The 54,075-nt window shown below is 52.5% G+C and carries 54 protein-coding genes and 2 tRNA genes; 28 read left to right on the top strand and 28 right to left on the bottom strand.

Going from position 1 to position 54,075, the window contains the following annotated elements; translation table 11 throughout:
- Positions 1 to 311: 311 nt before the first annotated feature.
- Entirely contained in the window at positions 312 to 1,217 is a 906-nt protein-coding gene (locus ACQ4M4_RS24120; RefSeq protein ID WP_430687029.1) for an alpha/beta fold hydrolase, read from the bottom strand.
- Between the two features lie 95 nt (positions 1,218 to 1,312).
- Entirely contained in the window at positions 1,313 to 1,531 is a 219-nt protein-coding gene (locus ACQ4M4_RS24125) for a hypothetical protein (RefSeq protein ID WP_430687030.1), read from the bottom strand.
- Positions 1,532 to 1,740: 209 nt separating this feature from the next.
- On the opposite strand from ACQ4M4_RS24125, the gene ACQ4M4_RS24130 reads away from it, so the two are divergent.
- On the top strand, positions 1,741 to 2,361 hold the full coding sequence (locus tag ACQ4M4_RS24130; protein ID WP_430687031.1) for an NAD(P)-dependent oxidoreductase: 621 nt from the start codon (positions 1,741 to 1,743) through the stop codon (positions 2,359 to 2,361).
- A gap of 95 nt (positions 2,362 to 2,456) precedes the next feature.
- The gene (locus tag ACQ4M4_RS24135; protein ID WP_430687032.1) at positions 2,457 to 3,911 is read left to right on the top strand and encodes a carotenoid oxygenase family protein; all 1,455 of its coding nucleotides are present in this window, start codon (positions 2,457 to 2,459) and stop codon (positions 3,909 to 3,911) included.
- A gap of 313 nt (positions 3,912 to 4,224) precedes the next feature.
- Here the strand turns inward: ACQ4M4_RS24135 and ACQ4M4_RS24140 are convergent, their stop codons facing one another.
- The 3 genes from ACQ4M4_RS24140 to rplS form a co-directional block, all read right to left on the bottom strand.
- Complete coding sequence (locus ACQ4M4_RS24140; protein ID WP_430687033.1) at positions 4,225 to 5,640, bottom strand: FAD-dependent oxidoreductase; 1,416 nt, start codon at positions 5,638 to 5,640, stop codon at positions 4,225 to 4,227.
- A gap of 218 nt (positions 5,641 to 5,858) precedes the next feature.
- A tRNA-Trp gene (locus ACQ4M4_RS24145) sits at positions 5,859 to 5,931 on the bottom strand.
- Between the two features lie 114 nt (positions 5,932 to 6,045).
- A complete protein-coding gene (gene rplS, locus ACQ4M4_RS24150) occupies positions 6,046 to 6,408 on the bottom strand; it encodes a 50S ribosomal protein L19 (RefSeq protein WP_430687034.1) in 363 nt (120 codons plus the stop codon).
- Positions 6,409 to 6,722: 314 nt separating this feature from the next.
- On the opposite strand from rplS, the gene ACQ4M4_RS24155 reads away from it, so the two are divergent.
- From ACQ4M4_RS24155 to ACQ4M4_RS24185, 7 genes are all read left to right on the top strand, one after another.
- Positions 6,723 to 7,730, top strand: coding sequence for an alpha/beta fold hydrolase (locus ACQ4M4_RS24155; RefSeq protein ID WP_430687035.1), 1,008 nt, complete (start codon positions 6,723 to 6,725; stop codon positions 7,728 to 7,730).
- Positions 7,731 to 7,933: 203 nt separating this feature from the next.
- The gene (locus ACQ4M4_RS24160) at positions 7,934 to 9,373 is read left to right on the top strand and encodes a TldD/PmbA family protein (RefSeq protein ID WP_430687036.1); all 1,440 of its coding nucleotides are present in this window, start codon (positions 7,934 to 7,936) and stop codon (positions 9,371 to 9,373) included.
- A 236-nt stretch (positions 9,374 to 9,609) separates the two neighbouring features.
- Positions 9,610 to 10,968: a TldD/PmbA family protein gene (locus tag ACQ4M4_RS24165; protein ID WP_430687037.1), complete on the top strand. Its 1,359-nt coding sequence runs from the start codon at positions 9,610 to 9,612 to the stop codon at positions 10,966 to 10,968.
- A 264-nt stretch (positions 10,969 to 11,232) separates the two neighbouring features.
- Positions 11,233 to 12,168 carry a nucleotidyltransferase domain-containing protein gene (locus tag ACQ4M4_RS24170; RefSeq protein WP_430687038.1) on the top strand — a complete coding sequence of 312 codons (936 nt, stop codon included), beginning with the start codon at positions 11,233 to 11,235 and terminating at the stop codon, positions 12,166 to 12,168.
- A 10-nt stretch (positions 12,169 to 12,178) separates the two neighbouring features.
- Complete coding sequence (locus ACQ4M4_RS24175) at positions 12,179 to 12,961, top strand: nucleotidyltransferase domain-containing protein (protein ID WP_430687039.1); 783 nt, start codon at positions 12,179 to 12,181, stop codon at positions 12,959 to 12,961.
- Between the two features lie 134 nt (positions 12,962 to 13,095).
- Positions 13,096 to 13,995, top strand: a complete 900-nt coding sequence (locus ACQ4M4_RS24180) for an alpha/beta fold hydrolase (protein WP_430687040.1) — start codon at positions 13,096 to 13,098, stop codon at positions 13,993 to 13,995.
- A gap of 205 nt (positions 13,996 to 14,200) precedes the next feature.
- On the top strand, positions 14,201 to 14,899 hold the full coding sequence (locus ACQ4M4_RS24185; RefSeq protein ID WP_430687041.1) for an esterase/lipase family protein: 699 nt from the start codon (positions 14,201 to 14,203) through the stop codon (positions 14,897 to 14,899).
- Positions 14,900 to 14,939: 40 nt separating this feature from the next.
- Here the strand turns inward: ACQ4M4_RS24185 and dnaB are convergent, their stop codons facing one another.
- From dnaB to rbsK, 4 genes are all read right to left on the bottom strand, one after another.
- Positions 14,940 to 16,298, bottom strand: coding sequence for a replicative DNA helicase (gene dnaB / locus ACQ4M4_RS24190; protein ID WP_430687042.1), 1,359 nt, complete (start codon positions 16,296 to 16,298; stop codon positions 14,940 to 14,942).
- A gap of 477 nt (positions 16,299 to 16,775) precedes the next feature.
- The gene (rplI, locus tag ACQ4M4_RS24195) at positions 16,776 to 17,246 is read right to left on the bottom strand and encodes a 50S ribosomal protein L9 (RefSeq protein WP_430687043.1); all 471 of its coding nucleotides are present in this window, start codon (positions 17,244 to 17,246) and stop codon (positions 16,776 to 16,778) included.
- Between the two features lie 128 nt (positions 17,247 to 17,374).
- Positions 17,375 to 17,623, bottom strand: a complete 249-nt coding sequence (locus ACQ4M4_RS24200) for a hypothetical protein (RefSeq protein WP_430687044.1) — start codon at positions 17,621 to 17,623, stop codon at positions 17,375 to 17,377.
- Between the two features lie 317 nt (positions 17,624 to 17,940).
- Positions 17,941 to 18,852, bottom strand: a complete 912-nt coding sequence (gene rbsK, locus ACQ4M4_RS24205) for a ribokinase (protein WP_430687045.1) — start codon at positions 18,850 to 18,852, stop codon at positions 17,941 to 17,943.
- A 327-nt stretch (positions 18,853 to 19,179) separates the two neighbouring features.
- Between rbsK and ACQ4M4_RS24210 the strand changes: the two genes are divergently transcribed.
- Positions 19,180 to 19,986 (top strand): tetratricopeptide repeat protein, encoded by an 807-nt coding sequence (locus ACQ4M4_RS24210; RefSeq protein ID WP_430687046.1) that lies wholly within the window; start codon positions 19,180 to 19,182, stop codon positions 19,984 to 19,986.
- On the opposite strand, the gene ACQ4M4_RS24215 is transcribed toward ACQ4M4_RS24210, so the two are convergent.
- On the bottom strand, positions 19,960 to 20,802 hold the full coding sequence (locus ACQ4M4_RS24215) for an ABC transporter ATP-binding protein (RefSeq protein WP_430687047.1): 843 nt from the start codon (positions 20,800 to 20,802) through the stop codon (positions 19,960 to 19,962). The two genes, ACQ4M4_RS24210 and ACQ4M4_RS24215, sit on opposite strands and share 27 nt — an antisense overlap.
- Before the next feature lie 190 nt (positions 20,803 to 20,992).
- Between ACQ4M4_RS24215 and ACQ4M4_RS24220 the strand changes: the two genes are divergently transcribed.
- On the top strand, positions 20,993 to 21,844 hold the full coding sequence (locus ACQ4M4_RS24220; protein WP_430687048.1) for an ABC transporter permease: 852 nt from the start codon (positions 20,993 to 20,995) through the stop codon (positions 21,842 to 21,844).
- A 98-nt stretch (positions 21,845 to 21,942) separates the two neighbouring features.
- On the opposite strand, the gene speB is transcribed toward ACQ4M4_RS24220, so the two are convergent.
- Complete coding sequence (gene speB, locus ACQ4M4_RS24225; protein WP_430687049.1) at positions 21,943 to 22,914, bottom strand: agmatinase; 972 nt, start codon at positions 22,912 to 22,914, stop codon at positions 21,943 to 21,945.
- Positions 22,915 to 23,058: 144 nt separating this feature from the next.
- Positions 23,059 to 23,862: an SAM hydrolase/SAM-dependent halogenase family protein gene (locus tag ACQ4M4_RS24230; RefSeq protein ID WP_430687050.1), complete on the bottom strand. Its 804-nt coding sequence runs from the start codon at positions 23,860 to 23,862 to the stop codon at positions 23,059 to 23,061.
- A gap of 307 nt (positions 23,863 to 24,169) precedes the next feature.
- Between ACQ4M4_RS24230 and ACQ4M4_RS24235 the strand changes: the two genes are divergently transcribed.
- The 3 genes from ACQ4M4_RS24235 (at position 24,170) to ACQ4M4_RS24245 (ending at position 27,137) form a co-directional block, all read left to right on the top strand.
- On the top strand, positions 24,170 to 25,030 hold the full coding sequence (locus tag ACQ4M4_RS24235; protein ID WP_430687051.1) for a CPBP family intramembrane glutamic endopeptidase: 861 nt from the start codon (positions 24,170 to 24,172) through the stop codon (positions 25,028 to 25,030).
- Between the two features lie 290 nt (positions 25,031 to 25,320).
- Positions 25,321 to 25,929, top strand: coding sequence for a DUF3611 family protein (locus ACQ4M4_RS24240; protein ID WP_430687052.1), 609 nt, complete (start codon positions 25,321 to 25,323; stop codon positions 25,927 to 25,929).
- Positions 25,930 to 26,189: 260 nt separating this feature from the next.
- The gene (locus ACQ4M4_RS24245) at positions 26,190 to 27,137 is read left to right on the top strand and encodes a YihY/virulence factor BrkB family protein (protein ID WP_430687053.1); all 948 of its coding nucleotides are present in this window, start codon (positions 26,190 to 26,192) and stop codon (positions 27,135 to 27,137) included.
- A gap of 143 nt (positions 27,138 to 27,280) precedes the next feature.
- Here the strand turns inward: ACQ4M4_RS24245 and argC are convergent, their stop codons facing one another.
- Entirely contained in the window at positions 27,281 to 28,351 is a 1,071-nt protein-coding gene (argC, locus tag ACQ4M4_RS24250) for an N-acetyl-gamma-glutamyl-phosphate reductase (protein ID WP_430687054.1), read from the bottom strand.
- A gap of 330 nt (positions 28,352 to 28,681) precedes the next feature.
- Here argC and ribBA point away from each other — a divergent pair, with 330 nt between their 5' ends.
- Positions 28,682 to 30,421, top strand: a complete 1,740-nt coding sequence (gene ribBA, locus ACQ4M4_RS24255) for a bifunctional 3,4-dihydroxy-2-butanone-4-phosphate synthase/GTP cyclohydrolase II (protein WP_430687055.1) — start codon at positions 28,682 to 28,684, stop codon at positions 30,419 to 30,421.
- Positions 30,422 to 30,540: 119 nt separating this feature from the next.
- On the opposite strand, the gene ACQ4M4_RS24260 is transcribed toward ribBA, so the two are convergent.
- The 7 genes from ACQ4M4_RS24260 to purC all read right to left on the bottom strand — a co-directional run bounded on the left by ACQ4M4_RS24260 (position 30,541) and on the right by purC (position 38,307).
- Complete coding sequence (locus ACQ4M4_RS24260; protein ID WP_430687056.1) at positions 30,541 to 31,317, bottom strand: pentapeptide repeat-containing protein; 777 nt, start codon at positions 31,315 to 31,317, stop codon at positions 30,541 to 30,543.
- Positions 31,318 to 31,363: 46 nt separating this feature from the next.
- Positions 31,364 to 32,551, bottom strand: a complete 1,188-nt coding sequence (gene lpxB / locus ACQ4M4_RS24265; RefSeq protein ID WP_430687057.1) for a lipid-A-disaccharide synthase — start codon at positions 32,549 to 32,551, stop codon at positions 31,364 to 31,366.
- A 10-nt stretch (positions 32,552 to 32,561) separates the two neighbouring features.
- Positions 32,562 to 33,440, bottom strand: coding sequence for an acyl-ACP--UDP-N-acetylglucosamine O-acyltransferase (gene lpxA / locus ACQ4M4_RS24270; protein ID WP_430687058.1), 879 nt, complete (start codon positions 33,438 to 33,440; stop codon positions 32,562 to 32,564).
- A gap of 38 nt (positions 33,441 to 33,478) precedes the next feature.
- Complete coding sequence (gene fabZ / locus ACQ4M4_RS24275) at positions 33,479 to 34,009, bottom strand: 3-hydroxyacyl-ACP dehydratase FabZ (RefSeq protein ID WP_430687059.1); 531 nt, start codon at positions 34,007 to 34,009, stop codon at positions 33,479 to 33,481.
- Positions 34,010 to 34,092: 83 nt separating this feature from the next.
- The gene (gene lpxC / locus ACQ4M4_RS24280) at positions 34,093 to 35,031 is read right to left on the bottom strand and encodes a UDP-3-O-acyl-N-acetylglucosamine deacetylase (RefSeq protein ID WP_430687060.1); all 939 of its coding nucleotides are present in this window, start codon (positions 35,029 to 35,031) and stop codon (positions 34,093 to 34,095) included.
- A gap of 5 nt (positions 35,032 to 35,036) precedes the next feature.
- Complete coding sequence (locus ACQ4M4_RS24285; RefSeq protein ID WP_430687082.1) at positions 35,037 to 37,412, bottom strand: BamA/TamA family outer membrane protein; 2,376 nt, start codon at positions 37,410 to 37,412, stop codon at positions 35,037 to 35,039.
- 166 nt (positions 37,413 to 37,578) lie between these two features.
- Positions 37,579 to 38,307: a phosphoribosylaminoimidazolesuccinocarboxamide synthase gene (gene purC, locus ACQ4M4_RS24290; RefSeq protein ID WP_430687061.1), complete on the bottom strand. Its 729-nt coding sequence runs from the start codon at positions 38,305 to 38,307 to the stop codon at positions 37,579 to 37,581.
- A gap of 612 nt (positions 38,308 to 38,919) precedes the next feature.
- On the opposite strand from purC, the gene ACQ4M4_RS24295 reads away from it, so the two are divergent.
- On the top strand, positions 38,920 to 39,168 hold the full coding sequence (locus ACQ4M4_RS24295; RefSeq protein ID WP_430687062.1) for a DUF7219 family protein: 249 nt from the start codon (positions 38,920 to 38,922) through the stop codon (positions 39,166 to 39,168).
- Positions 39,169 to 39,338: 170 nt separating this feature from the next.
- On the opposite strand, the gene ACQ4M4_RS24300 is transcribed toward ACQ4M4_RS24295, so the two are convergent.
- Entirely contained in the window at positions 39,339 to 39,830 is a 492-nt protein-coding gene (locus ACQ4M4_RS24300; RefSeq protein ID WP_430687063.1) for a YraN family protein, read from the bottom strand.
- Between the two features lie 237 nt (positions 39,831 to 40,067).
- Here ACQ4M4_RS24300 and ACQ4M4_RS24305 point away from each other — a divergent pair, with 237 nt between their 5' ends.
- From ACQ4M4_RS24305 to ACQ4M4_RS24360, 12 genes are all read left to right on the top strand, one after another.
- Positions 40,068 to 40,616 carry a pentapeptide repeat-containing protein gene (locus ACQ4M4_RS24305; protein WP_430687064.1) on the top strand — a complete coding sequence of 183 codons (549 nt, stop codon included), beginning with the start codon at positions 40,068 to 40,070 and terminating at the stop codon, positions 40,614 to 40,616.
- 196 nt (positions 40,617 to 40,812) lie between these two features.
- Positions 40,813 to 41,298 carry an allophycocyanin gene (locus tag ACQ4M4_RS24310; protein WP_430687065.1) on the top strand — a complete coding sequence of 162 codons (486 nt, stop codon included), beginning with the start codon at positions 40,813 to 40,815 and terminating at the stop codon, positions 41,296 to 41,298.
- A gap of 203 nt (positions 41,299 to 41,501) precedes the next feature.
- Positions 41,502 to 42,104, top strand: coding sequence for a hypothetical protein (locus ACQ4M4_RS24315; protein WP_430687066.1), 603 nt, complete (start codon positions 41,502 to 41,504; stop codon positions 42,102 to 42,104).
- Between the two features lie 88 nt (positions 42,105 to 42,192).
- Complete coding sequence (locus ACQ4M4_RS24320; RefSeq protein ID WP_430687067.1) at positions 42,193 to 42,891, top strand: N-acetylmannosamine-6-phosphate 2-epimerase; 699 nt, start codon at positions 42,193 to 42,195, stop codon at positions 42,889 to 42,891.
- Positions 42,892 to 43,218: 327 nt separating this feature from the next.
- Positions 43,219 to 45,330 carry a putative bifunctional diguanylate cyclase/phosphodiesterase gene (locus tag ACQ4M4_RS24325; protein ID WP_430687068.1) on the top strand — a complete coding sequence of 704 codons (2,112 nt, stop codon included), beginning with the start codon at positions 43,219 to 43,221 and terminating at the stop codon, positions 45,328 to 45,330.
- A gap of 159 nt (positions 45,331 to 45,489) precedes the next feature.
- The gene (locus ACQ4M4_RS24330; protein ID WP_430687069.1) at positions 45,490 to 45,996 is read left to right on the top strand and encodes a hypothetical protein; all 507 of its coding nucleotides are present in this window, start codon (positions 45,490 to 45,492) and stop codon (positions 45,994 to 45,996) included.
- A gap of 106 nt (positions 45,997 to 46,102) precedes the next feature.
- Positions 46,103 to 46,711, top strand: a complete 609-nt coding sequence (locus ACQ4M4_RS24335) for a TetR/AcrR family transcriptional regulator (RefSeq protein ID WP_430687070.1) — start codon at positions 46,103 to 46,105, stop codon at positions 46,709 to 46,711.
- A gap of 112 nt (positions 46,712 to 46,823) precedes the next feature.
- The gene (gene cofH, locus ACQ4M4_RS24340; protein ID WP_430687071.1) at positions 46,824 to 48,017 is read left to right on the top strand and encodes a 7,8-didemethyl-8-hydroxy-5-deazariboflavin synthase subunit CofH; all 1,194 of its coding nucleotides are present in this window, start codon (positions 46,824 to 46,826) and stop codon (positions 48,015 to 48,017) included.
- Between the two features lie 131 nt (positions 48,018 to 48,148).
- Positions 48,149 to 48,222 (top strand) — tRNA-Pro (locus ACQ4M4_RS24345).
- Positions 48,223 to 48,564: 342 nt separating this feature from the next.
- On the top strand, positions 48,565 to 48,927 hold the full coding sequence (locus ACQ4M4_RS24350; RefSeq protein ID WP_430687072.1) for a thermonuclease family protein: 363 nt from the start codon (positions 48,565 to 48,567) through the stop codon (positions 48,925 to 48,927).
- Between the two features lie 43 nt (positions 48,928 to 48,970).
- On the top strand, positions 48,971 to 49,438 hold the full coding sequence (locus ACQ4M4_RS24355; protein ID WP_430687073.1) for a hypothetical protein: 468 nt from the start codon (positions 48,971 to 48,973) through the stop codon (positions 49,436 to 49,438).
- Positions 49,435 to 50,103 carry a hypothetical protein gene (locus ACQ4M4_RS24360; RefSeq protein ID WP_430687074.1) on the top strand — a complete coding sequence of 223 codons (669 nt, stop codon included), beginning with the start codon at positions 49,435 to 49,437 and terminating at the stop codon, positions 50,101 to 50,103. The genes ACQ4M4_RS24355 and ACQ4M4_RS24360 overlap by 4 nt, the downstream gene beginning before the upstream one ends.
- A gap of 18 nt (positions 50,104 to 50,121) precedes the next feature.
- Here the strand turns inward: ACQ4M4_RS24360 and ACQ4M4_RS24365 are convergent, their stop codons facing one another.
- The 7 genes from ACQ4M4_RS24365 to ACQ4M4_RS24395 form a co-directional block, all read right to left on the bottom strand.
- The gene (locus tag ACQ4M4_RS24365; RefSeq protein ID WP_430687075.1) at positions 50,122 to 50,328 is read right to left on the bottom strand and encodes a hypothetical protein; all 207 of its coding nucleotides are present in this window, start codon (positions 50,326 to 50,328) and stop codon (positions 50,122 to 50,124) included.
- Positions 50,329 to 50,332: 4 nt separating this feature from the next.
- Entirely contained in the window at positions 50,333 to 50,488 is a 156-nt protein-coding gene (locus ACQ4M4_RS24370) for a hypothetical protein (RefSeq protein WP_430687076.1), read from the bottom strand.
- A 157-nt stretch (positions 50,489 to 50,645) separates the two neighbouring features.
- On the bottom strand, positions 50,646 to 51,014 hold the full coding sequence (locus ACQ4M4_RS24375; protein WP_430687077.1) for a hypothetical protein: 369 nt from the start codon (positions 51,012 to 51,014) through the stop codon (positions 50,646 to 50,648).
- A gap of 416 nt (positions 51,015 to 51,430) precedes the next feature.
- Positions 51,431 to 51,823 carry a hypothetical protein gene (locus tag ACQ4M4_RS24380; protein ID WP_430687078.1) on the bottom strand — a complete coding sequence of 131 codons (393 nt, stop codon included), beginning with the start codon at positions 51,821 to 51,823 and terminating at the stop codon, positions 51,431 to 51,433.
- A 35-nt stretch (positions 51,824 to 51,858) separates the two neighbouring features.
- Positions 51,859 to 52,161, bottom strand: coding sequence for a hypothetical protein (locus ACQ4M4_RS24385; RefSeq protein WP_430687079.1), 303 nt, complete (start codon positions 52,159 to 52,161; stop codon positions 51,859 to 51,861).
- A complete protein-coding gene (locus tag ACQ4M4_RS24390; RefSeq protein WP_430687080.1) occupies positions 52,162 to 52,407 on the bottom strand; it encodes a hypothetical protein in 246 nt (81 codons plus the stop codon).
- A gap of 892 nt (positions 52,408 to 53,299) precedes the next feature.
- On the bottom strand, positions 53,300 to 53,857 hold the full coding sequence (locus tag ACQ4M4_RS24395; RefSeq protein WP_430687081.1) for a hypothetical protein: 558 nt from the start codon (positions 53,855 to 53,857) through the stop codon (positions 53,300 to 53,302).
- Between the last annotated feature and the right edge of the window lie 218 nt (positions 53,858 to 54,075).

Raw genomic sequence — 54,075 nt, forward strand, 5'->3', positions numbered from 1 at the left:
CTAGATGGGGACGCAACGCATCTCGAAGTAGAGTAACCTGATTCATGAGGGTTTCATGGACGAATGTGGTAATTCTCATGAAACCCTCTTCTACTCAAGCTTTGCAAGTTTTTGTCCTGTACTTAGGCCCTGTTCATATCGAGACTCATACATGATGCATGAGTCTTGATGAAGCCAATGACAACGCAAACAGCCTGATGAACGGTGCGATCGCACCGTTCATCAGGCACACACAAATCACACACAAATCACACACAAGTCATACCCAAACATACAAAAAATTAAATCCATCGCGAACGGTGTGAAAACGTTCATGATGATGCTTCTAATAATGGCAAAAATTTGCGAATCAACCCAACGGTAAAGGCAGGTAATTCAAGCTGTGGCGTAAAGCCAACATCATTAGAATGATAGAAAAAGCGAATCGCCTGAGGGTTCATTTCAGCCAAACGTCGCCCCACATCCGGCCCTGTAAACTCTGAACCCTTACCCCAAATGAGCGCCGTGGGCACCGTGAGCTGAGAGATGTACAGTGATAAATCAAAGCACAAGTCTCCTCGCACAAAGGAAAAAGCGGCGTATTCTGCATTGGGTTGCTGAGCCGATTGCAGGTAAGCTTCCACAATTTCGGGATAGATGCGATCGGGATGGGAAAACTGGCGCTGCTCCAAATAGTTGCGAATGCCAAAACTAGATGCAACCCCTGCGGTGTAAAGCAACTGGCTTAGCAAAGGCACATTCAGCGTTTTTGCAATTTGGGCCGGGCCACTTGTGCGGTAGTCTTGCCCAAACTCGGCCAATCCCGCCGCTGTGGTCAAAATCAAAGACTTAAACAGCTCAGGTCGGTAAATGGCAGCGCGAATGGTAAACGCAGCCGTAAGCGCTGACGCAATAACCGTCACTGGGCGATCGCATGTTTGCTCAATAAACTCAGTGATGAGCGCGATATAGTCTTCAGCCTGGTAATTCCGCGCTGGATGATTGGATCGACCCCAACCAATGAGATCGGGAGCCAAAATCTCGTAGTCTGCGGCAAAAGCTGGATACACTTTAGACCATTCGTAGGCCGAAGAACCGCCTCCCAAACCGTGCAAAAAGACCAGCTTTTCTCTGGAGCCGCTCTCCGTTGGCCAGGGTTCTCCCTGAGCAGTGTAGTAGACCATGCGGCCCAGTTTGGTCATGATGGAGCGATCGCCAAAGCCAGGAGGGATCAACATGAGTTTCTCATCCGCTAAATCAACATCGATAAATTAGGTTTGGTTGAATCCATCAACTTTAGCAAAGCCTCAAATCTCCAAAACCTCTCCAAAACCTACAAGGTTGGGTTGGGAGGTAGTTTTGGATCGGGTAAGGGCGGAATGGGCTTTGGTTCGGGCTGCGGGGGCATGGGCTCTGGCGTCGGGTCGGGAGGAGTTGGATTTGGCGGTTCGGGCATGGGCTGAGGATCGGGCGCAGGATCTGGAACGGGTTGAGGAGTTGGGCTGGGAGTTGGAGGCTCGTAAATCAGGGTTGTTGCAGTCGCGGTAGCCATGGCTGTTCTCTCTACGCTTCTGCTGCGATCGTAGGAGGGACAAAGCGATCGCCACACCCTCTTTAGACAGAGTGCCCTGTTCTCATCATGTACAACATGATCTCTCATCAGTTGTGCAATCCTATTCAACTGATTCAGCTGATCCCTTTCATTTGACAGAGGGTTTCAAAAAGCCAACTTTTTATGATGAGCAATAAAAGGGAATTACCATGAATTTGCTCATTTTTGGCGCGGCTGGAAAAACAGGCCGCGAGCTTGTTCAGCAGGCGATCGCTCAGGGACACACCGTTACAGCCTTTGTTCGCCATCCCGACAAACTGGACATCCAACATGCGAACCTGCGTGTGGTTCAAGGCGATGTTACCCATGCAGAGGCTGTACAGCAAGCCGTACAAGGACAAGATGCCGTGTTTTCTGCCCTCGGCTCTTCGAGTTTGAAGAAAAATCCCGCCCTTGTTGAAGGGATTCGCAATATTGTACAGGCAATGGAACAGCATGGAGTGAAACGTTTCGTTTATCAGTCTTCGCTGGGAGTTGGTGATAGTCGCGATCGCGTTAACTTTTTCGTTCGCTTTATTGTTCTTCCTTTTGTCCTCAAAAATGCGATCGAAGATCATGCAGAAAAAGAGCGCATCATTCAACAAAGTTCACTAGATTGGGTCATTGTTCGTCCTGCTGGATTAACAACTGGGCCATATACCAAAGATTACAAACATGGCGAATCCATTCAGTTTGGCATGAAAATTTCTCGGGCTGATGTTGCGGATTTCATGCTGAATCAAATGAGCGATCGCACTTACGTACACAAAACACCAGGTGTGTCCTATTAAGTAACCGTTAATTAACCGCAGCTAAGCGGTTCTAGCTCACTAGGTCCAGTTACATGACCCAAATCAGCTAATTCTTCGCACTTCAAAGATCAACCATGCAAACCATTTCTCCATCAAAGTCCTACTCATTAGAGGACTGGCGCGGCGGCAACCGTTCCCTTAAGCAAGAGTTTGATTACGCGATCGAGGATATGGACGGTGAAATTCCTCACGAGCTGAATGGCACCCTGTATCGCAATGGGCCTGGACTTCTGGATATTTTTGGCCAGCCAGTTGCCCATCCATTTGATGGAGATGGCATGATTTGTGCGATCGCCTTTTCGCAAGGACAAGCCCACTTCCGTAACCGCTTTGTACGCACCGAAGAATACTGTGCCGAGCAAAAAGCAGAACGCATGCTATACCGGGGTGTGTTTGGCACCCAAAAACCTGGCGGATGGCTCGCCAATGCCTTCGATTTGCATAAGAAGAACGTTGCCAATACCAACGTCATCTACTGGGGCGATAAACTGATGGCGCTGTGGGAGGCATCCCATCCCCACCGCATCCATCCCACAACGCTAGAAACGATGGGAATTGCAACGCTAGATGGCGTACTGCATCGGGGTTCGCCCTTTGCTGCCCATCCCCTAATCGATCCAGGCAATGAGCACCGGGAACCCCGACTTGTTACCTTTGCAATTCAGCCAGGGCCACAAACCACCATTACGGTATACGAGCTAAACTCGGATGGCACCGTTGTGCAACAACACGATCACAACATTCCAGGGTTTGCGTTTATCCACGATTTTGCAATTACCCCAAACTATTGCCTGTTCTTTCAAAACCCAGTGACATTCAACCCCATCCCCTATGTGGTCGGTTTGCGCGGAGCCGCAGAGTGTATCACGTTTCATGGCGATCGCCCCACAAAAATTTGGGTCATTCCTCGAAATGAGTCTGGCTCGATTCAAGAACTTCAAGCCGATCCTTGCTTTGTCTTTCATCATGCCAACGCATTTGAGCAAGACAAAACCATCATCGTCGATTCTGTCTGCTACGAAGACTTTCCCAAAGTTGATCACAATCTCAACTACCAAGAAACCGACTTCGATACCCTGCATCCGGGGCAACTTTGGCGCTTTCACATCAACTTAGAAGCTCAAACGGCAACCCGAAAACAGTTGGTCAGTCGTTCCTGTGAGTTTCCTTTTATTCACCCCGCATTGATTGGCCAGCGACATCAGTGGGTCTATTTGGCAGCCGCCCACCAGACTAAGGGCAACGCGCCTCAGCAAGCTCTACTGAAAGTTCATGTCGATACTGGAGAACAACAGGTTTGGAGTGCAGCCCCCAAAGGCTTTACCGGAGAACCAGTGTTTGTGCCCAGGCCCAACAGTACCCAAGAAGACAACGGTTGGGTACTAGACCTAGTGTACGATGCAGCTCACAACCGCACAGATATCGTCATTCTAGATGGCAAAGACTTCAGCCAAGGGCCGATCGCCCGCCTCCATCTCAAACATCACATTCCTTATGGATTACACGGCTGCTTTCATGCATCTACATAGATTGAATTCCTACTCTGAAATCTGAGCGATTTTCTGCAACCCATATTTTCGGATCTGCTTACTGTTCAAGAATATTTGCAGAATATTGGCAATTCCATTGGGTGGGTTCATCCCCTAGACCGTACTTGCCGTCATGAACGCCAGTTTCGACTCAGGCTTTTTCCGAGCCAGAACTGGCGTGGTTTTATGCATTCACAGAGGTATCCGTAGTCTGTTCGCAAAATAGTTTCAAACTCTAACCGTTCGCGATCGCTCTTTCATCTCTCTGAGAGATATCCAAGGCGATCGTTCACATTCACGATTCATCCACAATTCATATCGAGAATAATTCTTCTGCGCTGGATGGATGAATCCCGATGGCGGTATCCAAATCTGGCTTAGTTAAACCCAATTTGAGTGCAACAGCAAGACTTTGAATCATGTCTACTGCACCATCCCCCACAACATGAATACCAAGAACACGCTCTGAATCTTGCTGATTCACAATCACCTTCATAAACGTCTTCTCATTCCACCCGGTCAGGCAATAAAGCAAAGGCTGAAATTGGGTACGGTAGCAAACCACAGCATCTCCAAACGTCTCTCTGGCCTGAGTTTCAGACATGCCAACGGTTGCAGCTTCTGGATGGGATGACAGAGACATCGGCACCCAGTCTAGCTGAACCGTTCGTGGCTTACCACCAAATTCGGTATCTGAAAATATTCGCCCCTGAGCGATCGCACTAGGCGTTAATGGAATCCGTTCTGTACAGTCTCCAATTGCAAAAATATGGGGCTGTGTCGTACAGCTACGTTCATCCACCCAAATTGCTCCCAATTCCGTTCGTTGAACCCCAACGCTTTTGAGATTTAACCCAGACAAATTCGGCTGTCGAGTCGCATCCACTAACACACTATCAAGCTTGAGCGACTTCACACTTCTAGACTCTTCACTTCCAGATTTTGCACTCTTAGACTCTGCACTCTTAGACTCTGCACTCTTAGACTCTGCACTTTTAGATAATGTCAGACACAACTCAGAGCCATCCTTCTCAATCTGGCTTACAGTTGCCTTAGGAAGAATCTGCACTCCCATTTTGAGCAAGCGCTCCTGAATTTGCAGACTCAGTTCAGCATCCAGTTCTGAAAGAAGTCGCTCTTCGGCAATCACTTGCGTAACCTCGGAGCCCAAAGCCTTCAAACTGCCAGCAATTTTCACACCGATCGGATCACCACCAATCACGGCAACAGTTTTGGGTTGCTCTGGCAAATAATACAGTTCATGCCAGGTCATGGTGTGCTCAATTCCAGGAATATCGGGCTTGGATGGCTTGGCTCCCACCGCAATTAACATTCGCTCTGCCGTTACAGAATGCTGATCGATCTGCACCGTGTGAGCATCTAAAAAATGAGCATGCCCATGGATGAGCTGTACACCTGCATCTTGCAAATGCTGTCGATGTAGCTCGTTGAGATGCTGAATATGTTGCACTTCTGCAGACACAAACCGCGACCAATCAAACTCGCGCCGACATTCTTGCCAACCGTAACTTGTTGCAACTCGCTCCAATCGGTTAAAGCTAGCCGCATAATCCAACAGTTTTTCTGGAATGCAACCGTAGTTTACACAGGCACCACCTGGTTTGGACCGTTCTGCGATCGCCACCCGCGCACCATAAGTAGCCGCTCGCTCAGCAGCGGCCAACCCTCCCGAACCTGCCCCAATCACCAATAGATCATAGTCAAACATCAGTTGAACTTGTTGCTGAACTTAGGAGACTGTAGGGCGATCGCCCAACATTCAAACTCCACACCCACAGCCTAGAGGCATGAACCCAGATTTCCCTCCAACCCTTGAGGCATATTCACCCGCTTTGCATCTCAAACTTTGGGCTGAAAAAATTCATGGCAAATAACGCAAAAACGCTGAGCTTCGTAAAAAATAGAAGGCTCAGCGTCTTCGTTGGACGCGCCCTGGAGGACTCGAACCCCCGACATCAGGTTTTGGAGACCTGCGTTCTACCAACTGAACTAAGGACGCTTGTTTTTCTTTTCTTTAGCTTATCAGGTAAATGGTTATCAGCCTTCAGCAAATTTGAATTCATTTTGGACTGGAAATTCAATGTAGGCCAAAGGCTGGCTACCATACCCATCTTTACAGAGAGCGATCGAACCGCTGCTTGATTCGAGTGGCCTTACCAATGCGATCGCGCAAGTAGTAGAGCTTCGCCCGACGAACCTTACCACGACGCAGCACCTTAATGCTTTCAATGCGAGGGGAATGAACAAGGAACACCCGCTCAACACCCACACCCTGAAAAATACGACGAACGGTGATAGTTTCGTTCACGCCACCATTGCGCATTGCAATCACGGTGCCTTCATAAGGCTGAACCCGTTCTTTGTTACCTTCTCGAATGCGAACCCCAACTTTGACCGTATCACCTACGTAGATGACGGGTACATCTTCTTTCAAGTGCTCCGCTTCAATCGAGCGGATGATTTCCTGCGCGCTCATGGCTTTATCAAAACTCACAATCATTTATCATAGTCCCCCGATTGGCGATTAGTCTAGATCGATTTTTCCAAACCTCTCAAACCTAACAATTTTAGGACTTACGCACTTCCTACGAAAAACCAGGGGATTGAATGATTTTTGGAGCGCTAAGCGCTCCAAAAATCATTCAACTGCGTAAGTCCTGAATTTGAGTCAGAAAGCGCGCGATCGCGAGTAGAGGACAGCATCGAGTCCGGCGTGGATGAGCAGCATTGGGGCCAGTCCCCTGAGCATGCTTGATCTGAGCTATGCAGCAAATGAGATACTAATCAGATATGGAAGCTATTTCTAATTCTCACAATTTGCTCACCGAGCCAACGTCGATCGCCTTGGTAGAGGCAATCAAGCGAACTTCGGTCACGATAGCCTGGGATCGCCCGATGCGCCGCCCGTGGCTAGGCACGCCAGCCCTCCGCCGGAGCGATGCAAATACGACCCCAGAAATTCCTGGTAATCCGGCGATCGCCAGTCTCACCACAACCTATGTGCGCCAAGGCACAGGCGATGCTCCCATCCTGCTGCTGCATGGGTTTGACAGTTCCGTGATGGAGTTTCGGCGGCTGTTGCCCTTGTTAGCCCCTCATCGGGAAACATGGGCTGTGGATCTGCTGGGATTTGGCTTTACAGAGCGATCGCCACACGTTCCCATTACGCCCGCGACCATTGACACTCACTTGTTTGCCTTTTGGCAGCAGTCCATTGGCAAACCTGTGATTCTGGTCGGAGCTTCGATGGGGGGAGCCGCTGCGATCGCCTTTGCCCTGGCCCATCCCGAAGCCGTCCAGCAGTTAGTCTTGCTCGATAGTGCCGGCTATAGCGTAGGGCCATCCATGGGTCGCCTGGTGATTCAGCCCGTAGGTCAGTTGGCAACGCAATTTCTACGCAGCCCCAAAGTTCGCCAAAATATTGCCGTCAAAGCTTATTACAATCCAGAGCTGGCCTCTGCCGATGCAGCCACCTGCGCTGCCCTGCACCTGCGAGAGCCGGGTTGGCAGCAAGCCCTCATTTCGTTTACCCAGTGTGGCGGATATCGATCGTGCAAGCAGCAGTTGGCCCAGCTCAGCCTGCCAACTCTGATTTTGTGGGGCAAGCAGGATCGCATCCTCGGGACAGCAGATGCCGCAAAATTTCAGCGAGCGATCGCCAACAGCCAGCTCATTTGGGTCGATGAATGCGGCCATGTTCCCCATTTGGAGCAACCTCAGCAAACAGCCGATCATATTCTGGCCTTCATTCAAACCCTAGCACCCCAGTCTTCCACCTCTCAGCCCAGCAATCTTTGAGCCCACCCTTTGGGCTCCACACAAACCATTGCCTTGCGACCCTACAAATTTCTCGCGTTTACCATCTCGACAGCTCATGAGTTTGTCACTCTGAATACCAGCAGAGTTCTACAAAATTGATTACCTTGAAAGAACATTTGAACCCAGCCTCACACTGCTAATTCTTAGCGCTCGACTGCACCGTTACCCCACTCCACCCCACCATGATCTCCGACCTACAACACACGCTCTCTACCCTGGATATGCCTGCCGATTGGGTTGGGCTCCGCGCTGTTCAAGAAATTGCCTCGTATCGACAAGTCCGCGATGGCTTACCCGAGGCAAACCACACGTCTCGCGATGGCGGCGTGATGGTTGAAGTGATGGTGAATGGTCAGTTGGGATATGGCGCGGTCAACTCCTTCCATCCAGACCGCATTCGCGACGCTGCCCACACGGCATTTCGTCAAGCCAAGGCCGCCAGCGAGTGGGCCATTTTTGGCATGACTCCGGCTGTGCGTCCCCGCGTGGTGGGCCAGTATGCATCGCCCTTTGCCAAACCCTTCGATGCCCTTTCTCCCGGCGAAGTTAACGAAGTCCTAATTCGCCTGTGCCAATTGCTCAAAGCCTCGGATCAAATTGTGCAAACGACGGCGATCGCCTCTACCAAGGATGTAGAGACCTGGTACGTGAGTTCCAACGGCTCCGAGGTTTACCAAAAATTTGCACTGATCGAAACTCACTACGGAGCCACCGCCCAAAACGGCAGCGTGGTACAGCAGCGCAGCAACAATGGCATGTTGGCCCACTGCTACCAGGGTGGATGGGAGTTATTTTTGAACAGCACCTTGTGGGATAGGGCCAGTCAAATTGGAGCGCAAACGGTAGAGCTGCTCACCGCCGAAGAATGTCCCACTACTCAAACCACCCTGGTGCTGGCTCCCGATCAAATGATGCTGCAAATTCACGAAAGCGTCGGCCATCCGCTCGAAATCGATCGCATTTTGGGTGATGAGCGCAACTATGCAGGCGGCAGCTTTGTCAAACCCCAAGACTTTGGCAACCTGTCCTACGGTTCCTCGCTGATGAACATTACGTTTAACCCCAGCGTTACGGGAGAGTTTGCCAGCTACGAATTTGATGACACGGGCAACCCCGCAACTCGGGAGTATCTGATTAAGGAAGGGGTATTGCAACGGGGTTTGGGTAGCCTGGAAAGCCAAGTGCGATCGGGCATTCCCGGTGTCGCCTGTGCCCGGGCTTCGTCGTGGAATCGTCCACCCATCGATCGCATGGCCAATCTGAATTTGGAGCCTGGTAGCGACTCCCTCGATGACATCATTCGCGACATTGAGTATGGCGTTTACATGGAAGCAAATCGCTCATGGTCGATTGATGATCAGCGATACAAGTTTCAGTTTGGTTGTGAATATGCCAAGCTGATTGAAAACGGAATGCTCACCAAGACTTTGCGCAATCCCAACTATCGCGGTACAACGCCAGAATTTTGGCACAGTTTGGCTCGGATTGGGGCCAACGAAACTTGGGAAATGTATGGGACTCCCTATTGCGGTAAAGGTGAACCGAATCAAGCAATCCGGGTTGGCCATGGTTCCCCTGTGTGTGTGTTTGAAGGCATTGAAGTTTTTGGTGGGGGTTCGTAGTTCCTTCTGTAATTTGTTGGAAATGCGATCGCCCATTTTATATCAACGATCATCACCCATCGGTTGTGATGTTTTGTAACTTAAGCGATCGCACAAACATCGCACAGACAATGTCCTGTTGCAGAAATATATGCAGAGATATTGTTTCTCTTAGTTTCTCTTAAGCGTCCCTTGCTTCGTTTCACATTGCATTCCATCCCATCAACCTTAGAATCAATTCCAGGATATCCCCAACCATGTCGCAGCAATTGGAGCTTAGCCCCACCGAGCATTTTGAATCCATCTTTTTTACCATCCAACAAGCGATCGCCGCCGAGCTACAAACCGAAGAACAGTTCACGCTATCACTCATTGGGGAAAGCAGCCAATTCATGCGGTTTAACGGGGCCAAAGTGCGCCAAACGGGCAGCGTTACCGATTGCAGTGTCACCCTCAGTCTCATGGCGCATGAGCGTACCAGCAGTCAAACCATGTCCTTGATGGGCGATCGCGATCGCGATGTTGCCGCAGGGTTAGCAATGCTGCGAGCCCTCCGGCAAGAATTACCTCAACTTCCGGTCGATCCCTACCTGGTATTGCCCTATGGCAATGCCACCAGCCACGACGTTTACCAGGGGCAGCTGTTAGCTCCCGAAGCGATCGCCCATACCATTCTCACTCCCGTTGCCGGTCTCGATTTCACCGGCATTTATGCGGGGGGATCTTTGCTGCGGGGCTATGCCGATTCGGTGGGGCAGCGGCACTGGTTTGCGACCGATACCTTCGCGTTGGATTATTCCATCTTTACCGCCGATGGGCAGGCGGTCAAAGGTACGGTTGCCGGCAGCGAGTGGAACCCCGACACCTACACCACCAAGCTCGCCGACTCAAAACTTCAACTTGAACGTCTCGCCCAACCGCCCAAATCCATTCCCAAAGGTCAATACCGCACCTATTTGGCCCCCGCTGCGATCGCCGAACTCATCGCCATGTTTTCTTGGGGGGGCGTGAGCGAATCTGCACTTCAGCAAGGGGCGAGCGCTCTGGCCATCCTGCAACGGGGGGACAAGCAGCTCTCTCCCAAGTTCTCCCTCAAAGAAAACTTTCGGCGGGGTGCCGTTCCCCGGTTCAACACCCTGGGTGAGATTGCCCCCATTGAGTTGCCGTTGATCGAGCGGGGCAAGCTAGTGAACACGCTAATCAGCTCCCGAACGGCCAAGGAATATGGCAAAGTTGCCAATGGAGCCAACGATGGCGAAGGGCTGCGATCGCCCGAAATTGCTCCAGGCACCCTGGAACCTACCCAAGTTCTTGCGGCTTTGGATACAGGGCTTTATTTGTCCAACCTGCATTACCTGAATTGGAGCGATCGCCCCACCGGACGTATCACAGGCATGACCCGCTACGCCTGCTTTTGGGTGGAAAACGGCGAAATTGTGGCCCCCATCGAAAACCTGCGCTTCGACGAAAGCCTTTATCAATGCTTTGGCCCCAATCTCATCGACCTCACCACCACGCAAGACTTCATCCCCGAAGTCGGCACCTACGATCACCGCAGCCTCGGTGGCAGTTGGGTTCCCGGTGCCCTCATCGACAACTTCACCTACACCCTGTAGTGCTTGCGCGAGCAGCCAGGTAGACCCTCCAACTGGCATACGACTGGTACTCCACAATCATTGTTCACCGTGGGGCTGACGGGGCACAACAAAACCTGACGGATGAACGGTTACGCAACTTCGCCGTGCAATCATTCATGCGCCAGAAAAGCGATTCGGGCAGAGCGATTCGGGCAGGCGGCCTATAGTTCAGCCATTCTGATCCCACCGGATGGGGAAATCCATGCTACAAATACTACAAGCAGTTTCTTGCGATATCGCTGCATGGCTTTGGTACCAGATTCTGTTCATTTAATCATTCCGGTCGGCACCCAGGTCGTTAGCCGCATTGAAGTCAAAAACGCGGCAGGAGAGGTCTTGTGTTTACGCGGTGCAGTAGGGGTGATCGTCAAGTCACCAACTGACAATTCCCATCGCTATCGGATTGAATTACCCAACGGCACAGCCGTTAATTTGCAGAGAACCGAGTTCAGCATCCGTAAGCATTTTCAAAAAGCAGGATTGGAAACACCCGAGCAGGCGTTAGAGGATCTGAACCTTTTTGAGCATGTTATTTACCGCTGCATTGTGGGTTCAAGAGCATATGGTTTGGATGGGGCAGAGTCAGATACAGATCGTCGCGGCATCTACTTACCTCCCGCAGATATGCACTGGTCTCTATACGGCATTCCTGAACAGATTGAACACAAGGAAGAACAGGAATGTTATTGGGAACTGCAAAAGTTTTTGATTCTAGCGTTGAAGGCCAATCCAAACGTTTTGGAATGTCTCTACACGCCTTTAGTAGAAACGGCAACACCGATCGCACAAGAACTCTTGAACCTCAAAGACATCTTTTTGTCGCAGTTGGTATATCAAACCTATAACAGTTATGTGTTGTCGCAGTTCAAGAAAATGGAACAGGATTTGCGATCGACAGGTACCATTCGCTGGAAGCACGCAATGCATTTGATTCGCCTTTTGTTATCCGGGATTACCATCTTGAAGCATGGGTTTGTGCCTGTGCGAGTCGAAGAATACCGCGATCGCCTACTCGCCATCAAACACCAACACCTCTCGTGGGAAGAGGTAGATCGGTGGCGCTTAAGTTTGCACACCGAGTTCGATCGCGCCTTTGCCTCCACCCAGTTACCCGAACGCCCCAATTACGAAAAGGCGAACGCGTTTCTGATCGAAGCGCGGCGCAGCATGGTCACCTAGTAATACAACCATGTACGAAACTGATTCTCGACTGCATCCAGTTATTGCTCAACAGCCCTATCCGCTGCTGTTTGTCACCATTAGCGGCGCGCACCTGTATGGTTTTCCATCCCCCGATTCTGACTTTGATTTACGAGGAATTCATCAATTACCGCTACCAGAACTGGTGGGTTTAGAAACCGGGCCAGATACCATTGAGCAGTCCTGCTTTCAAGAAGAATTGCAAATTGATTTGGTCATCCACGAAGCCAAAAAGTTTTTTGGTTTACTGCTGAAGCACAATGGGTATGTCTTGGAGCAGCTCTATTCTCCGCTGGTGGTACGATCCACACCCGAACATGCGGAATTAAAGGCGATCGCACAAGGCTGCATCACTCGCTATCACAGCCATCACTACTTGGGCTTTGCCAATACCCAATGGCGACTATTTGAGAAGGAAAATCCACCCCGAGTTAAGCCACTGCTGTATTTGTATCGCGTCCTGCTCACTGGCATGCACCTCATGCAAACGGGCGTAATTGAAGCAAACCTGCTCACGCTCAATCAAAAATTTCAGCTCCCTTATTTAGACGAGTTCATTGCAATGAAGGTAACGGGTGCAGAAAAAGCCACACTGGCCACCCATGATGTGGAATTCCATCGGAAAGAATACCTGCGGCTCCGTCAGGCGTTGGAAGCAGCCCACCACACCAGCCATTTACCCAATGAACCTTCTGCCCAGTCCGATTTGCATGAATTGCTCTTGCGGTTGCGGTTGGGCGATCGCAGCGCTCATAACCTCCCAACATCCTGATTAAGCGTCCTGATTGGATGATTGCCTTCCTCAAGTGCCGACCAACCCGTCACTGCACAACAGCAACCTTAGAGCCCGTGACGCTACTGATCTCACGTTAAAATGAAGATTAGTAACGTTTGACGGATAACGCTGTGACTGCCCAACCTGTTCTTTCCCCCAGCTTTTCCAGCCATACCTGGACTTGGCGTGGCCACGCAATTCGCTACGCCGTTCAGGGTCAAGGACAACCCCTCGTCCTGATCCATGGATTTGGTGCCGCCATCGGCCACTGGCGCAACAATATTCCAGTCCTGGCCGAAGCGGGCTACAAAGTCTTTGCCATTGACTTGCTGGGCTTTGGCGGCTCAGCCAAACCCGCCCTCGACTACACCGTGGATCTATGGGTTGAGCAGCTGCGAGATTTTTGGGCAGAGCACATTCAAACCCCTGCTGTGTTTGTGGGCAATTCGATTGGCGCGCTGCTGAGCATGATGGTGATGGCGCAGCACCCCGAAATTGCCAACGGTGGCGTGTTGCTCAATGCGGCAGGTGGCCTCAACCACCGTCCCGAAGAACTGAACCTACCCCTTCGGTTTGTGATGGGTTCTTTCACCAAACTCGTTACCTCCGAGCTGACGGGGCCATTTCTGTTCGAGCAAGTGCGCAAAAAGCATCGGATTCGGCGATCGCTCATGCAGGTCTACCGCGACCATACTGCCATCACCGACGAGCTGATTAATCTGATTTACGAACCCAGCTGCGACCCTGGCGCCCAAAAAGTATTTGCCTCGATTCTGGCGGCTCCTCCTGGTCCCACCCCCAGCGAGCTGTTGCCGCAGATTTCCCAACCGCTGCTGGTGCTTTGGGGCGAAGCCGACCCGTGGACTCCCATCGCCGGAGCCAAAATCTACCAAAACCTAGCTGCCAAACACCCCGATCGCGTCACCTTCCACGGCATTCCCAACACCGGGCACTGCCCCCACGACGAACGGCCCGAAACGGTGAACCAGTACATTTTGGAATGGCTCAAAACAGTCAGCCTGACAGTCTAAAGCCATTTCATTGTGGATTTTAGATTTACGATTTGCGATCGCGGGCCAGCACAAAGCGTCACGCTGACGCTCAAGCCTCCTAGGTTACCCAACCCATCCACAGTGGTTAGCCCCACCCCACTTCCTCTTTTTCCCTAGCCCCCAAATCCTAAATCCTAGCCCCTTCCCCACTCCCAACTCCTAACTCCCGACTCCCTCTCCCCTTATGCCACTCCCCACCGTCATCCTCCCCGGCTACCTCGCCGGAGCTGGCCCCTACCGCGAAATGGAGCAAGCGCTCGAAAGTCTGGGCTTTGTTGTCGCCACGGTTCCGCTCAAGCGTTCTGATTGGTTTCCCACGTTGGGGGGGCGATCGGTTACGCCGATTCTGGAGCAGTTGGATGCAACGGTGAAGCGGGTACAGGATAAAACTGGGAGCGATCGCCTCAATCTAGTCGGCCATTCGGCAGGGGGCTGGATTTCGCGAATTTATTTGGGTGAGGTGCCTTACCTGATCCATGCGGGCGATCGCACCAAAACTGGCTTGTGGAAAGCCCATCCCCAAATCTCAACCCTAATCACCTTGGGCACGCCCCACACCAGCCAAGAGCGCTGGACCAAACGCAACCTCAACTTTGTCAAAGACAACTATCCCGGTGCGTTTTATCCCACCGTTCGGTATATCTGCGTTGCAGGCAAATCCATTTACGGACAGCGATTGCGCAGTTGGTTCGCCCACAGTAGTTACGAACTCACCTGTGGCCAGGGCACCTGCTGGGGCGATGGCATCACCCCCATCGAAGCCGCCCATCTCGACGGGGCAACCAACCTCACCCTAGAAAACGTGCTGCACTCACCTAGACCCGGCAAACTCTGGTACGGCAGTGCCAGCATTGTGCCACATTGGGCCACATACCTGCAGTAGCACACGCTAGGCGTCGATCCCCATACATCGCCCGAATGCCCTATCCAGCTCGGTTAGGCGAAGCCAAGTTGCGAAAACGCGTGAACTGCGGCTCAAACAATAGCTTGACTGTGCCAATGGGACCATTTCGGTGCTTGGTCAAAATCACTTCGGCAATGCCGCGATCGGGCGTATCGGGATTGTAGTACTCATCCCGGTAGAGCATGACAATTAAGTCTGCATCCTGTTCGATGGCACCCGATTCCCGCAAGTCTGACATCATCGGACGCTTGTTTGTTCGAGCTTCTACACCACGGCTTAGCTGAGACAGGGCAATCACAGGCACATTTAGCTCCCGTGCCATTCCTTTCAGCGCACGGGTCACCCGCGACAGTTCTTGCACCCGGTTTTCAGAACCGCTACCCTCCATCAGCTGCAAGTAGTCAATCAGCACCAGCCCCAAAGCACCGCCCTGCTCAGCCTGCAAGCGCCGCAGTTTGGAGCGCATATCAGTTACCGAAATGTTCGGCGTATCATCAATAAAAATCGGCATTTGCGACAACGCACTAATGGCGTAGCCCAACGGCTCCCACTCATTTTGGCTAATGCGGCCCGATCGCAGCCGTCCGCTTTCCACCTGAGCCTCGCTCGACAACAAACGGTACACCAGCTGCTCTTTCGACATTTCTAAGCTGAAGATGGCAACGGGCAGTTTGTGAAACGCCGAAATATTTCGAGCGATGTTGAGACAAAAGCTTGTTTTTCCCATGGCGGGTCGTGCCGCCGTAATGATCAGGTCCGATCGCTGGAACCCCTGAGTCATGGCATCCAGGTCATAGAACCCGCAGGAAATCCCCGGCAGCACCATGCCCAACGAACGGCTTTCGATATCAGAAAACGTGGAGGTCAAGATATCGGATGTGGGCACCAGCGCCTGGTTGGGGCGAGATTGGGTAATGCTAAAAACCTTTTGCTCCGCCTGATCCAGAATATTTTCTAATGGGGTTCCCGTCTCGTAAGCGAGATAGCTAACCTCGGTGCCGACCTGAATCATGCGGCGGCGCACATACTTGTCATTCACCAACTGGGCATACTGATCGATATTTACCGCACTCACGGTGCGATCGACGAGTTGGGCAATGCGAGCCTGCCCACCCACTTTTTCGAGGGTGCTCTGGTCGTGCAGATAGCTGGCCACGCTCATGAGATCGGTCGGCTGCCCCTGGCCCATCAAGGTCAAGGCGGCACGGTAAATTTCTTGATGGGCGGTAATGTAAAACGCTTCGGGACGCAGAAGCTCTGCCACCCGGCCAATGGCTTCAGGATCGAGCAAAATGCCACCCAAGATGGCCTCTTCCGCGTCAATATTTTGCGGAGGCAGGCGATCGCTGTATGCTTGAAAGTTAAGTTCTTGAACCATAAATGGCAGAGTCGCAGCAGCGAGAACACTCGAACCGTAACCGAGTACCAGACGAAGTCCACCACACGCCCCTAAGCTTACACAGCCGAAGCCAACATAGCTAAATTAGGGAAACCCTACCCATAGTAGGCGATACGACTTTTGTGTCTAGCGAACTCTAGATGTGGAGTAGCCTCATTATAAGGGGCAATCGCTCTGAAACGGGGCCTCTGGCACGAAAGTCCACAAACCGAGGCACAACAAGCACCAGTTGTGATTGCATGGCCTGTTTTTGTCCCATTCCGCACCCTATCACCGTTGGCTGAATCACTCAGCCGAGGACACGCCCACGATGATCATGAGCGTGCGATCGCCAGCTTCCAGCGCTACAACCTCAATATCAGCAACAATTCCAATACAAAAGTACTCCACAACATCTATTGTTGCAGAGTACTTCCGTACTGATTGATTAAATTCACGAAATCTTTATATCGGCGGCTATTCAGCGGCTGCAGTCGCAACCACTTCGATCGCGACAGTTGCAGACACCTCAGGATGAAGCTTCACCTCAACCGAGTAACTGCCAAGCTTGCGCACTTCAGGCACATCTACACCACGGCTATCGACTTCGATACCCGATGCAGCCTGAATGGCTTCGGCCACTTCGCGGTTGGTCACAGAACCAAAGATGGCATCTTTTTCGCCAGCTTGCTTCTCGATCTGAATCGCAGGCAGCTTCTCGAGTGCAACCTTTTGCACGTCGGCATCTTTCTTCATCTCGGCTAGGCGCTTGCGCTCTTCTTCGCGACGACGCTCAACCTGTCTCAAAATTCCGGGAGTTGCATTCACTGCCAACCCTTGAGGTAGCAGATAGTTACGAGCGTAGCCGGGCGCAACTTCTACCAAATCGCCCGATCGCCCGAGTTTGTAAATATCCTGGTTCAAAACCAACTGCACACGTTTCGCCATGAGCCTTCCCAATAAACCAACTTCCGATGATACCAAACAGCCCGGAGCGATCGCAACAACTCATCCAGGAAAACCCGACGAATTCAGGCCCATCCGTTTCCCAACTGTTTCTAAGTTCACCGACTCCACTAGGAGAAAAATTGACGCCACACAGCGCCCACAGCCGCACCCGAACCCGCAACCAATCCCATAATGCCGCCTTCAATCGCAGCCTGAGTTGGAGATTTGGTCACGCATTCGTAGGTTGGATGGTCAGATTCCACGCATTTGGTATTTTCTGCCAGTGCAGCACTGCTGTTGAGCACAACGCCCGATACAGCACACACCGCAAACAATAGCAAAAACCGGAACTCTTGCTTTTTAGGATGATTGGCCATAGTTGTGTGGGAACGCCCGTTTAAGTTACGTCTTTGGATAGATTACCCATCTACAACGGTTTGATAGCACTTTCCGCAGCGATCGCTAGAACTTATATTTCAGCACTGATCAGAGAAAATCCATGAGCCTGCTAGAAAGCATTTGCGAGTAGGAACCGCTCTACCCGGTCTCTGCAACCTAACCGCAATGAATGGGCAATCCACGATCGAACAGGTGATGCTAGAGACATTCATCTCAAATCCTCAAACGAGACGACCAAGCTATTTAGTTAGTTCCGCCTCAAGATAGAGATTTTCTCTGTACTATAGCCCCGAATTCACGCTAAAAACGCGTCTAACGCCTCGCGAGTTGGCAAGGAAGGCTGTGCCCCAGCTTTGGTCACCGACAGGGCTGCAACCGCCGCCGCTTGCCGGGTGGCTTGCGCCAAGTCGAGTCCGCTGGCGATCGCCGCCGCCAGTCCGCCATTAAACGCATCCCCCGCCGCAACCGTATCAATCGCCTGCACCGGAAAGCTAGGGATTTCAAACTGCTCGGTCGGCGTTACACACAGAGCCCCCTGCCTGCCCAGTTTCAAAATTACTGTGTGCACTCCGCGCGATCGCAGTGTGGTGGCGGCTTGTAGGGCAGAGGCGCGATCGCTCACCGGAAACCCCACCAGTTGCCCAGCCTCCACCTGATTAGGCGTGAGGATGTCTATCAGGGGATACAGCTCAGCCGGTAAATCCGTGCGAGCGGGAGCCGGATCGAGAATGACCGTCACGCCAGCCGCTTTGGCCGCTTTGGCCGCTTCTACCACTACGGGCAACGGCACCTCCAACTGAAGCAGCAACACACTGGCGTCCGGCAGTCGCTCCTTTAACCGATCGACATGGGCCGTGCCCATCCGCCCATTGGCTCCTGGCACCACAATGATGTGGTTTTCGCTGGCGTCATCCACTGCAATCACTGCAACTCCAGAATGGGTTGACTCATCCACCAAAATGCGATCGCACCCAACTCCATCGGCCCGCAGCGCCGCAAGCAGCGTTTGCCCAAAGCCATCATTGCCAACCTGACCAATCATTTCCGTTGCCACGCCCAACCGCGCCACGGCAACCGCCTGGTTTGCCCCCTTGCCACCCGGAATGGTTTCAAACGAATGGCCCGTCAAGGTTTCACCCGGTTTAGGTAAATGGGGCGTACGGGCAACAAGATCCATGTTGAGGCTGCCAAACACAAGAACGGTCATAGTTTAGCGGTAAACGTGAAACAGAACGTCTCTATTGTGCCTGGAGCATGGCGTTCTGGCGCAATGTGGGGCAAGGAGGCTGTTCATGCCAATGAGACTGGACTTACGCATTGATGTTGTGGGTAGGGGGCTTCGCCCCCTACCCACAACATCAACACACCAGATTTAGTGGGCTTGCGTAAGTCCTGTGAAAGATTCATGTCAGGAATCGGGCGATCGCAGCGGGTTTACCCAGCCTCGTGACGTTCTCAAAATTCATCCAGCCAAATCACAAAAAGTCCAACTCAGTCCGTTTGCGGAATGGGTGAAATCTGTCATGATCAGACTATGTTAAGAAATTTATTGTCCCTCATTCTCATGGTGCTGGTGTGGCTGGGTGGCGCACTGCCAGTCGCGGCCCAAAGCCAACCCGAGGTTGTTTCTGTCAATGTGGAGCAGCTCAGCGACCTACGCGAACAAGCGTTTACCGCAACAAACCAGGGCAATTTTGCGCTGGCAGAAACCTACTGGACGCAAATTTTGGATCAGATGCCAGACAGTGCGGCAGTGTGGAGTAATCGCGGCAATGCTCGGGTGAGCCAAAACAAGCTGGAAGAGGCGATCGCCGATTATAACAAGGCGATTGAGCTGGCTCCCGACGCGCCCGATCCCTATCTCAACCGAGGCACCGCCTGGGAGGGGTTGCAGCAGTGGGACAAGGCGATCGCCGATTACAACACCGTGCTGTCACTAGATCCCAATGATCCCGCTGCGTACAACAATCGTGGCAATGCCGAAGCTGGCAAGGGGAATTGGGACGTGGCGATCGCCGACTACAAACACGCCGCAGAACTCGCCAAAGATTTTGCCTTTGCCCGCGCCAACTATGCGCTGGCGCTCTACCAAGTTGGCCAAACGGATGACGCCATTCGCGAAATGCGCAACATTGTGCGCAAGTATCCCCGCTTTGCCGATATGCGCGCCGCTTTGACCGCCGCGCTATGGGTCAACGGTCAAAAGGGCGAAGCCGAGAGCAACTGGTTTGCGGCCCTTGGCCTCGACGCTCGTTATAAAAAAATTGACTGGGTGAACAATGTGCGCCGCTGGCCTCCAGCCATGAGCGCCGCGCTAGAGCGCTTTCTCAACCTGCAATAGCCCTTGGGATTCATCGCGCAAAGCATGGAGAATCTGGCGCTTCATCTCGACAAATTCGGGAGAGAGCTTAATGTCTAGATCTCGCTGTTCGGGCAGAGCGATCGCCTGCTCTAGTTTGATGTGTCCTGGATTGCGGCCCATCACATAGACTCGTTGCGACAGGAAAATGGCCTCTTCCACATCGTGAGTAATCATGAGCACGGTGACGTGGGTTTGCCGCCACAGCTCCAACAAAAACTGCTGCATCTGCTCTTTGGTTTGGGCATCGAGGGCGCCAAAGGGTTCATCCATCAGCAACACTTCGGGTTCGTTGGCCAAGGCACGGGCGATCGCCACTCGCTGTTTCATCCCGCCAGAAAGCTGTTTGGGATAGGAATGGGCAAACGCCGTTAGTCCCACCACATTCAGGTAATAGGCCACACACTCTTGCTGCACCGCTTTGGGGAGTTTGCGCAGCTTCAGCCCAAAGGCAACATTTTGCGCCACCGTTAGCCAGGGGTACAGCGTATAGCCCTGAAACACCATGCCGCGATCGGCACCCGGCCCGGGCACCACCTCGCCATCCACCCGCACCTGGCCAGAGGTGGGCGGTACCAGTCCCGCAACAATGTTGAGCAGCGTTGACTTTCCGCAGCCCGATGCCCCCACCAAACACACAAACTCACGTGGATGCAGGACTAAGTTCACCTCCTGCAAAACCGTCAACGATCTGCGCCGAGTCGTGTACTGCTTCGTGAGCTGCTGCACCTCTAGCTTGGGGCGATCGCCCCTCTGCCAGGAATTGGACATAGATTCGGTAAACGGTTGATCCAGCATAGAGCCACAAAACTTTTGGCAGGCATTAGGTCAGTCTCTCCATTAAGCAGGGGTCGCCGCCCAACAAAAAGTAGTGGCCGCTACAGAGTCGAACAGAGCGATCGCTCAACAATACGCCTGAGCATCTTTCCCTGAGGTTCCCTGGGGTTTTCCATGTTCACCGTCTTCTCAACCTTGTCACGAAACCTCTATGTCCGTAGTACACGACCGCTCAAACCCGCCGTCCATACCTACCAAGCAGTTTCTCCAGCCTTCAGTCTTTTGGAGTATTCGGCAGGGGTTTCCGGTTGGCTTGTCCGTGGTGCTGATGGTGGGGGCGATCGCCCTTCCCATCCTGCTGTGGGCGCTTATAAGCTATGGCGGCTGGGTGCGGCCTATCTTTTTGCCAACCCCAACTGCTGTCGTGCAAGCAGGGTCAGCGTTGTTGCAAGAGGGTCTAGTCACCGATGTGATGGCTAGTTGTAGCAGGGTGGCAGGTGGATTTCTACTAGCAGCCATTGTGGGCGTTCCGATTGGCTTGCTCATGGGCACCTTTCACAGCATGGATCGCATGTTTGCGCCATTGGTTGGCACCGTACGCTACATGCCAGTCGTGGCCTTTGTGCCCCTGCTGGTAATTTGGGTTGGCCTCGGCGAAACCTCCAAAATCCTCATCATCTTCCTCGGAGTAGTGCTGTACAACGCCATCATGGTGGCCGATGCTGTCAAATTCATTCCCAATGACCTGATCAACGTCGCCTACACACTGGGGGCCACCCGTCGCGATGTGCTGCTTCAGGTGATTATGCCCGCGACTTTTCCAAGTGTGCTAGATACGCTGCGAGTCAACATCTCCGGCGCATGGAACTATCTGGTGATTGCCGAACTCGTCGCCGCTCAAAATGGTTTGGGGTTCCGCATCGTGCAATCTCAGCGCTTTCTACAAACCGACAAAGTGCTATTTTGCATCGCGCTCATTGGTGTGATTGGTCTTCTACTGGACTACCTGCTGAAGTGGATCTCGCGCCAGCTCACACCCTGGGCCGACCAAACTCGCCATTAATCCCGCCATGTCGTGCACCTGAGGGATGGATCAGTCGAAGTGCTCATGTTTACCTCCGTGTCTCGTCTGCGACCATGAGCACTTTTGGGAAGCAGTCCCTAGATCCCGATGGATCGCTGCCGCTCTAGCGCCACCAGCGACAGAAACTCGTATCCCAACTGGGCACCCAGGTGTGCTGTAATCTGCCCATGATCCATGGCTGGCAATACCTCCACCACATCGCCGCCCACCCAGTTAAGTCCGGTGCAGGCTCGCAGATAGGCCAACCCCTGAAACGTGGTGGGACCACCCACCTCTGGCGTTCCCGTTCCTGGTGCATAGGCCGGATCAAAAAAGTCCACATCAAAGGACAAAAACGCCTTGGCATCGCCAACGGTACGCCGCACCAAATCGCCAATTTCCTGAGGGGTGCGCGGCAGCAGCTCGGTGGTGGTCAACACAGTAAAGCCCATATTTCGCGCCATTTGTAAATCGCTGGGATCGTACAGAGGACCACGCATACCCAATTGGAGCGATCGCTCCGGCAAAATCAGTCCTTCTTCCACCGCACGGCGAAACGGCGTTCCATGCGTATATTTGTGGCCAAAGTAGCTATCCCACAAATCGCCATGCGCATCGAAATGTACCAGCGCCAGGGGGCCATGTACCGCTGCCAGCGCCCGCAACTCCCCCAACGCCACACTGTGATCGCCCCCAATGCCCAGCGTGATCACGCCAGCCTCCGCCAACGGTTTGAGGGTTTTGGTAATGGCATCCAGGCTATCTTCAATAAACCCTGGCACAACCGGAGCATCGCCAAAATCCACACAGGACAGGGTTTCAAACACTTGCACATTCAATTCGGGATTGTAGGGGCGCAACAAGGCTGAGGCACCGCGCACCGCCTCGGGGCCAAACCGGGCACCCACCTTGAACGTCGCACCCGTATCGAACGGGAGGCCGACGATTGCCACATCCACATCCGTTGGGTCTTGCACATAGGGCAGGCGGGCAAAGGTGCGAATGCCAGCAAAGCGAGGAGATTCGAGAGAGTTAGCGGGTTGGTAGCGAGGTTTGCGAAGTTGTTGCATAGAAAAAATAGGAAGTGGGGAATTGGGAGTGGGGAGTGGGGGAAGGGGCTAGGGTTTAGGGTTTTGGGGCTAGTTTTGGGTTAACCGGGCAGGAGGAAGCAGGAGTGGGGTTGACGATGCCATTGGGTCGTCACGATGGGTGGGTTACGATTCCACATCTGTTTGCAGGATGCTCACGGTTTGGCCGATGCGGGGTTTGCCAAAGCGCTCCCAGGCATTGCCGCCACGCAAAAATAGTTCCATCCAGCGAATGGGCTGGCCGTTGGGGTCGAGCCAGCCGGAGCTGCCGGGAGCCAGAGCCAACGTTCCTTCAGAGACGCGGAAGCTACCATCAGAGTAGACGGCATCGCTCACTACATCGCCAACGCGAACCACCACTTTGGTTTGGGGAGCCAGGGTCATGGTGTGGGCGGCCAACGTCGTCTTGATATTGCCATAGCCGTCGATCCAGGCGATGCGATCGCCCGGTACATCGGGAATATCGTGAGCGCTGATGGGATCGCCGACCAAGCGAAAGTCAGCCTGGGCGATCGCCATGGCCGCCGTAGGAAACACATCTCGCGAGCGAAACTGGGAGCCACCCCGATCCACATTGACCATATGGATCGTTTGCGCCAGAGACTTCACAAACGAGAGTGTGTAGCCGGCATTCACGCCTACTACTTTCACACCATTGGGCAGCAGAACATAGGTCAGCCCTTCGCCTTCATTGTTGCGTCGGGCTTGGGGATCATCTTGTCGAGGGGCGCAATTGTGATAGATCAAGCGATTGGGATTGCCCGGATTGAGCCCCAGCTGAGCGATCCAAAAGCCCGTCGCTAGGGTGTTAAAAGGTGGCACCGACAACCAATGCACCTGAGCTGTTGGCATTGCCAGCAACAGCCGCTGCGTCACCTCCAAAAACGCAGGATCGCCCGTTCCATAGTCTGCAATCAGAGAAATTAGCATAAACCACCCATCCCAGATATGAGTTGCGCCAGCGGCGCACTCTTGACCGTGAGGGGATGTTCATCCCCTTACTTGCTGTAATAAGCCAAGCCAGAGCCAGTCACATTGCTGCATCACAAAATGACATAATGAACCCCAAGCGCTAGACCCATCGTGATCGCCAGGTTGCTTCGACCGTGATTTTTTGAAAGTACTTGCTCAGCAAGATCAAAAAATTACAATTTCCAATCAGCGCATTGAGCCCAATGGATGCAGGTTGCGTTGTGGTCTAGTGGTGCTCTGTTGTCCCTTCACTTAGAGTCTACCGTTGCAGTTCAATCCTACTCAGCTTGCTGGTTTACCGTTTTTTGCCCGAATTGGCGCTTTTTTAGGGCTGCTTGGGCTGGTATGGCTCCCCTTTGCTGGACTCATTGCTTGGCAAATCGAGGATGCCAATACGGTCACAATTTTGGCGATGTCGTTGCTGTTTGTTGAGTTTTTATTTTTTCTGCGCTGGTGGGGACACCGGGTTCACCGCATTCCCCAAGTTTTTGCTCACTATGGACTGGTGCGATCGCCCAAGAATGGAGCCGAGTTCGCCTGGGGGCTGGGGCTGGGGCTGGGGGTTTTGGGGGTGATGTTTGGGGTGCAGGGCTGGCTGGGCTGGCTGACTTGGCAACCGTCAGAGACTTGGCTGCGGTTTTTGGTCGAGGGTTTGCTGGTGGGGTTGGGCACCGCCCTAGCCGAAGAATTGGTCTTTCGCGGCTGGATTTTGGATGAACTTCAGCGCGATTTCAAACCTGCGATCGCCCGCTGGGGAAGTGCGATCGCCTATTCAGTCCTGCATTTCATCAAGCCACTGAATGAAGTGTTAGTGCTCCTGCCTCAGTTCTTTGGCCTGTGGCTTTTGGGGATGGTGCTAGTTTGGGCAAAAACAGCCACCCAGCGGCTCGGCTTACCCATTGGCATTCACGCAGGCTTTGTGTGGGGCTATTACCTGATTGCAGTCGGCAAACTGGTGCGCTACACCGGGCAGGTTCCCGACTGGGTCACGGGCCTTCACAACAACCCTCTGGCGGGTCTGATGGGGCTGGTGTTTTTGTTTGGTCTAGCGATTTACCTCCGTCGCTATGCCCTCACCCAAGCCAAGGCTGAACCTGCCACACTTCAATCCAATACGCTTCATTAAAGTTCTCAAACTGTCTTGAAACATGAGTGATGAATAAGCTGAAAAGCCCTGAACCAAAACTGACGTTCTTGAGGCTCTGACAACAATGTGCAGAGCCGCCATAGACCGAATTCATGGCTCTGAGCCAGCTTTCTCCCAGCAGTCTACTTAGCAATTCAGACAGATTTGGGCTGGGCAGACTAAAATGATGGACATCTGACGATGCGCAGATAGCGATCGCGCTGATGCTCGATGCCGAACGTTGAGCCATCTTCAGAAGAATCTGAAACTTCCATCAGCCATTTTTTGCTATGTCAAGCCAGCTCGATTCTTATACGCTTCCCCCTGCTGTCAAGCGCGTTGCCAATGCCTTCCGTCTCACAGGATGGGTTAGCTTCTGGGCACAGGCCGCCATGGGAATCATTTCAACACTGGTCTTGTTCTTTAGCAGCCTATTTATCAATACCAATCGCACCATTCCCAACATTCCCAATGTGGGAAGCACCGTTGTCCGTAGTAACAATCCTGGATTAGGTTTTGGCTTGTTTCTCACAAGCGGTGGGCTTATTGCTCTATATTTAGGCATTTTTTGGGCCTTCCGCTATGTGCAACTATCGCGTCGGCTCAAGTCGTCCAAAACGCAGTCTCGTCCCAAGCGGGGCGATGCCTTTCAAATTCTGCGTAACGGGCTCGTCATCAGCATCATTGGCATGTTTTTAACGCTGCTAGGTGCTTTTTCTATTGTGGGTGCTCTGGTTGGTAAATCGTTTCAGTTTGGGGTGACCCTGGGGGGGCTGCCGTCCAACTTTATTGAGGGTGCCGACATTTTTACCGTTCAGGGCGCATTGCTGGTTTTGTTTGGCCATTTCTTGGCGACCGTGTCGTCGCTGTGGCTGCTGCGCACCATGAACCGACAGTAATTTGTAGCACTCGTTGGAATGAGGGCCGTTTTTTTCAGCTGTTGATGACATTTTTATTGAACAGACTGGTGAGTGGCGATCGCCCTCTCCCATATCCACAAACGTGCTCAAACGTTTGGCTAGTCCTGGTTCCAGGCTAGATCGTTCATGCTTCACGCAGGCGATCGCAGCAATTGCTATGGCTAGAGTATTTCTCACGAGACTGGCCAAGCCATGCAGGATCTGGCAAAGTGTTGCAGGAGGGTTAACAACAAAAAGCCATGCAGAATTCGCGGTTCTGGCAATTTTGGTTCCACATCAATCCCAAAACCATTCGCCAAACCATTGCTCGAGTTGGCGACCATCGTCTTCCCGGTCTAGCCGCAGAAATGGCGTATAACTCAATGCTGGCTTTGTTCCCCGGAATTTTGGCCGTCATTACCGCTATTGGCATTTTCCAATCCCTCACCGAAACCTTTAACAACCTGGTACAGCAAATTAGCGAAATTGTCCCCGATCAGGCGATGAGCTTGATCGAAGATTTTGCAGCTGAAATCAGCACCAGCCGAGATACGGGTCTGTTTTCAATTAGCTTTGCGATCGCCATTTGGGCTTCATCCGGTGCTCTCAGCGCCGCCATGACCGCCCTCGATCAAATCCATCAAATTCCTCCCAAAATGCGCCGTCCCTTTTGGAAGGCCAAGCCAATTTCGCTATTGATGACCATTGGCACCATTTTGCTGGTGCTCACGGCCATCTTTCTGGTGTTTATTAGCGACCTGATTATTCGCCACGTTGCCAGCCAAAACGATACCTTTGCTCCGTGGGTACTGACCTCGTGGCGGCTGCTGAGCCTACCACTCGCGTTGGGCATTATGTCCATTACCTTTGGCTTTATCTACCGCTTTGGCCCGAGTCGCTGGCAAGAAGGCAAACCCATCATGCCCGGTGCTATTCTCGCGGCGGTGTTTTGGGCATTAATTTCCAATCTGTTTCGGTTCTATGTCAGCAATTTTGGCGACTATAACCGCACCTATGGGGCCGTAGGAGCGGTAATTGTGCTGCTGCTATGGCTTTACCTATCGTCACTGGTACTGCTGATTGGCGACGAGCTGAACGTGGTGGTAGGCGAGGCGATGTTGGGCAGAATTACTCCCCGGCCACAGGAACGTCGAGCAGTTCAATCGGCTTTATTCAACCGGGGCCAGCGCTCTCGCCGCAGTGATTGAGCCCTGCTGGGGCTGAGCCTTGCAATCACATCAGTACGGCAATTCGCTGAGCGCCCGGATGGCAAATCACACAACGAGCGATCACTGCACAGTCGCTCATGCAATCAGCCACCCTACAGCGCAGGCAAATTCGCACAGTAAGGTTATGGATAGAAGGCAAGCTGAGGTAGGCCCAGCGTTTCATCCCAACCCATCATCAAATTCAGGCACTGAATTGCCTGTCCGGCCTGACCCTTCAAAAGATTGTCGATCGCAGACATGACAATCACTCGTCCGGTGCGTGGATCAACCTCGATACCGATGTAGCACAGGTTGGTACCACAGGCCCACTTGGTTTGAGGATAGGTCCCACTCGGCAACACGCGCACCCACGGGGAGGTTGACGTACGGTAGAACGCATTGTAAATCGTGAGCAAGTCATCGCGCACTAGGCCGGGATCGCGCATCGTCGCATACACTGTCGCCAAAATTCCCCGCACCATGGGCACCAAGTGCGGCGTAAATTGCACCAGCACTTCATGTCCAGCCAAGTCGCTACACACCTGCTCAATTTCGGGGGTGTGACGATGGCGACCGCCGACTCCATACGCCCCAAACGAGCTATCAGCTTCGGCCAGCAGCATATTGGTTTTGGGCGGTTGCCGTCCGCCGCCAGAGGTGCCGGACTTGGCATCAATGATGGCGGTTTCTGGAATGATCAGCCCTTGTTTGAGCAATGGGGCGATCGCCAGCAAACTTGCCGTTGGGTAACAGCCCGGACAGCCTACCAGCTGAGCTTCGGCAATGCGATCGCGATAAAGTTCCGGCAGGCCATACACAGCCGTGCTGGCGATCGCCTGATCGGCGCGCTCTTGCCCATACCAACGCTCATAGGTCGGCAGGTCACTAAACCGATAGTCTGCTGACAGATCTAGCACCTTACAGCCCTTCTCCAGCAAGCGAGGCGCCATTTGAAATGCCAACCCATTGGGCAGGGACAGAAACACAATTTGACAGCGATCGCCAATCACCTCCAGGTCCACCGGCTCAACCACCAGCGGGACCCGATGCCCCAAGTGTGGATAAATATCGCCAAACAGCTTGCCCGCCGTACTGTTGCCGCCAATGTACACCAACTCTAGCAGCGGGTGGTCAAGCAAGAGGCGAACCAGCTGCACCCCTCCATAGCCCGACGCCCCAACAACCCCAACAGGAATCTTATTTGAATCACCCATCTCGGCTGACCCTACACACCAAATAACGAAACGACAGGAAGCACTAACTCAACCCGAATCATGGCCATAGCTGGGTGCCACACTCAGGAAACGCCGCTATGCCACATTTCCCAACCATGCCCGACCTAGGAATACTCAACGTGAATGATTAGTAGGAATACAATAAACTAACCTGCTAGATTGCGCTATCAAGCTAGGCATCGAATTCTAGCAAAATAGCTGATACAACAACTCTGCCCACCGAGGTCATCCTTCCACGCAGAACCTCGTTCTGGCAGATACAATGAGAAAACGCTTCAAGAAAATTTAAGATTTAATCGAGACGTTTCTGTGCAACCGCTTCACCTTTCCCAACCCAACCCTTCTGGCTCTACTTTGCCCTTTGAGTTTGACTCGATTGAGGCAGCCTTGGCCGATCTTAAGGCCGGGCGTATGATTGTCGTCGTGGATGATGAGAATCGCGAAAATGAGGGGGATCTCATCGGGGCCGCACAATTCGCCACACCCGACATGATCAACTTTATGGCGGTCGAGGCCAGGGGGCTGATTTGCTTGGCCATGTCGGGCGATCGCCTGGATGAGCTAGAACTGCCGCTTATGGTTAGCCCCAGCGCCTACGAAGACAGCAACGAGCAAACCGCCTTTACCGTTAGCATCGACGGGGCCGTGCACCTGGGCGTTACAACGGGCATTTCTGCCGACGATCGCGCCAAAACAATTCAAATTGCCATCAACCCCAGCAGCAAGCCCACCGATCTGCGTCGTCCGGGACACATTTTTCCGCTGCGGGCCAGAGAAGGTGGCGTGCTGAAGCGGGCAGGCCACACCGAAGCCGGGGTCGATTTGGCAAGGCTCGCAGGGCTATACCCAGCCTCGATCATTTGCGAAATTCAAAACCCCGATGGCTCCATGGCACGCCTGCCCGAGCTAATTGAATATTCCCGCCATTATGGGCTCAAAATCATTAGCATTGCCGACCTCATCAGCTATCGGCTAGAGCATGAGCGGTTTGTGCATCGCGAGGCGATCGCCGATTTACCCACACAGTTTGGCCTGTTCAAAATCTATGCCTACCGCAATTTGCTCGATAATTCAGAGCACGTGGCGATCGTTAAAGGTGACCCAGCCAGCTTCAGCGATCATCCCGTTTTGGTGCGGGTTCACTCCGAGTGCCTGACCGGAGATGCCCTGGGTTCGCTGCGCTGCGACTGCCGTATGCAGCTGCAAGCCGCCCTCAAAATGATTGAAAGCGCGGGGGCTGGGGTGGTTGTTTATCTGCGGCAAGAGGGGCGCGGCATTGGCCTAGTGAACAAGCTGAAAGCATACTCGCTGCAAGACATGGGGCTCGATACCGTCGAGGCCAACCAGCGCCTTGGCTTTCCAGCCGATCAGCGCAACTACGGCATGGGTGCCCAAATTTTGAATGATATTGGCGTGCATCAGTTCAAACTGGTCACGAACAATCCCCGCAAAATTGCCGGACTCAAGGGTTACGGTCTGGAAATGGTAGACCGAGTTCCCCTGTTGATTGAGGCGACGCCCTACAATGCCGATTATTTGGCCACCAAGGCCGAAAAGCTGGGCCATCTCTTCTTGCAAACCTATTTGGTCACGGTGGCGATTCGCTGGCAAGACAGCCCATCCATGACCGACAAGTATGAGCGGTTAGAAAAGCTGCGACACTTGGCCAAAAATCAAGATTTGGTGGTGCAAGAGGAGGTGCGTCCGGTGGCGATCGCCCTATTTGACCGTGCATCGTTGATTGTGCATTTAGGCGTCGAGAAACCCAATCCAGACCCGGTTCAGTGGTACGAGCAGCCCAACTCATCGCTGACTCAAGCAATCGCCCGCGTGTTGGACGACATCACCCGTTGGAATTCGGTGGAGCAGCTAGAGTTTTTGGTATCGACCGGGACAGACCCCATGCTGAACCTACAGGTGCAAATCGATCGGCAGCTTTTCCGCCTCGATCGCAGCGATCGCACCGATGCCATGCAGCCCTCGGCGCTCTTTAGCGATCTGCAAACTCAGCGCATTTATGCGTTCTCTACCCACAGCCCCAACGACTAAAGTCAAGCACCATCCCCCTCCATGTCATGGAGACAGTTGCGTAGAGATGGGGCGATCGCCCTATCTCTACAGCACCATTCGTTGGGGTCGGCTCGCAGCCATAGAAATTCCTTCGGTGGCTACAGAATGAACTGAAACAACATGCTGGCCAAACCACCCAAAAAGTCCAGGAAGCCGCTACGGCGCTTGGGCTTTTGGTCGGCTTCGGCTTGTTCAATCGCGCGAATGCCTTCCACAAACTGCACAGATGCAACCTGCCCGCTCGTATTTCCCTGTTGAAGATACATTTGCTCTGCCACTTGAGCATCTTGCACAGCCCCAACGGAATCGTTGATTTGAAACCGAGCCGCCCCACGCGCCAACACCGCATGGGCAAAATTGGGATTTAGCGCCAGCGATTGGTTAAAGTAGGCGATCGCCCCCCGAAAGTTGCCCCGCTGATTTTCCTGCAAACCCCACAAATAATAGTCCTCGGCAGACACGACCGTGGTCGGGGCACCGACGGCTCCATGCAAAATTGCCCCTTCCAGGTTTGCCCCTTCTAAATTTGCTCCAACGAGGTAAGCTTCGCGCAGGTCGGCACCGCGCAGGTCAGCCCCGCGCAGATTGGCACCGCTCAGGTTGGCATTCATCAGCCCCGCCCCAACCAAATTCGTGTTGGACAGGTTGGCTCCTGCAAGGTTTGCCCGGTTGAGGTTGGCCTGCATTAAGTTAGAACCACTCAAGTCTGCCCCTGGCAAATTGGCATAGATCAGTCCTGCCCGAGTCAGCTCGCATTGCTGACAGGAGCGGGTTGCCATTAGCTGTTGCACATGCTCCAAGTTCTCTGCACGGGCTGGCAGTGCAATTCCGAGGGAGGTCAACAGAGCGATCGCAGCCATGGAGTTGAGTTTCATGATCCCACCAATACGAAACGACACCAGGTTCAAGGAGTTAATCCCCTCAGGATAGCGCTCTCGTCCGGGATTGCATCAACATTTCTAGGATGATTTGGGCAGCGCGATCGCACACACCAGGCTCGCCCATGACTTGGCGCATTTCCTGATAATCCTCAAGGGTTTGACGACGGCGATCGGGGTTCAGCAATAGCTCCATCGCCGTTTGGGTAACCGCTGCGGGGGTGGCTTGATATTGCAAAAACTCTGGCACAATCGACCGCATCAGCATCAGATTCACGGGCGAAATAAATGGCACTGAAAACTTGAGGATATGCTCAGCAATCCAGGCTGTGAGCGGATTCACCCGATACAGCACCACCTGGGGCACGTTCATCAGAGCAATTTCTAGATTGACCGTGCCGGACTTCGTAACCGCCAGATCCGACGCTGCAATGACCGTTTCTGATTGTTGCAGCACAGGCGTAGCCCGCAGACCATAACGCCGAATCGCCTGCTGAATCGGCTGTTGAAACGATTCCATCGACACGGGAATCCAGAAATGGGCCTGGGGCAGTTTTTCTTGAATGTGTTGTGCCGCCTGGCACATGATGGGCAGCAAATACTTCAGCTCTTGCCGACGCGATGCGGGAATGAGGGCGATTGCTACCTGCTCTTCTGGAATGCCCAATGCTTGTCGGGCCAATGTGCGATCGGGAATCTGCTGGTGATAGTCTACTAGGGGATGACCGACATAGCTGACATTGGCTCCATTCCGCCCAAAGTAACGCGCCTCTTCAGGAAACACCGCCAACAGTTGGTCGGTAATGGTGACAATCCGGCGCGTATTGGCCGGACCAAACGACCACACCCACTCCTGCGGGGCGATGTAGTAAGCCGTGGGCACCTGCGGCAAGTATTTGCGCACAAATCCCCCAATGCGAACATTGGGAGCCAGGTAATCAATCATCACCACGGCATCGGGCGGATGCTGACGCAAGTAGCGCCCAGCCCGCCGTTGAATCTGAAATGTTGGCAAAATGTACGGCAACGACTCCACCAAACCAATGGAGCCAACGGCGGTGGTGTTCCCTAGCAGGGTTGCGCCAGCCGCCGCCATACGATCGCCCCCCAGCGCCAAAATTTCCAGCTCAATCCCTTGCCGTTGAGCCTGCCGATTCAGAGCCTGAATCAAGCGTGCTCCCTGCAAATCGCCAGAGACCTCGCCCGTGCTAATAAACAGCCGCGCCTTCATCGCTCAGCCTTCATAGCTCATCGTGGGCGCGACGCCGTTTTGCCGGAATCACGCCGCGACGATGGGTAGTTTGCGCCATGTGCAAAAACTGCCGCAAATGCTCCAGATGCGCATTGCCCGACATTAAATCCAGTTCTTCCAACGCCCGATTAAATGGCAACCCCGAGCGATACAACAAGCGATACGCCTTTTTCAACAGCTGAAACGTGACGCCATTTTCGTCATCTACCAAACCAGCACGCTTTAAGCCGACATGGTTGAGCGATCGCACCCGTGAAGGATTGCCCTCCACCAACATATACGGCGGCACATCCCGATCGATGCGGCTCATGCCCCCCACCATGGCCAATCGCCCAATATGGACAAACTGGTGAATGCCTAGTACACCGCCAATTGTGGCCCGCGATTCAATATGGACATGACCCGCCATCGACACATTGTTGGCAATCACCACCTGATTTTCCAACACACAATCATGCGCGACATGCACATAGGCCATGAGCAAGTTTTGATTGCCAATGGCAGTTGCCCCTCCTACCCGCGTAGCTCGATTGATGGTGACATACTCCCGAATCAGGTTGTCATCGCCAATCTGTACCCGAGTGGGTGAGCCGTCATACTTCAAATCTTGAGGCTCTAGGCCAATTGCCGCGCCCGCAAAAATTCGATTCCGCTCACCAATCTCAGTCCACCCGTCAATCACCACATGAGCACCAATATCGGTATTGGCCCCCACCTTGACCTGACTCCCAATCACTGCATAAGCACCAACCCGAACTGTCGGATGGAGCTCGGCACCAGGATGAATCACAGCCGTGGGATGAACTAGGGTAGACAAGTGTTTTGAGTCTTCAGAAGGATAAAAGGAACTGGGCTGAGCAATAACCAAGGTTCGGGATAGATGCGAGTAAAGGATAGAAAATAGCGTTAATCAACCAGGGAAAACATGAGCTTGCCCTCGGCGGCCAGCTGCCCATCGACCTCGGCACGACCCTGCATCCAGCCAAACCTGCGTGACTTAATCCGCAATAGCTCAACGGTCATGATCAGCTGGTCACCGGGCACAACCGGACGACGGAAGCGAACGTTATCAATGCCTGCGAACATAAATAGGCCAACGGGGATGTCGGGCAGCTGGGTCAACACCACTCCTCCCACCTGAGCCATGGCCTCAATAATGAGGACACCCGGCATGATGGGGCGACCCGGAAAGTGTCCCTGAAAATGGGGCTCATTTACGCTGACATTTTTGATGCCAACGGCTCGTTTTTCGGGCACAAATTCGATAATGCGATCGACTAAAGAAAAGGGATAGCGATGGGGTAGAAGCTTGTGAATCTCTTCTACGGTGAATACAGAGGGATAAGGAGCACGGCTCACAACGGCAGTTTCGACGGGGTCTTGCACCGAGGTGGGCTGAACGGGTGTGTCTGTATGCAGGTCAGTCAGTGTGGACATGGGCGATCGGTTACATCACTACGGTAAAAAGACAAACAGCGACCCTCAGGCAAAAGCCGAAGCATTGCGCGGAGCACTTAGGGTTAGGTCAGGTGTTGGGCTAAGCGTCGAGCCAATTGAGTATGCAAATGGTGGCTCGCCTTATAAGCAACAATGTGGGCACGTGGGGCCACATCCAACAAACTCAAATCTCCTACTAAATCTAAAAGTTTATGACGCACTGGCTCATTTGAAAATCTTAAGGGAGGATTTACCCATCCTTCGTGGCTACAAACGAGCGCATTCTCTAAACTTCCGCCTTTAATTAACCCAAGGGTGCGAAGATGGTCAATCTGATGGGCGAGCCCGAAGGTACGAGCAGGGGCGATCGCATCTTCGAATCGTTCATGCTGGGGCGACCAGCTATACCACTGATTGCCAATGGCAGGCAGTTCAAAATCGATGCCGTAGGAGAAACGAAGTTCAGGAGCCGGGATGGCGGCAACAAATGCATCCCCATCATAAAACCATACGGGCTGCGTCAGATCAGCAACATAGCGCGATGCATCGGGCTGAGCAATCACGCCTGACTGCGCGATCGCCCTAGCCCACTCTAGCGCCGAGCCATCCAGCAACGGAACTTCCGGCCCGTTGATTTCGATGCGGGCGTTATCCACCCCCATTCCAGCCAGGGCTGCCAGCAGATGTTCCACCGTGCGAATGCGAGCCTCGCCCTGCACCAACTCGGTCGAGAGGGTTGTTTCATGCACATACTCAATCCGGGCGGGAATTTCTGGCTGACCCGATAAGTCAGTGCGGACAATCACGCGACCCCGGTTTGGCTCAGCAGGCAGGACTTTCACCTCGGCTATCTCGCCGCTGTGGAGCCCAACCCCCGATCGCACAAATGAGGTTGCCAGGGTGTGCTGTCGTGTGCTGAACACCGATGAATCGGGAGCTGGAGCGACTAAAAGTCCAGCATCTCCTTCCAAGAGCGATCGCGCTGTCTCATCCCCATGCTGGCCTGGAAAATCTGCTGCCATGGTTCCTAAAAACGCTCCCCAATCCCGAAGTGAATTCGGCCATCTCCCTCATCATTGAAGCCATAATCCACCCGAATGGGGCCAATCGGAGACTGAATACGAACTCCCAAGCCATAGCCAAATCCTGACCCTGGCTTGCCGCGCACAACCGACGGTTCACCAATCACATCTGTATCCGTGCCCAGCGTGGTACCAAAGTCGGCAAACAGCGCTCCACCCACAATCGAGAACAGCGGAAAGCGATACTCAACACTGGCCAGAGCAAAGGCTCGACCGCTGCCCACATCTCCTGCGTCGTAACCGCGAACTGAGTCTGTTCCACCCAGCGAGAAGGCCTCGTAGGGGGGCAAATCCCCTAGCACAACGCCACCCTGCACGTTAAATGCCAGCGTTTCGGCCCCGTCGTTGAAGTTGGTAAAGTTCACTGGGACATAGAAGCTGTAGCTACCGCGCAAACGGTTGAGCAAAATGCTGCCCTGACCGATAGGCACCGATTGCTCTGTGCTTAAGCGCAGGAAGGAACCACTGGTTGGTGTTAACGCGCTATTGCGACGATCTTGAGAGGCAGACAGTTGGAGCAGCAACAGGTCATCCGTACCGCTGCCGCTGAAGCTGAGCTGATTGCCCAACTCATCCACCGTGGCCAGCCCTCCGTCCTGCTCTTGAATGCGAATGTTTTGATACTGCAAGCCTAGCGAAGCCCGCCAACCGTTATCTAACGGACGACCAAAGCTGACACCGCCACCCAAACGACGCACCCGGGGGCGATCGCCATTGGGCAAAAACACCTCAGTCTCCCCACCCTGAAACACAATGGGAATCGTCCGGCGGCTAAAAGCATTGACCGTGTAAGACGTGCGGTAAGGGTCGCCAGCAATCCAGGGATCGGTAAAGTTGACATCAAACAACAGATCGCGCTCACCCACCTGGAGTTCTGCCGTCAGGCGCTGGTTGTTGCCACCCAGGTTCCGCTGTTGGTAGCTGGCCGTTCCAAACAAACCACTGGCCGAACTAACGCCCACACCCGCCGCTAGCGATCCGGTTTGAGCCTCCACAACATTCACAATCACATTTACCTGGCGAGGATCTTCCCCAGGATTGAGCGTGACTCGCAAGTCGTCAAAAATCCCTAACTGGAAAGCCCGCTGCAAATCGCGTTCAATTTGCTGCCGATTGAACACATCTCCCGGCTCGGTCTCAAACTCGCGGGTAATGATGAACTCACGAGTACGGCCCCGAATGGGTTCACCCTCATCATTGGTGGCTTCACCATCTTCATTCAAAAATTGAACCTGGATGTCTTCAATAATCCCTTCCGCGACCACCAGCGAAACCACCCCATCTGGCCCCACGCGAGGCGCGTCAATGACCTGCGCCAGCACATAGCCATTGTCTTGATACCAACGATTCAGTTGGTTCACCCCATTCTGAAAGTCATTGAGGTTTAGGGTTTGACCGTATTGCGGGCCAAAAATTTCGTTTACAACTTCGTCTGGCAAAACCTGACTGTCAACCACGCGCACCCCTTGCAGCACCGGGTTTGGCTCAACGACAAAGGTAATGCGCACACCCAGGGGCGTATCGGTGGGCACAGCACGCACATTCGAGAAGAACCCGGTTGCGAAGACGGAGTTGATATCTTGCTGGAGCTGCGATCGCGTGGTGGTTTGTCCCGCCTGAGTTGTAATCGCGTCGTAGACCTCGTTTTCTAAGGCACCCGCTCCTTCAACCAACACTTCAGCCACGAGCACTCGCGGTTCCTCAGCGGGCTCTTCCGTAGCTTGATCGGGCGCACTGGGCGCAGATTCGGTCGGCTCCACCTGTGCTAATACAAGAGACGGAGCAAATCCTTTTTCCACCTCGCTTGCTACAGTTTGTACAGCCTCACTCGCAGGCTGAGCAACTTCTGCTGTCATTTCTCCCGCAGGCAACTCGGGCTGGGCAGCGATCGCCCCCTCGACAGGGCTTGTCACTCCCTCTTCGACTGGCACAACAGCTTGGCGGCTGCTTGCAGAGGTAGCAGACTTTAACGACTGAGCCGAGTTGATAGACGCAATAGAGTCAATACGCTCCGGCTGGCTAACACTGGCACCATCTCCAACCATGGATGTGTGCACCGTGGATGCTTCAGCAGTAGAGTGATCCCGCTCAGGCAGGACATCTGGACTCAGCCCCGTCGGTTGCGGCAGGATAGTCTGCAGTTCAGCCACAGACTGAGTAGATTCAGCAGATTCAACCGCATCCGAAACCGCTTCAGCCGACTCCAACCCCTGCTCACCAGAAGCCGACGGCACCGTTGACGCTTGCACCCGACCAGGACTGAGCGCACCCAACATCGCAGACGCAGTCAAAACTGCCAAAAAACCTGTCGAAAACCGCATATCTTTCACGCCTTTGACACCTCTTCACACCCAGCCCACAACAGAAGCTGAATTGCCTTACTAGCCGACAGACAGCACGATTTTGCCAAAAGTTCCACTTGAACCTTTTGGCCCATTCGCAGTGCATGAGCCGCAGCAATTTTACAGCATTGTCTCGCACTTCTACCTATATTGGTTGTGCCAGAACTCGATCTAACACGCGTTGATATGCAGCTTCGACATCTCCCAAATCGCGGCGAAAGCGATCTTTATCCATCACTCGCTTATCCGGATCCGATTCTTCTTGGTTCCACAGCCGACATGTATCAGGGCTAATTTCATCCGCCAAGATCAGGCGATCGCTCCCATCAACTCCAAACTCCAGCTTGAAATCCACCAGGGTAATTCCACAGTTCTGGAAAAAGGCCGACAGCACCTCGTTGATTCTGAGCGCGAGCGATCGCAGCTCAGCTACTTGGTCTGGTGTGGCCAACTGCATCACCCGCAGACGATCCTCTGTCAGCAACGGATCACCCAAGTCATCATTTTTGTAATAGAACTCCACCAATGGCGGATTCAACTCGGTCCCCTGAGCAAGCCCGGTTTGTTTGCATAAACTACCCGCCGCCAAATTGCGCACTACAACTTCAATGGGCACAATCTTGACCGCACGCACCCGCATTTCATTGGCCGATGGGCAGTCAACAAAATGGGTAGGCACCCCCTGAGCCTCTAGCATTTGAAACAAATGGCTCGACATTTTGCAGTTGATTTCGCCCTTGCCAACAATGGTGCCGCGCTTTTGGGCATTGAAGGCCGTCGCGTCATCTTTAAAGAAGGTCAGCAGTACGTTGAGGTCCTCGGTGGCATAGAGGATTTTGGCTTTTCCTTCGTACAGCTTTTGCTCGTAAGACATAAGTGCAAGTCCGGTTAGCCCGGATGAAAAATTCGCTTATTTATTCTACCGAGCCAAGTTCTTGCCGCTGCCAAGGCTGACAGCAAACTCCACATTCTGGGGCTCGCCCTGTTCCCTCAATCTACATCCAAGCCATTCCGCCAAATTGCGCATTGCCACTTGGGATGCCGCCATCCGATCATGGGCATCATCCGCTGCAATCTCATACTCCAGTGAGTTCAGGCTAATGAGTGCAGGGCGATGAATTCAGGCCGACCCCAGCAAATCAGCCACGAAGCTCCCAAACAGCTGCGGTATGGCCCATGGCTCTAATTCCATCAACAGCTCAACAACAACTCAGCCCGTCGCTTTGGTTTAGCCTCAACACAGCCAGATTTTTCCCAAAGACAGCAAATTCAGCTGCAGATTAAGGCCAGGTTAACAACCTGAGGATGAGACTGTATTGAATCGTTTAATCCAAAGGACAGATTTTTTTGCCAAACGCTTGCTCCGCCGAATCAAAAAGATCTTGTAGAGGTGCATGAAGCAATGATGAATATATTGTTGAACGCTAAGATTTAGGTTAACTTTAAGTTAAGGATTGATATTCGGATAATAAAGAGGTGGGTTGCGATGTCTGAGCGTTCTGACTTTTTAGTGCCTCGCAGTCGTTACTACGGCGAAGTGAGACCCCAAAATCTCGTGTTCAACGCCAATCTTCAAGAGTTTTCGCAGCGCGTTAGCTTGATTTGCGGCCTAGAAACTAACGGCAAACTCACCCCTGAAGAATCCTATAAGGAGATTAAATCTCTTTGGAAGAACCTGAAGCGCTCCAAGAAAATGTTGAAAGTTGGTGAGAATCCATTCTCCGAAGAAGGGTAGGATTTCGCTCTATCGTTCAACGTCGCAGCGTGATATGCCCTCCACCTTGGGGGGTATTTTGCTATTCGGGCTGATGAACATCGGGCAGCGTCCTGGAATTTTGAGCAATGCGCCGTAAGTGCGCCGTGAGTGTGCCGAGCTTGGAAGATGCAGCGCTAGCGTGGGCTTGGTTACTCAAACGCGGCAACCAAATAGTGTTGTAGGGTCAAGCGGTAGGGCGCAATGATAATGGGCTGATTCAAGTTCAGCGCTTGGTTGGCTGACGGCGGTGCTACCACGTGAGATAGCTTCTGGCCTCGCACAAGCGCCACATCAAAGCGGCAAGGCAAATTTTCAAATTGAGGATGCTCAGCCAAAAACATGGATGCAGCACGCAGCAGTTTGGCTTGCTTTTGGGGGGTCACTGCCAATAAGCCAGCTCCATCCCAGTTGCGATCGCCCCTGGCTTTCACTTCTACAAACACGAGGGTGGAATCGGGTTGGGGTGCGATCGCCGGTTGCACTGCGACCACATCGATTTCGCCCCACCGACAATGCCACCGTTGGCCTAGCACCTGCCAACCTTGCTGCTTTAGCCATTCAACCACCATGGCCTCTGCCAGTTGCCCTAGTTCAGCATTGGCATCTCGCTGCTTACGAGCGTTGGATGATGAAGCTTCCAAATCGTTCCTCCCCAGCAATGACACCAAGCGTGCGACTTCATACCTTTCCTTTACCAGCGTTCCCAAAAACTTGTGCAGCCCCATATCCACTAACCGCGACTCCAGCCAGCGAAAGCATAGAAGCCTGAAATTCCTCAGAGATTCACCATCATGCGCAAGCCGTCAGATAGGATTTACTAAAAAGAGGCATGATGCTTCTTTGCTAACCAACCCGTCGTTTATTCCTTGTTCACTCCCATGAACAGCAGGCTTTTTTCATTTCTTCGCTTTCGCCCTGCCGGGGCCGTGTATTGGTCTGCCATTCGCAAAAGTTTGATGGTTCTATTCCTAAGTTGTGTTTTGCTGGGTACGCTGGCTGGGGTTTCATCGCCCAGTGCGATCGCCTTAGACTACAACCGCGAAAGCTTGGTAGAGGCTGACTTTTCGAATCGAGACCTCACCGAAGATAGCTTTACCAAAGCCAATTTACGACGCAGCAACCTGAGCCATTCAAACCTGAGGGGGGTGAGCTTTTTTGGGGCCAACCTGGAAGATGCCAACCTCGAAGGGGCAGATTTAACCCTGGCAACCCTCGATAGTGCTCGGTTAGTACACGCCAACCTCTCCAATGCCAACCTCTCCAATGCGTTTGCCCAAAATGCGCAGTTTGGTGGAGCGGTGATTACTGGAGCAGACTTTACCAACGTGCTCTTGCGGGAAGACGTACAAGAAAAACTGTGTGCGATCGCCGACGGGGTAAACCCAGTCACAGGCAACAATACCCGCGACACCTTAGACTGCTACTAGCAGGCTGGAGCATTAGAGACTGCCATCAGCAATTACCTTCCAGACTAGGCTCCACCCTTTCCCCCTCACAGCGGTTGATCGAGCAAGCGGCTTTCAAGCTTTGTGAATCATCCGAACTTAATCTTTCCTTCTGTCCCCTAGAGTCGGTAAAATACTACCGATACTGAAACACCGCTCTGAAATCATCGCCATAATTATGAGTGTAGTTAGCCAGGTTATTCTCAACGCCGACGATGAGCTCCGGTACCCAAGCCAGGGAGAGCTTCAAAGCATTGCCGACTTTTTTAAGACCGGCGAACAACGGATGCGAATCGTCAGTGTTTTAACAGAAAACGAAAAGAAAATTGTGCAAGAAGCCACAAAGCAGCTGTGGCGTCGCCGTCCCGACTTTATCGCTCCTGGTGGCAATGCCTACGGCGATAAGCAGCGCAACCAGTGTATTCGGGATTTTGGCTGGTATCTGCGGCTGGTCACCTACGGCGTGCTGGCAGGCGACAAAGAACCCATCGAGAGCATTGGTCTCATTGGCGTTCGCGAGATGTACAACTCGCTTGGCGTTCCTGTTCCCGGCATGGTTGAAGCCATTCGTTGCCTCAAGCAAGCATCGCTAGCTCTGCTCAGCGATGATGATGCATCGGCAACCTCGCCCTATTTCGATTTCATCATTCAGTCAATGTCATAGTTTCAACGCCATTACTCGGCTGATTTTTTGATCAATTTAGATACTTTTGTATTACTATCCTCGTAGTCTCTGAGGCAGTTGGTATCGTTCCTGCTTGGCTTCTTGACTACGAGGATTTGTGTATTTAAACCTTGGCTTGGGTCGCAAGTGGCCATGATGAGACACGAATCGACATGGCAGCGTAGGAGATTGGAGGCACATCCATGCATTTGGGAAAAGTAGTGAAATCAAACTCCCACTGTGACTATGTGGTTGAGGTAGACGACGATTTTGCGTCCTCACGGCCTCCCAATCCTGATGAGTTTGGATTTGGCAGCTTTGTCAAGCTAGAGGGGCAAGGGCGGCACTGGGCTGTGGGTCTGGTGTATAACTCGCAGCTGTTCAACCCTATGTTTTTGAATAATGGGCCTCGACTCACAAGCGAACCGGACCCAATGTTTACTCCTGACTTGATCAGCGAGACCCGAACTTTGTTGGGAGTGGTGCTCATTGGCCGGATGCAAGCGATGAATGGGCGATCGTTTGGGGTACATGCCATTCCCAAAGCGGTGGTTCCAGTCAACACGAAGGTGGCTACCATGAGCCAAGACGACATTTACGCCTTTCACTGCAGTGCCGAGGGTCGACCTCAGTTTTCGTACTACAGCCATTTGCAGTGCTGTGGCGGCAGTTTTTCAGGTTTTTTGGTGCAGCAAGTGTTGCAGGCGCTGACGAGCAGCCAACTGTTTGCCGGAGCAGATCAGCGAGCGTTGGAAATTTTATTTCGAGAGGTGGCCTGGAAAAACACAATGGGAGCTATGCGTTAGCGATCGCCCTAGTTTATTCTGAGGAGAATTGCTCGGCTTGATTGAGCCGCAGACAATCTGCACTGTTTATCGCAAAAGGGTCATAGTCATGGCGATCGCCCCAGTGGTTACAGCTCTTAAGGGTGGTTTAATCGTGTCGTGTCAGGCTCCCGTTGAGTCGCCGTTGCACGATTCCTATGTGATTGCAGCCATGGCTCAAGCCTCGGTTCAGCAAGGAGCCGTGGGCGTGCGGATCGATACACCCAGCCATGTTGCTGCCGTGCGAGACCGGGTGACCGCTCCCATCATTGGCCTGTGGAAGCAGCAGTTTGATGGCTCAGACGTGTACATTACGCCTCAGTTTGAGCATGCAAAGGCCATCGCCCAGGCTGGAGCCGATATTATCGCCATTGATGCAACCCCGCGATCGCGACCGGGTGGCGAGGATTTGGCGACCCTGATTGCGCGCATTCACAACGAACTGAACAAGCCTGTGATGGCCGATATCGACAGCTTAGACAGTGCGATCGCCGCCGTTGAAGCTGGAGCAGACGTGCTGGGGACCACTCTATACGGCTACACCCAAGACACTCACCATTCAGACCCACCTGGCTTAGATCTACTCGCTAAAATGTCCAGTACCTTCCGGGTTCCGACCCTATGCGAAGGGGGCATTGCCTCGCCCGAGATGGCTCGCCAAGCACTCAATCTAGGAGCCTATGCCGTTGTTGTGGGCACGGCCATTACCGGAATTGATTTGCAAATAAAAGCCTACCAACGGGCAATCTTGGGAACACTAGAGGTGTAGAGTTCCTAAGATTGTCGTAGCACTGGATTCCCAGTGGCTACAAACCCTTTCGTTTGTAAGCGGGTAAGTCTTAGCCTTATCCCTGTTTCAGACTTGAGGCGATCGAGTTTGAATCGGCGATTGTCGAGTGAATCGGACGGTGCACTTGGTTAAAAACTCGCTAATTTTACGACACCGAGGCTGAACAAACCCGGTTATTGTTTTCCTTATATCTAGGTCTAGGTCTACTGCGGTTTTCTGGAAGCGACCGGACAGCTCGTCAAGCCATGGCGTAGCACCACGAGGTTGGCATGTTCCAGTAGAGCGATCGCGCATAACTTCACCCGAATGAATGACGTCCTTCTCAATCCGAATTTATTAGCGTTGGCGATCGCAAACTTGGCAACAGGCATTGTGATTACAGACCCAGCGCAGCCCGACAATCCAATGATTTTCGTCAATTCCGCCATGAGCCGCATGACGGGCTATAGCAGTGAAGAATTGTTGGGAAAGAACTGTCGCATTCTGCAAGGAGTTGACTCCAACCCTGACACCATTGCCGATATTCGAGCGGCGATCGCCCAAGGCCAACCCATTATTCGTACCCTGCTCAACTACCGCAAAGACGGCACTCCCTTTTGGAGTGAAATCAACATTAACCCCATCTTCAACCCCGAAGGCCAGCTGACCCACTTTATTGGGCTGCTAAGCGACGTAACCGAGCGCAAGCGCGATCAAGAGGCACTGCAAGAGAGCCAAGAGCGGTATGCCTTGGCCGTTAAAGGAGCCAACGACGGCATTTGGGACTGGAATCTAAAAACGGGCGACGTGTACTTTTCTCCCCGATGGAAAACCATGCTGGGCTACGAAGAACACGAGCTGCAAAACACACTCGACGAATGGTTTGAGCGCATCCATCCCGATGATGAATATTGGATTAAACGCGAACTCACCGCCCATATTGAAGGGCTCACTCCCCATTTTGAATACGAGCACCGCATTCGCCACCGCAATGGCAGCTACCGCTGGGTACTGACACGAGGGCTAGCCGTGCGCGATGTGGATGGCAAAGCTACCCGCCTCGCAGGGTCACAAACCGATATTACCGGGCGCAAACAAGTGGAAGAGCAACTGCTCCACGACGCGTTTCATGATGCGCTGACCGGATTACCCAATCGATCGCTGCTGATGGATCGCCTGCAACATGCAGTAGAAATGACCCGCCGCAATGAATCATTTCTCTACGCAGTTATGTTTTTAGACATTGATAGGTTCAAAGTGATCAATGACAGTTTGGGGCACATGGTGGGCGATCGCCTGCTGATTACAGTCGCCAAACGGTTGGCAACCTGCCTTCGCCCGGGAGATACCGTTGCACGCCTGGGTGGAGATGAATTTGTCATTTTGCTAGAAAATTTACGCGACATTCATAGCGCCACGCTGATCGCCGAGCGAATTCGGCATGATCTGGCCGAACCGATCAACCTGATGGGCCACGAAGTGTTTGTATCGACTAGCATTGGCATTGCCCTCGGCTCTAGCGAGTACGCTCTGCCCGAAGACTTGCTGCGCGATGCCGATACCGCCATGTACCGAGCCAAGTCGCAAGGGCGCGATCGCTACGAAGTCTTCCACATGGGGATGCATCGACGAGCCGTGACCCTATTACGCCTGGGCAACGACCTGCGCCGCGCTGTCGAGCGAGAAGAATTGCATCTGCACTATCAACCCATCGTATCGCTCCGCGACCAAAGCCTCGTTGGATTCGAAGCCCTGGTGCGCTGGCGGCATCCCGAATACGGCAACATCCCCCCTTCAGAGTTTATCCCCATCGCCGAAGACACTGGGCTCATCATCCCCATTAGCCAATGGATTATGCAGGAAGCTTGCCATCAGATGTACCTGTGGCAAAACCGCTACTCCCAAGCCAAGCAGTTCACGATTCATGTCAACCTATCCAGCAAACACTTTGCCGCCGAGCTGATTCGCGATGTAGACACAGTCCTGGCATCAACCAATCTGCAACATCGCCAGCTCAAACTGGAAATTACCGAAAGTGTGCTGATGGAAAACGCCGAAACGGCAATTTCTATCCTGCGCCAGCTGAAAGGACTGGGCGTGCAGCTGGCGATTGATGACTTTGGGACGGGCTACTCGTCGCTCAGCTATTTGCACCGCTTTCCCATTGATACGCTCAAAATTGATCGTTCGTTTGTCAATAAGCTTGATAGCGACCCTGAACAATTGGCAATCGTTCGCAACATTATGACCTTGGCCTGGAATTTGGGCATCGATGTAGTGGCCGAGGGGGTAGAAAGCAACAAACAACTGCTACAGCTCAAATCTTTACAGTGTGAATATGCCCAAGGGTTCTACTTTTCACAACCAATGGATGCAGGCCAAGCTGAGCAATTGATCCGCGAACCGTTGCCGTGGCATGATGTGTCGGGTGTATCATAAGGCTATGCCAGTTGCTGTACAGTTGCGCCGATTACCAGCGGCGATCGCAACGAATATCTAATAGTCCCCAAAAGGTACATCACGCTTAACTTGAGCTTGAACAAATCTTGAAATTGTTTTGAATTTTGAGACAACAGCATGCTCTAGTAGGTTTTGCTGTTGTACATTGATCTTCAAAAAATGCGCGCCACAGTTTTTGTGAATCAAACCAGCTTGTTCGTGCTGCTCCTTGTTTCGAGCGATTCGAGCGATCGCCATAGGGTTCAAAGTGCCTTGGCCTTGTCGAATCGGTCGTTGGATGTGCGGTACGTTGAATCGAGTACATCCATGTTGAGCTACCTGAATCATCAGGGAGACTACAGCAATCCCAAGCAATCCCCAGAGCCAGATCTCATTCTATTTGCGCTCGATGCATCCGACCCCGATCGATGGCAGGCCCTTGAGCAAATCAAAGCCCATCCGGTGCTGTCAGCCATTCCCATCGTCGTTATGGCGTCATCCATCCTCCCATCGGATGTGCAGCATAGCTACGAAATTGGGGTGAGTTCCTATCTCCTCAAGCCCAACCGAGACACGGAATGGCTTCAAATGATGGAAACCCTAAGTGAATATTGGTTTCAGGTTGTAGAATTGCCTCGCGCCCCCGAAAAACGTAAGGATCTGTAACGGGGGTGGCGATTCTCGGCTCTGCTGTTAGAGAATGTTGGCAACAAACGCCATCTACAGGCAAGCGTTTGCGTCATGAGTACCTTACAGTTGGGGCCTCTCTGCAATGTCGGCACTTCGTCACCCCCTAGCCTCCGAAAACGATACCCGAACTCGCATCTTACAATCTGCACAACGGCTGTTTGCCCGACGCGGCTACGATGGCACAACCACTCACGACCTGGCGACAGCAGCAGGGGTAGCCGAAGGGACTTTATTTCGGCATTTTGAGAACAAAAAGGCCATTTTGGTTGAAGTGGTGACACAGGGCTGGGTCGAAATTTTGACAGATTTGCTCACCGAGCTAAGTGAGATGGGCAGTAGTAAGGCGATCGCCCAGGTGATGCGGCGACGAATGCTCAATCTCCACAAAAATGGCGATATGCTGCGCGTTTGCTTTATGGAAGCGCAATTCCATCCAGATTTGAAGGAGCGCATGCAATCCGAAATTATTGGCAAAATGACGGATGTTGCTGAGGCCTTTTTTCAAGATGCCATGGATAAGGGCGTCTATCGGCCGATGAATCCAAGGACTGTGGCTCAGGTATTTTTGGGAATGTTTACGGTGGCTGGTTTTAGTCGCGATACGCTGTTGCCAGAACAAGCTTCGCCCGATGCTATGAAGGAGATGGCAGAAGGGATTGCCGATATTTTCTTAAACGGGGTGCTGGCGTAAACCACAGCGATCGCAATCCCACAGCGATCGCAATCCCACATCGCGGTTCCCTGAAAAATCACGTCACAATGAGAACAGTCTTCCATTGTGAACTGCTGGATTTTGAACCATCATGGCGATCGCTGACTCGACTCCGACAACCCAACTCGACGCTGTGCTGAATCGAGCGTTGACTGGTCACGACCTGACCGAGACCGATGCTCTGCTGCTGCTGCAACAGACCGACCCGAGCGCGATCGCCGCTATTCGCGATGCTGCCGATCGCCTGCGGCAACACCTCGTTGGCGATACCGTAACCTATGTCATCAACCGCAACATCAACTACACCAATATTTGCGAGCAGCACTGTAATTTTTGCGCCTTTCGTCGCGATGATGGGGAAGCAGGGGCTTACTGGCTGACCGAAGCCACCATTCTGGAAAAGGCCGCTGAAGCGATCGCCATTGGCGCCACCGAAATTTGCATGCAAGGAGGGCTGAACCCCTTAGCAAAACGAGATGGGCGATCGCTAAGCTACTATGTAAACCTGATTCAAGCCATTCATACTGCGTTTCCCTCACTTCATCTCCACGCCTTTTCCCCGCAGGAAGTCCAATTTATTGCCCGCGAAGATAGGTTAACCTACGCTGCAGTCATCTCAGCCTTACAAGAAGCCGGAGTTGGCTCCATGCCCGGCACAGCCGCCGAGGTTCTGGATGACAAGGTTCGCAAGATCCTCTGTCCAGAAAAAACCAACACCGCAGAATGGCTAGAAATTGTGAGCACGGCTCACCAATTAGGAATGCCGAGCACCAGCACCCTCCTTTCTGGGCATATCGAGACCCATCAGCAGCAAGTTCGTCACTTGAGTTTGTTGCGATCGCTGCAACAGACAGCGATTCAGCACAACCACCCCGCCCACATCACCGAATTCATCCTGCTACCCTTTGTCGGGCAAGAGGCACCGAAACCACTGCGAAAGCGAGTTGGCCGCGACCAACCCATCTTAGAAGATGCGCTCTTGCTCATGGCCGTTGCACGGCTATTTCTGGGTCGTTGGATAGTGAATCATCAACCTAGCTGGGTCAAGCTGGGCATGGATGGGGCAACCACAGCCCTAACCTGGGGTTGCAACGATATTGGCGGCACCCTTATGGAAGAGCACATCACCAGCATGGCAGGGGCACAAGGCGGCACCTGCAAAACGGAAGCAGAGCTCATCGCTGCAATTCAATCTCTTGGTCGTCCGGCTCAGCAGCGTACGACCCTGTATCAACCCATTGCAGCCGAACATGCATCGAGGACACCATCCTCCATTTCGTTGTAACAACGCCATCTTGATGAAAGTCCCCCGCCCAAAAGGCCTGGCCTCCCCATCAGCTCAAAAGATTTTTCAGGAGGTTAGTTGATTATTTGGACTCATATGTTATGCTTGTAAAGCGCTGAATGAGTGCAAATCGGGGCGTAGCGCAGCTTGGTAGCGCACTACTTTGGGGTAGTAGGGGTCGTGGGTTCAAATCCCGCCGCTCCGATTGATGGAAACCTCGCAGAAATGCGGGGTTTTGTCGTTTTTAAACCAACTCTATTCCCGTTGTGGGATTGTCAATAGTGATCCGCAAAAGGGGGCGTTTTAGGGCATTACTGGGTAAAAATTGGTCCAGAATTGGTCTGGTCTGTTAAACCAATTCCAGATTGATCCGCGAATTCCATGTCTCGAAACAAAGCTACTAAGGGAACTGTTGTTGTTCAAGAACTGAAGGGGCGATTGCGGCTGCGGTGGAGTTGCCAAGGGCGACGCTATGTGATGGCGTTGGGCATCCCAGATAACCTGACCAATCGCAAGATTGCTGAGGCTAAGACATCAACCATGGATTGTGACTCGCGTTGTGGATGGCGATACGGTTCATGTGCAGCAGGCCAGGAACCTGGAGAAGGTGAGGCTTTGTGGGATTGATACGCCGGAGCGGGGAGAGTATCTGAGCGATGAGGCGACTCGGTTTTTGGCTTCTCTAGTCAATGGTCAAGATGTGTTCTTGCAGCCTGTAACGCGCGATCGCTATGGTCGGCTGGTTGCTGAGGTGTTCCTTGCTGAAACAGAGCAGTCCCTTGAAGAAGAATTGCTGAAAGCTGGGTTAGCTAAGGTGTTCTGGCGTTATGTGGATGATTGCCCGAATGCTGAGCCGTTTAAGCTGGCTGAGGAGATGGCGAAGGAAGCCAAGGTGGGGTTGTGGCGGTAGGGTTGTTGGATGTGGGGCGATCGGGCGGTGCTAAAATTCGGTTATGAATACAGCGCATCCAGATATTGTTGTGGTGAGCCCGGATGGGGATTATCTCATGATTGTTGAGGTAAAGCTCCAGAATGGTGATGCTCGCCGTCGAGATGCGATTGGGCAACTGAAGCACCTGATGGCTGCGATGGGCTGTTCATTGGGGCTGGCTGTCACTGGTGAACATGTCGTTCTTCTCCGGGACTCTTTGGAAAGGTCGCATGGGGAGTCGATTGAGGTGGTAGGTGAAGCGAACCTGCCAAATTATCTACGACCCTCGGCTGATGAAGAGTGGAGCAGGGCCAATGGGCTTGAATTTGCAGCTCGGGTGCAGCGCTGGCTTGAAGAATTAAAACAAGCTCCGAATCTAGAAACGTTGCCAGAGGACGTGAGAGATCTTTTTGCAGAACCTGTGGTGAGTCTTTTGCGGATTGGTGAGATTCGGGCTGCTGGCCCGCGATGGAGCAGGGTGGCCAGTTGAGACCGGAAGCTGTATTGGTTGAGACAAACTGGGTTGTGGATGTTGCTGCTCCTGCCCATTTGCAAAGTCCGCAGGCGGTACAGTTGCTGGAACGGGCGAATGCGGGTGAATTTAGGCTATTTGTTCCGGCAATATGCTTGGCGGAAGCCCGCGAAACGGTTCCTCGTAGATTTGCTCCACGCTCTCGCTCTGAAGACTTGCGTAAGTTTGTGCGGTGGGCAAGGGATGAGGGTCGGATCAGCCTTGAGGATGCGAAGGCGGCGTTTCGGGTCTTTGACCAGTTTGATGGGTTGGTTGCGAATGAGCTGACGAAGGTTGCAGAACGCTTGGAGGCTTTGGCGTTGCACCCTGGCTTGAGTGTTTTTCCGCTTTCGGAGCCGATGCTGGAGCGGCAAGTCGCTATCGGTGCGATGGATCTTGCTTTAAAGCCGTATGACTTGGCGGTTTTGGCGGCGGTTTTGGTGAAGGCTGAAGAATTGCAACAAGCGGGGCATGGATGGGTGGGGTTTTGTGAGTTGGACTCGGATTTGCAACCGTGGGACAAGTTTGGTGCGCGAAAGCCTGTTCTGAGCGATCTCTACGATGGCGCTCGGATGTGGGTGTATGGCGACTTTTTGATGGAGGAGGTGGAAACACTGCCGGATGGATGGACGGCTCTGAGTTAGCGGCTGTTGGATGGGATGCTACTGGCTGCGCCCTGGCTGGCAATCGGCAAAACCTAGTGCTTCTGAGTCGAGGAAGCTGGCGATCGCCATTTCGACGACGGCTTCGATTGGGTACTCAATCTCGCTAGCGCGTTCGAGCAATGCTTGCCGAATTCGCTCAGGCAATTGCTCCAGGATGGCTTCGGCCTGTGCGGGGGAGAGCTGCTCTTGAAGTTTGGCTTGCATGGCATCACCGTTCGGTTGGGATTTGGGCGTTGTAGGGCGGTTCGGTCGGAAGACGCCGAAATTTGCGGTCTAATGGTTGGCACTGATGAAATGGGGTGAAGGCGATCGCATCTAAGATAGTTCGGGCTTGAGCTTGCAGCTCTGAATCGTGTGTGGACATGGGAACCAAAAGCTTGACCGCACAAGATTATATTCCCAGTGGGCTTGAGGGTGGGTATTTGTGGGGAGGTGTGGGAGAGGGAGGTGGTGATGGTTGTGAGCAGGGCAGTGAAGCGCGCGCAAAGCTGTGAAGGGTCGAGTGTGAGTCTGTTAAAAAGCTATTTTCTCATGAGTCTAATGAGATGGTACAGAAGGTATATGGCAAGCGTTTTTATGGAAATCATGAGTGAAATAGAGAGCCTGATGAGGATATAGGCGATCGGGTTAAGGAAGACATAAATTAGGAATGCCTTCAGGACTGTTTCACCATTGGCGTTCAGAAAATCGCGCAATGGAACCCAAATATTTGAAAACTTTAAAGCGCAGTAAAGACAGATTACAGCTCCTATCGCTTCTGCAATCTGCTCACTTGTAAATTGTTTTTTGTATGCAATTTTGATATTTTTCCATGTGCGTTTTAGGAAAGGAGTACGAGCTGGGGTAAAGGGATTTCCTATTTCTTGGTCATTTTTTTTCATAGCTTTCATGCGGTGGATTGATTGACTGATCCTGCTACAGTCGCCCGCGAATGAATTGCGGGCTAGGAGAGAAAGTCCACTTAAGTGGACTGGCCCCAAAGGTCTCCTATCTCAATTGGGTTGGCAGTGATGTTGGATGGCGCGATCGCTGTTGGTGGTTGCAAGGGGTGAATGGATGCCTGCGGAGGCCGACGATGCCGATGAGTCTACTTGAGTGGATTTCCCCTTTGCTCACCCCACGAATAAACTGCGGGGTGAGCAAAGGCTGAGACTAGTGCATAGGGGTCGTTATGCTAGGGGCTGTCATCGATTGACGCTGAAGCCCTGATGCACCAACCGATACAGCCCCTAGACTGGTGAACAAGAGCGGGCGCGAAACTCTATGGCTTAAAGGGTTTTAGTCTTCATTGATGACGCGCCCTAGGCTAATCATCGCCAGTGAGTTCGAAATAACACATGCCGTTGGTGGTACAAAGATCTGGTTGAAAGCAGGTATCGCACATACCGCCCAATACCCAGATTTCCTCACTGTCGTTGAACGGCCAACCTGGATGGGGTGTTTGGGTCTCAGGACTTCTTAACAGTGGGTTACTAACGTTAAACGGCAAACCTGGATGAGATGTTTGGGTCTTAGGGCTCTCTAATGCTGGTTTGCAGAAAAGATCGATAACCACTCTTTTCGTCTTTTCGTAGCTTGCAGCATCGATATGAACTGCTGCGACCAGTGCCTCAAAGGTTTCGCCTAAAACTGATGATTGTCTACAGATTCCCTCCTGTTCTTCTCCTATGCCGAAGCGAATGAATGGCGCGATGCCCATCCTTTCAAACATTTTTCCTAGATTTTCCCGGTTTTCTAGTTCGATCTTTTTTGGGTGATCGCTTTACGGCTGTTATAACCTTGCTGAATCAGCATTTCGACCAGAATTGACTTGAGAACTGCATCACCAAGAACTCGATAGACTTCTTGATCTTCACAATGTCGGCCTCGTTGCTTTTGTTCTTGAGCAAATGCCTTGCGGGTGAGTGCCCGAATGAGCAAGTTTTTATCTTCAAACGAGTAGTTTAACCGTTGCTCGATCGTTGCAATGTCTTCAGGTCTCATTTCTAAACTCATGTACTGAGTGTTGTTGATGAGAATAGATACATCGTTGAGCATCTAGTTACGGAGCCCTCGATTACCGGAAAACCGTACCTGAGCCGTCGTGGAGTGAGGTTGAGATGTGCTATTGGCTACTCGATATGTTTTGGGGTAAGTGTGGGCGATCGCACTCGCGCGGCTGAAAGCGGCGCTACGGTTCGAGAGCACGGCTGTAAGCGGTGCGGCTGGGTTCGGGGGTTCGATGTCCGGTGTCTGGTGCGGGGTATATGGGCGCGTGCTGCGGTGAGGGTACGACTCTGGCATGGCCTATGTCTACCCGTAGTACGTGGATGAGGGCTCGAAGAGGATGCCTGAGAAGCCAAAAAATGGCCCTCATCCCCCAACCCCTTCTCCCAAAATTGGGAGAAGGGGAGCTGCAAACTGTTTCCCCTCGCCCAAAATTGGGAGAGGGGAACACAAGGGGTGAGGGCAAGACACAAAGCTTTAGGCACTTTTCAGGCGTCTTCTAACGCTGGGCCTATACAAATCGCTGAGGCGATCGCCCAGCAGGAGCGAGTAGGTGTGTGGAGTGGTAACTACGAAAGACCTTGGGATTGGCGGAGACGAAAATAAAGTTCAATTCACTGCTTGTATTGCTTTGCCCCTGTGGAACTGGGGTCTGCGCAATGGATCGATGAAGGCAGATGAAGGCGGCGTGGCTATACTGATGGTTGCCCCTTCGAAATGGCTGAGGCGATGGCCAAGGAAGGGAAGTTAGGACTGTGGCGATATTGTAAAGTTGTGGTTGGAGACGCCGCTTTAGGCTGTCTTATGGGTCCGTCATCAACTTTCAACGGACAAAATGAGCGTGCAATCGCTCACAACATGCAGCTACTAGCGCCCATCACCACCGCAAATACTCTCAGATTCTAACTGTCAACCTTTCGTCAGTTGGTGCACATGAGCATATTGTTAGCTTGCGATAGACCTAATCTACAAAAAAATAATTAGAAGAAGAACAGTTGCTGCTAAGAGCCACAGCGGTCCACCTTGAACGGACGACTTACCTAGATCGCGTGTGAAACCGCAATTTAAGCAAATATATTGGGTTTCACCACGCTTGACGACACTACGAAGATGGCAGCTAGGGCACGCTAAATCTTCATCTCTAGACGGTACAGGCTGTAGCATAAGCACAATATCCCTACTGAGACAACTATGACGAAAGTCCTTTTTCAATGGCTTCAAGCATTAAGTCTGAGAAAGCGCCTTTTTGAACAGATATACCAAACCTTGAAATAAAAGGAGCATTTTGAGTCAGCTCAGGTTCTCTAAACACCTGTGGAATAATCGTTAAACTAACAACTATAGACATGAAAAAATTTACTGATTTCTCTGCTTGAGATGAATCATTTCGAATAAATTGCGCAAGCGAAACACCGATCATGACTCCCAAAATCAGAGTGAGCTGATCTATGTAGGACAGCCCAGAAGCCCTAGATCTAGTTAAATATGATCGAATTGGCTCGAAGACGAACAAATAGTACTTAAACATATATCCTGCAGCACTCATAACTTGTGTAGTGCTACATTTTGGGCAAGATCTAGCTGTAATAGCGATAACTTGGCGGCATTTTTGACATTTTCTAAACTTAAACTTCCCCCATCCTGGAACATCAAGAAAGTTAAATCCGCAACCTCTACAAATTCCTTGATCATCGTAAGGATCTTGCAAACTACAGACTATACACCTTGTTATTTCATCTTCGCTCATAAGCAGATAAAGATTTTAAGTGCCTAACCTTTGCCCAATCAATACTCTGACAACCCTCTTAAGTCCAGCTATTTATTATTAGGCTTCAACCTCTTAGAGGGTGTTTGAGAAGTCAGGAAGGGCGTAAAAAAGCTCACTCAGTGTAGGCTGCGAATAGCAAATATCTACAGCCCTGAGTGAGTCAGATGAGTAAAGCATATCCCAGCAACCTAACCCGT

Source organism: Leptolyngbya sp. AN02str (assembly GCF_050565595.1).
Lineage (GTDB): Bacteria > Cyanobacteriota > Cyanobacteriia > Elainellales > Elainellaceae > Kaiparowitsia.

Bases quoted from the DNA above. Each gene is read 5' to 3' on its own strand.
- ACQ4M4_RS24120 (WP_430687029.1), bottom strand. From the start codon at position 1,217: ATGTTGATCCCTCCTGGCTTTGGCGATCGCTCCATCATGACCAAACTG.
- ACQ4M4_RS24125 (WP_430687030.1), bottom strand. From the start codon at position 1,531: ATGGCTACCGCGACTGCAACAACCCTGATTTACGAGCCTCCAACTCCC.
- ACQ4M4_RS24130 (WP_430687031.1), top strand. From the start codon at position 1,741: ATGAATTTGCTCATTTTTGGCGCGGCTGGAAAAACAGGCCGCGAGCTT.
- ACQ4M4_RS24135 (WP_430687032.1), top strand. From the start codon at position 2,457: ATGCAAACCATTTCTCCATCAAAGTCCTACTCATTAGAGGACTGGCGC.
- ACQ4M4_RS24140 (WP_430687033.1), bottom strand. From the start codon at position 5,640: ATGTTTGACTATGATCTATTGGTGATTGGGGCAGGTTCGGGAGGGTTG.
- rplS (WP_430687034.1), bottom strand. From the start codon at position 6,408: ATGAGCGCGCAGGAAATCATCCGCTCGATTGAAGCGGAGCACTTGAAA.
- ACQ4M4_RS24155 (WP_430687035.1), top strand. From the start codon at position 6,723: ATGGAAGCTATTTCTAATTCTCACAATTTGCTCACCGAGCCAACGTCG.
- ACQ4M4_RS24160 (WP_430687036.1), top strand. From the start codon at position 7,934: ATGATCTCCGACCTACAACACACGCTCTCTACCCTGGATATGCCTGCC.
- ACQ4M4_RS24165 (WP_430687037.1), top strand. From the start codon at position 9,610: ATGTCGCAGCAATTGGAGCTTAGCCCCACCGAGCATTTTGAATCCATC.
- ACQ4M4_RS24170 (WP_430687038.1), top strand. From the start codon at position 11,233: ATGGCTTTGGTACCAGATTCTGTTCATTTAATCATTCCGGTCGGCACC.
- ACQ4M4_RS24175 (WP_430687039.1), top strand. From the start codon at position 12,179: ATGTACGAAACTGATTCTCGACTGCATCCAGTTATTGCTCAACAGCCC.
- ACQ4M4_RS24185 (WP_430687041.1), top strand. From the start codon at position 14,201: ATGCCACTCCCCACCGTCATCCTCCCCGGCTACCTCGCCGGAGCTGGC.
- dnaB (WP_430687042.1), bottom strand. From the start codon at position 16,298: ATGGTTCAAGAACTTAACTTTCAAGCATACAGCGATCGCCTGCCTCCG.
- rplI (WP_430687043.1), bottom strand. From the start codon at position 17,246: ATGGCGAAACGTGTGCAGTTGGTTTTGAACCAGGATATTTACAAACTC.
- ACQ4M4_RS24200 (WP_430687044.1), bottom strand. From the start codon at position 17,623: ATGGCCAATCATCCTAAAAAGCAAGAGTTCCGGTTTTTGCTATTGTTT.
- rbsK (WP_430687045.1), bottom strand. From the start codon at position 18,852: ATGACCGTTCTTGTGTTTGGCAGCCTCAACATGGATCTTGTTGCCCGT.
- ACQ4M4_RS24210 (WP_430687046.1), top strand. From the start codon at position 19,180: ATGTTAAGAAATTTATTGTCCCTCATTCTCATGGTGCTGGTGTGGCTG.
- ACQ4M4_RS24215 (WP_430687047.1), bottom strand. From the start codon at position 20,802: ATGCTGGATCAACCGTTTACCGAATCTATGTCCAATTCCTGGCAGAGG.
- ACQ4M4_RS24220 (WP_430687048.1), top strand. From the start codon at position 20,993: ATGTCCGTAGTACACGACCGCTCAAACCCGCCGTCCATACCTACCAAG.
- speB (WP_430687049.1), bottom strand. From the start codon at position 22,914: ATGCAACAACTTCGCAAACCTCGCTACCAACCCGCTAACTCTCTCGAA.
- ACQ4M4_RS24230 (WP_430687050.1), bottom strand. From the start codon at position 23,862: ATGCTAATTTCTCTGATTGCAGACTATGGAACGGGCGATCCTGCGTTT.
- ACQ4M4_RS24240 (WP_430687052.1), top strand. From the start codon at position 25,321: ATGTCAAGCCAGCTCGATTCTTATACGCTTCCCCCTGCTGTCAAGCGC.
- ACQ4M4_RS24245 (WP_430687053.1), top strand. From the start codon at position 26,190: ATGCAGAATTCGCGGTTCTGGCAATTTTGGTTCCACATCAATCCCAAA.
- argC (WP_430687054.1), bottom strand. From the start codon at position 28,351: ATGGGTGATTCAAATAAGATTCCTGTTGGGGTTGTTGGGGCGTCGGGC.
- ACQ4M4_RS24260 (WP_430687056.1), bottom strand. From the start codon at position 31,317: ATGAAACTCAACTCCATGGCTGCGATCGCTCTGTTGACCTCCCTCGGA.
- lpxB (WP_430687057.1), bottom strand. From the start codon at position 32,551: ATGAAGGCGCGGCTGTTTATTAGCACGGGCGAGGTCTCTGGCGATTTG.
- fabZ (WP_430687059.1), bottom strand. From the start codon at position 34,009: ATGTCCACACTGACTGACCTGCATACAGACACACCCGTTCAGCCCACC.
- lpxC (WP_430687060.1), bottom strand. From the start codon at position 35,031: ATGGCAGCAGATTTTCCAGGCCAGCATGGGGATGAGACAGCGCGATCG.
- ACQ4M4_RS24285 (WP_430687082.1), bottom strand. From the start codon at position 37,412: ATGCGGTTTTCGACAGGTTTTTTGGCAGTTTTGACTGCGTCTGCGATG.
- purC (WP_430687061.1), bottom strand. From the start codon at position 38,307: ATGTCTTACGAGCAAAAGCTGTACGAAGGAAAAGCCAAAATCCTCTAT.
- ACQ4M4_RS24295 (WP_430687062.1), top strand. From the start codon at position 38,920: ATGTCTGAGCGTTCTGACTTTTTAGTGCCTCGCAGTCGTTACTACGGC.
- ACQ4M4_RS24305 (WP_430687064.1), top strand. From the start codon at position 40,068: ATGAACAGCAGGCTTTTTTCATTTCTTCGCTTTCGCCCTGCCGGGGCC.
- ACQ4M4_RS24310 (WP_430687065.1), top strand. From the start codon at position 40,813: ATGAGTGTAGTTAGCCAGGTTATTCTCAACGCCGACGATGAGCTCCGG.
- ACQ4M4_RS24315 (WP_430687066.1), top strand. From the start codon at position 41,502: ATGCATTTGGGAAAAGTAGTGAAATCAAACTCCCACTGTGACTATGTG.
- ACQ4M4_RS24320 (WP_430687067.1), top strand. From the start codon at position 42,193: ATGGCGATCGCCCCAGTGGTTACAGCTCTTAAGGGTGGTTTAATCGTG.
- ACQ4M4_RS24325 (WP_430687068.1), top strand. From the start codon at position 43,219: ATGAATGACGTCCTTCTCAATCCGAATTTATTAGCGTTGGCGATCGCA.
- ACQ4M4_RS24335 (WP_430687070.1), top strand. From the start codon at position 46,103: ATGTCGGCACTTCGTCACCCCCTAGCCTCCGAAAACGATACCCGAACT.
- cofH (WP_430687071.1), top strand. From the start codon at position 46,824: ATGGCGATCGCTGACTCGACTCCGACAACCCAACTCGACGCTGTGCTG.
- ACQ4M4_RS24355 (WP_430687073.1), top strand. From the start codon at position 48,971: ATGAATACAGCGCATCCAGATATTGTTGTGGTGAGCCCGGATGGGGAT.
- ACQ4M4_RS24365 (WP_430687075.1), bottom strand. From the start codon at position 50,328: ATGCAAGCCAAACTTCAAGAGCAGCTCTCCCCCGCACAGGCCGAAGCC.
- ACQ4M4_RS24370 (WP_430687076.1), bottom strand. From the start codon at position 50,488: ATGTCCACACACGATTCAGAGCTGCAAGCTCAAGCCCGAACTATCTTA.
- ACQ4M4_RS24375 (WP_430687077.1), bottom strand. From the start codon at position 51,014: ATGAAAGCTATGAAAAAAAATGACCAAGAAATAGGAAATCCCTTTACC.
- ACQ4M4_RS24380 (WP_430687078.1), bottom strand. From the start codon at position 51,823: ATGGGCATCGCGCCATTCATTCGCTTCGGCATAGGAGAAGAACAGGAG.
- ACQ4M4_RS24385 (WP_430687079.1), bottom strand. From the start codon at position 52,161: ATGCTCAACGATGTATCTATTCTCATCAACAACACTCAGTACATGAGT.
- ACQ4M4_RS24390 (WP_430687080.1), bottom strand. From the start codon at position 52,407: ATGCCAGAGTCGTACCCTCACCGCAGCACGCGCCCATATACCCCGCAC.
- ACQ4M4_RS24395 (WP_430687081.1), bottom strand. From the start codon at position 53,857: ATGAGCGAAGATGAAATAACAAGGTGTATAGTCTGTAGTTTGCAAGAT.